The sequence below is a fragment of the Streptomyces sp. NPDC048734 genome (genome assembly GCF_043198675.1).
GTDB lineage: Bacteria > Actinomycetota > Actinomycetes > Streptomycetales > Streptomycetaceae > Streptomyces.
This window is the reverse complement of sequence record NZ_JBICUZ010000008.1, coordinates 276,135-332,172: the sequence shown is the minus strand read 5'-3', so window position 1 is coordinate 332,172 and position 56,038 is coordinate 276,135. Positions and strand designations below refer to the sequence as shown.

The window sequence follows — 56,038 nt, the reverse complement described above, 5'->3', positions numbered from 1 at the left end:
GGAAGTCGCTGAAGCGGGAGGCGCGGGCCCGGGTCTCCTCGGCCGTGGGGGCGGGGCGCGGCGTCGCGGCACGGCTGCCGGACCGGGCGCGCTCGGCCTCGGCGAGGGTGCGGCCGCGCCGGCGGCGGGGCAGTCCGAGCGCCGCCGCGTCCGGGGTGCGGCTGCCGTCCCGGTCCGCGGACTCGTGCCGGGGCAGCGGTTCGGGGTCCGGGGATCCGGCGGCGGCCAGTGCGGCGGCGTAGTCGGCCGGGGGGACGGGCTGCGCGGCGTCCGTCGCGGCGGCAGGTGCCGCGGCCGGGCGGGCGCCGCCGCGCCGGGGAAGCCGGTCGGAGGCGTCGGGGGCGGACCTGGGGGCCGGGACGGGGCCGGTGGGCGGTGCGGGGGCCGGGGCGGGCCGGGCCGGGGCGGCCGGAGTGACCGACGGGGCGGCCACGGCGGGCGTGGCGGGCACGGCGGGGGTGCTGGGCGTGCCGTCCTGGGACACGAGGATGTCCTGCGGGATGAGCATCAGCACGCCCGTGCCGCCGCGCGCCGAGGGGCGGTAGGAGACCTTCATGCCGTACCGCCGTGCCAGCCGGCCCACGACGGCGAGGCCGAGGCGGGTGCCGGTGAGGCCGCCGATGCCGGCCGTCTCGCCCGAGACCGCGGCCTCGGCGCGCCGGAGCTGGGCCTCGCTCATGACGAGGCCGCTGTCCTCGACGGACACGATGACCCCGGCCGGCACCTCCTCCACGTACACGTGGACCTCGGCGGTCGGCGGCGAGAAGTTGGCCGCGTTGTCGAGGAGTTCGGCGAGCGCGTGCATGACGCCCTCGGCGGCGTGCCCGGCGACGGCGGTGTCGCTGGCGGAGTGGACGCGCACGCGCTGGTAGCCGCCGATCCGGCCCATGGCACCGCGCAGGATCGACTCCATGGCGATGGGCCGGGCCCAGCGGCGGCCGGACCGGGCGCCGGTCAGGACGGCGACCGAGTCGGCGAGCCGGCCGGCCTGGGCGGTGCGGTGGTCGAGGTGGAGGAGGTCGGCGAGGACCTCCTCGTCGGCGTGCTTCTCCTCCATCGCGCGCAGGTCGGCGAGCATGCTGGTGGCCAGGGCCTGCATGCGTCCCGCGGCGTTGGCGGTGGCGGAGAGGGCGGCGGCCCGCGCGCTGGTGGCCTCGCGCAGCCGGGCGGCGAGCCGCGCGTTGCCGTCGGTGAGCCGGTCCCGCTCCTCGCCGAGGCGGGCCACCTGCGCGCTGTGCTCGGCGGTGAGCCGGGCCCGCTCGGCGGCGTGCTCCTCGGTGAGCCTGGCCAGTTCCGCCGCGTGCTCCTCGGCGAACCGGGTCAGTTCGGCCGTGTGCTCGGCGGTGCGGCGGTCGTGCTCGGCGGCGAGGGCCTCGGCGTGCAGGGCGCGTTCCCGCTCCAGTTCGGCCGCCAGCCGGGCCTGCTCCCGGGCCAGGTCCCCGGCCAGCCGTTCGTGCTGACGGCGGGAGTCCTCACCCAGCCGGGCACGTTCCTGGAACAGCCTGCTGAGGTCCTGGTTGGCGGACGCCAGCCGGGCGCGGGCCGTACGCGCCGTCTGCCTGCCGTGCGCGGCCGCGGTGACGGCCGCGCAGAGCAGCAGGCCGGCCACCGTTCCGGACAGTGCCAGCGGCCCGCGCGCGGAAGCCGGCGCGAGGACGACGGCGACGGCGACCGCGGCCGCGGCGAGGGCGGCGGTGAACAGGAAGACGGGCAGCAGGTTGCGCATGGTGGGGCGGTCACCGGGGAGAGCGGGGGCGGTCATCAGTCGAGTCCTCGTTCGGGTCCTCGGGCGGCCACCGGAAAATTCGGGCAAACCCTCGGGCGGTTCCATGAGGTAAACCGGCATCTGCTGGAGAGAGCCGTCACCTGCTCGCAACTGGCGGTCACTATATGCAAGTTAGTGATCAGTTTGGGAAGGGTCCGAACGCTTTCTTGGTAAATGGTGTGCCCAGGAGGTGAAGACCGTGCCCGCAGGCGGGCCGCGTGTGCCCGTGTGCGCGCTCCCACCCGGGGAGGGAACCGGTTTCCGGGGGCATCCTGAGGGGATGACCGAGATCGCGGAACTGCGGGCCGCGCTGCGGGCCGCCGTGCGCGGCGAGGTGGCCTTCGACGTCACCTCCCGGGCACTGGTCACCATGGACGCGTCCAACTACCGGCGCGTCCCCCTGGGCGTGGTCGCGCCCCGCGACGCCGACGACGTGGCGGCGGCACTGGAGGTGTGCCGGGCGCACGGCGTGCCGGTCGTGGCGCGCGGCGGGGGGACGTCCGTCGCCGGGCAGGCGACCGGCACCGGTGTGGTGCTGGACTTCACCCGCCACCTGAACCGGCTCGTCCGCCTGGACGCCGACGCCCGTACGGCCGTCGTCCAGCCCGGTCTGGTGCTGGACCGCCTCCAGGAGGCCGCCGCCCCGCACGGACTGCGCTTCGGACCCGACCCGTCCACGCACAGCCGCTGCACGCTCGGCGGGATGATCGGCAACAACTCCTGCGGCGCCCACTCGGTCGCCTGGGGGACGACCGCGGACAACGTGCGCGAGCTGGACGTCGTCACCGCGCGCGGGCGACGCCTGCGGCTCGGCCCGGGATGGGCCGGCGCGCCGGACGGACTGCGGGCGCTCGCCGAGGACGAGCGGGCGCGGCTGCGCACCGGATTCCCCGAACTGCCCCGCCGTATCTCCGGATACGCGCTGGACGCCCTGCTGCCGGAGCGGGGCGCCGACGTCGCCCGGTCCTTCTGCGGCTCCGAGGGCACCCTGGCCGTGCTCACGGAGGCGGTGGTCGATCTCGTCGAGGCGCCCCGCGCGCACGCGCTCGCGGTGCTCGGCTACGCCGACGAGGGCGCCGCCGCCGAGGCCGCGGCCGCTCTGGTGGCACGCTCGTCCCCCCGCTCGGGCGCGGCCGGGAGCGGGGGGCGGCCGCTGACGGTCGAGGGCATGGCCGCCGACCTGGTGCCGTCGGCGGCGGGACTGCCGCGCGGCGGGGCGTGGCTGTTCGTGGAGACGGGCGGCGGGTCGCCCGGCGAGGCACGCGCGCGTGCCGAGGCGGTCGCGCGGGCGGCCGACGCCGTGGACACGCTCGTGGTGACGGACGCCGCCGGGCAGCGCGCCCTGTGGCGGATCCGGGAGGACGCCAGCGGTACGGCCACCCGGATGCCTGGGGGCACCTCCCAGCCCCCTGGGGCTGGGAGAGGGACGGAGGCCTGGCCCGGCTGGGAGGACTGCGCGGTGCCGCCGGCCCGGCTCGGCGCGTACCTGCGGGACTTCCGCGCCCTGCTGACCGCGCACGGCCTGCGCGGCGCGCCGTACGGGCACTTCGGGGACGGCTGCATCCACGTCCGCATCGACTTCGACCTGCTCACCGCGGCGGGCGTCGGCCGGTTCCGCCGTTTCTCGGAGGAACTGGCCGACCTGGTCGTGGCGCACGGCGGCTCGCTGTCCGGGGAGCACGGCGACGGGCAGGCGCGCGCCGAGCTGCTGCCGCGGATGTACGGCGGGGAGATGGTCGCCCTCTTCGAGCGGGCGAAGGCCGTCTGGGACCCCGACGACCTCCTCAACCCCGGGATGCTGGTCCGCCCCGCCCCGCTCGACTCCCACCTGCGCTTCGCCGTGCTGCCCCGCGAGCCCGTCGACGTGGCCTTCGGCTACCCCGGCGACGGCGGCGACTTCACCGCCGCGGTCCGCCGCTGCGTGGGCGTCGCCAAATGCCGTACGGCGACGGCGTCCGGGCCCGCCGTGATGTGCCCCTCCTACCGGGCCACCGGAGAGGAACGGCACTCCACGCGCGGGCGGGCCCGGCTGCTGCACGAGATGCTCGCCGGCGAGGTGGTCACCGACGGCTGGCGGTCGGAGGAGGTGCGCGAGGCGCTCGACCTCTGCCTCTCCTGCAAGGGCTGCCGCTCGGACTGCCCGGTCGAGGTCGACATGGCCACGTACAAGGCGGAGTTCCTCCACCACCACTACGCCGGCCGCCGCCGCCCGGCCGCCCACTACCTCATGGGGCGCCTGCCCCTCTGGCTGCGCTGGGTGAGCCGTACGCGCACGGCGTCGCTCGTCGGCGCGCTGACGGCGGTGGGGCCGTTGGCGCGGGTCGCGAAACGGATCGGGGGGATCGCCGCGGAGCGGGACCTCCCGCGGCCGGCCCGCGAGACGTTCAGCCGGTGGTGGCGGGGGAGGGCGCCCGCGGGCGGCTCCGGTCCCCTCGGTGCTTCCGGTCCCCTCGTGGTCCTGTGGCCCGACACCTTCACCGAGCACTTCTCGCCCTCGGTCGGGCGGGCGGCCGTCAGGGTGCTGGAGGCGGCCGGGCTGCGGGTGGAGCTGCCGCCGACCCTGCGGATGCGGGGACGGCCGGTGGGCGACGGGCGGTCCAGGAGCGCGGCGGCCCTGCTGACGGCCCGCCGCGCGCGGGTCTGCTGCGGACTGACGTACGTCTCCACCGGGCAGCTCGACCACGCGCGCGTGGTGCTGCGGCGCACCCTCGACCTGATGGAGCCGGTGCTGGCGGCGGACGTGCCGGTCGTCGTGCTGGAGCCGAGCTGCGCCGCGGCCCTGCGCAGCGACCTGCCCGAGCTGCTGCACGACGACCCGCGCGCGGCCCGCCTCGCCGCCCACGTCCTCACCTTCGCCGAGGTCCTGGAACGGCACGCCCCCCACTGGCGGCCGCCCCGTCTCGACCGTCCCGTCGTCGGCCAGACCCACTGCCACCAGCACGCTGTCCTGGGTGACACGGCCGACCGGCGGCTGCGCGAGGCCGCCGGGCTCGGCGGCGAGCTGAGCGGCGGCTGCTGCGGACTCGCCGGCGACTTCGGCTTCGAGAAGGGCCACTTCGAGGTGTCACGGGCCTGCGCGGAGGAGACGCTGCTGCCGTCCGTGCGGGACGCCGGCCAGGACGCGGTCGTCCTCACGGACGGCTTCTCCTGCCGCACCCAGCTCGAACAACTGGCGGGCGTGCGGGGGCGCCACCTCGCGGAGGTCCTGGCGGAGGGACTGGAGGAACGGCCGGGGGAGCCGGGAGAGCCGCCGACGGGGTCGGAGGACCGGCCCGGGAAGCCGGGGGAGGACCGCTGAAGGGGCGGAGGCGACGCCCGTCGCCGCCCGACCCGGGCCGCGGTGCCGCCGTCACGCTGAAGGCGCCGTCGCGGTGGTGCCGCCTTCACGACGGTGTTCCGGGGCGGCTCCCGGCGTGGCGACGACGCCGCACGCGCACACGCGCGTGGTCGCACACGCGTGTGGACGGACACCGGCTGCGCGGCACGGACGGGGACTTCGGCTTGTGGTCGCACGCACGCGTGGACGGACACGCTCCCGCCGGGCCCCTCGGTCCCCGGTACGGGCGCGGTCGGCTCCTACGCTGGCCGGACAGCCGTCGAAGGAGCCCGCTCATGAGCCTGCGTGTCCAGTCGATCACCCGCGCCGAGCACCTGGCGTTCGTCGCGGGCCGCCCCTCTGCCAGTCACCTGCAGACCCCCGCGTGGGGGGACGTGAAGCCGGACTGGCGGGCGGAGAGCCTCGGCTGGTTCGACGAGCGCGGGGCGCTGGTGGGGACGGGGCTGGTGCTCCTGCGGCCGCTGCCGAAGCTGAAGAGGTACCTGGCGTACCTGCCCGAGGGACCGGTCGTCGACTGGTTCGCGGCCGACCTCGTCGAGCGCTGGCTGGACCCGATGCTCGCCCACCTGAAGGCGCGGGGCGCGTTCTCCGTGAAGATGGGCCCGCCCGTCGTCGTACGCCGCTGGAGCGCCGACGCCGTGAAGGCCGCCATCGCCGATCCGGACGCCCGGCGGCTGCGGGACGCCGAGCCCACCGTCACCGAGGCCCCCGCCCTCGCCGTCGTCGAACGGCTGCGCGGCGCCGGCTGGCGGCAGACCGAGCCGGGCGGCGAGGACGGCTTCGCGGCCGGACAGCCGCGGTACGTCTTCCAGGTCCCGTACGCCGGCCGGTCGCCGGAGGAGATCCAGGGCGGCTTCAACCAGCAGTGGCGGCGCAACATCAAGAAGGCGGAGAAGGCGGGCGTCAAGGTCGTCCGCGGCGACCTGACGGACCTGACGGTCTTCTACGGCCTGTACCTCGAGACCGCCGAACGGGACCGCTTCGTCCCGCGCCCCCTGCCCTACTTCCAGCGCATGTGGACCGCGCTCAACGCCGAACACCCCGACCGCATGCGTCTCTACCTCGCCCACCACGACGGCGAGGTCCTCGCCGCGGCCACGATGATCACCGTCGGCGAGCACGTCTGGTACTCCTACGGCGCCTCGACCGCCCGCAGACGGGAGGTCCAGCCGAACAACGCCCTGCAGTGGCGCATGATGTGCGACGCCCACGAGCTGGGCGCCGCCGTCTACGACCTGCGCGGCATCACCGACACCCTGGAGGACGCGAACCACCTCCTCGGCCTCCTCCGCTTCAAGGTGGGCACGGGCGGCGAGGCGGTGGAGTACCTCGGCGAATGGGACTTCCCGCTGAACCGGGTGCTCCACCGGGCGCTGCAGCTGTACATGGCGCGCCGCTGAGGCCGGCGGGACGGGCAGACCTGGTAGCGGTACCGGGCGATCAGTTCAGGCGGCGGCCGGATGCCCAACGCCACTGGCAGGCTGCCGTCCACGCCGCGCACCAGGCCGGGGACCGCGATCTCGCCGCGGTCGCACTGTCCGACCTCGGATACCAGGCAACCTGGTTGTCCAGGCCCGCCGACGCGATCAGAGTGCTGGAACACGCCCGCTCCCGGACCCGTGCGCCGGCCGCCCGCTCCCTGCTCGACGTACGCCGCGCACGGGCTTGCGCCGTGCTCCAGGATCACACGGGAACCGGGCGTGCCCTGGCGTCCGCCGAGGCCGAGCTGGACCGGATTCGCCCGCAGGACACACCTCCCGTGGTGTCCTGGATGTCGATGGCGGACGCCGACGCCGACGCCGGGCGCTGCTGGCTCGACCTCGGTGACCCCGGTCGCGCAGGCAGGGCGATCGACTCCGGACTGGGCGAGCTCGATCCATGCCGGTCCCGCACCAGAGCGGTGTTCCTGACCTACCGGGCCGAAGGCTCGCTTCATGACCGCGACGCCTCCGCTGCCGCGGCCGATGCCCGCGCCGCTCTCGATTGCGCCCTCGACTCCGGGGCCACTCGCTGCATCGACCTCGCTTCCGCACTCATCCGCCGCCTGGACGACCGGACCGAGCAACCGATGATCGAGCTGCGCGAGTACGCCCGGGAACGACTCGCGGGGTGATCCGACAGCGGCCGGGGGCCGGCCTTGAGCGTCGGCAAACGACGGCACCCCGTCCTGCGGGGAGTCCGGCGCCCGGGCCGCACCTCTCGCGATCCCGTGCTCCCGCGGTGGGTCCGGCGCCCCGGCCGTGCCTCCCGCGGCCCCCGTGGACAGCGGCAAATCCCCTTCACACCCCTGACGTGGTCCATTACCCTGGACTGCGCAGTGCATCGTGATGGACGCCCGTCCTGGCGCAGAGCCCACCGAACCCTTGGACCGCCCGTGAGCACCCCCGACACCACCGCGCCGAACCGGCAGCCCGTCACCCCGGCCGGCGCGGCCGCCCCGGCGAACCGGACCGGCCCGGACGGCCCGGCTCCGGCGCCCGGCCGGTGGGCCGCCCTCGGCCCCGTCGGGCTGGTGCTCGCCGGAGGGGTGTCCGTCCAGTTCGGCGGCGCGCTCGCGGTGACCCTGATGCCGCGGGCGGGCGCGCTCGGCGTCGTCGCGCTGCGGCTGCTGGTCGCCGCCGTCGTCCTGCTCGCGGTCTGCAGGCCCCGGCTGCGCGGGTACTCGCGCGCCGACTGGGGCACGGTCGTCGTCTTCGGCGTGACCATGTCCGCGATGAACGGCCTCTTCTACCAGTCCGTCGACCGCATCCCCCTCGGTACCGCGGTCACCCTGGAGGTCCTCGGCCCGCTGGCCCTCTCCGTCCTGGTCTCGCGACGCGCCATGAACCTCGTGTGGGCCGGGCTCGCGCTCGCCGGGGTCTTCCTGCTCGGCGGCGGGGTCCGCGACCTCGACCCGCTGGGTGCCGCGTTCGCGCTGGCGGCGGGCGCGATGTGGGCGGCGTACATCGTCTTCAGCGGCCGTACCGGCCGCCGCTTCCCGCAGGCGGACGGGCTCGCGCTGGCGATGGCGGTGGGCGCGCTGCTGTTCCTGCCCCTGGGCGTCGCCGAATCGGGCGCGAAGCTCCTCGACCCGGTGACGCTGGGCCTCGGCGCGGGGGTGGCGGTCCTGTCCTCCGTGCTGCCCTACACCCTGGAACTCCTCGCCCTGCGGCGCATGCCCGCCTCCACCTTCGCGATCATGATGAGCCTGGAGCCGGCCCTCGCGGCGACCGCCGGCTTCCTCATCCTCGACCAGGCCCTGTCCGCCGTCGAGGCGGCCGCGATCGCCCTGGTCATCGCCGCGAGCATGGGCGCGGTGCGGACCCAGACGGGGCGGGTGAAGGCGGCGGTCCCGGAAGCCTGAGGGGCCCGCCCGGCAGGCAGGCCCCACGAGAGGCCCTTCCGGGGCCCTTCCGAGGTCCTGCGAGAGGCCCCCGGAAAGCCCCGCAATAAATCATGCAAGCATGCTTGATTGTTTCTGGGGCCGCTGCCATGCTCCTCCCCATGGCCGACCCGACGCCCGTGCTCGACGACCTCCGTGCCGAAAGCGACGCACTCGACCGGCTGGTGGCCGAGTCCGCCCCGGACCGCTGGGCCCTCCCGACGCCCGCCCCCGGCTGGACCGTCGCCCACCAGATCGCCCACCTCGCCTGGACCGACCACTCGGCCCTCCTCGCCGTCACCGACGAGGACGGGTTCCGGGCCCTGGTCGAACAGGCGCTCGCCGCCCCCGACTCCTTCGTCGACCAGGGCGCCGAGGAAGCCGCGGTACTCCCGCCCGCCGAACTGCTCTCCCGCTGGCGGGCCGGCCGCACCGCCCTCGACGAGGCGCTGCGCAAGGCCCCGCCGGGCGCCCGTTTCCCCTGGTACGGCCCCCCGATGGCGGCCGCCTCCCTCGCCACCGCCCGTCTCATGGAGACCTGGGCCCACGGCCTGGACGTGGCCGACGCCCTCGGCGTCACCCGCGCCCCCACCGACCGCATCCGGCACATCGCCCGGCTGGGCGTGCGCACCCGCGACTTCGCCTTCGCCGTGCACGGGCTGCCCGCCCCCGCCGACCCCGTCCGGGTGGAACTCCTCGGCCCCTCCGGCGAGTCGTGGACCTACGGCCCCGAGGAGGCCGCGCAGCGCGTCACCGGCCCCGCGCTCGACTTCTGCCTGCTGGTCACCCAGCGCGCCCACCGCACCGACCTCGCCCTGCGCGCCGAGGGCCGGGACGCCGACCGCTGGCTGGACATCGCGCAGGCCTTCGCCGGACCGCCCGGCCCCGGCCGCCCGCCGAAGGAAGCCGTCCGGTGACCGCCCCGCCCCTGCGCGTCGGCAACGCCTCCGGGTTCTACGGCGACCGCTTCGACGCGATGCGCGAGATGCTGACCGGCGGCGAACTGGACGTCCTGACCGGCGACTACCTCGCCGAGCTGACCATGCTGATACTCGGCCGGGACCGCCTGAAGGACCCCGGCGCCGGGTACGCCCGCACCTTCCTGCGCCAGCTGGAGGAGTCCCTCGGCCTCGCCCGCGAACGCGGGGTCGCGATCGTCACCAACGCCGGCGGCCTGAACCCGGCCGGACTCGCCGACGCCGTACGCGCCCTCGCGGAGCGGCTCGGCATCCCCGTACGGGTCGCGCACGTCGAGGGGGACGACCTCGGGCCCCGGTATCCCGGCAGCCTCACCGCGCACGCCTACCTCGGCGGCTTCGGCATCGCGGCCTGTCTGCGCGAGGGCGCGGACGTCGTGGTGACCGGGCGGGTGACGGACGCGGCCCTGGTCACCGGGCCCGCCGCCGCCCACTTCGGCTGGGGGCCGACCGAGTACGACCGGCTCGCCGGGGCCGTCGTCGCCGGGCACGTCCTGGAGTGCGGGACGCAGGCCACCGGCGGCAACTACGCCTTCTTCGGCGAGGGCGGCCGCGACGTCCGCAGGCCCGGCTTCCCGCTCGCCGAGCTGCACGCCGACGGCAGCAGCGTGATCACCAAGCATCCGGGCACGGGCGGCTTCGTCGACGTCGGGACGGTCACCGCCCAGCTGCTCTACGAGACGGGCGGCGCCCGCTACGCCGGACCGGACGTCACCGCCCGGCTGGACACCGTACGGCTCACGCAGGACGGCCCCGACCGCGTCCGGATCGACGGCGTGCGCGGCGAGGCGCCGCCCCCGGACCTCAAGGTGGGCCGCACGCGGCTCGGCGGGTTCCGCAACGAGGTCGTCTTCGTGCTGACCGGCCTCGACATCGAGGCCAAGGCGGCGCTGGTGCGTGAGCAGATGGCGGAGGCGTTCGCCAAGTCGGCGCCGGACGAGGTCCGCTGGGACCTGGTCCGCACCGACCGCGCCGACGCGGGCACCGAGGAGACGGCGAGCGCGCTGCTGCGGCTCGTCGTGCGCGACCCGGACCAGGCCGCCGTCGGGCGGGCGCTGAGCGGTGCGGCCGTCGAACTGGCGCTGGCCAGCTATCCGGGCTTCCACGTCCTCGCCCCGCCCGGCAGGGGAGCCCCCTACGGGGTGTTCGAGGCCGCGTACGTCCCGCAGGGCGAGGTGGACCACACCGCCGTCCTCGCCGACGGGCGCCGCGTCCCCGTGCCGGCGCCGGCCGGCACCCTGGCCCCGGCCGACGTACCGCAGCCGGCGCCGCCCGGACCGCCGCCCGGCGGACCCGTGCGCCGGGCGCCCCTCGGGCGCGTCGCCGGAGCCCGCAGCGGCGACAAGGGCGGGGACGCCAACGTGGGCGTGTGGGTGCGGTCGGACGCGGCCTGGCGGTGGCTCGCCCACACGCTGACCGTCGACCGGTTCCGTGAACTGATCCCAGAGAGCGCCGGGTTGCGCGTGACCCGGCACGTCCTGCCGCGTCTGCGCGCCCTCAACTTCGTCGTCGAGGGCCTCCTCGGCGCCGGGGTCGCCTCCCAGCACCGCTTCGACCCGCAGGCCAAGGCGCTCGGCGAATGGCTGCGCTCCCGCCACCTGGACATACCGGAGGACCTGCTGTGACCGTCCTGCCGTCGACGCTGGACCCCCACGGGCCCGACCACCGCGCCCGCCGCGACAGCATGCTCGCCAAGCTCGCCGCCCTCGACGAGGAGCACGCGAAGGCACTGGCGGGCGGCGGCGAGAAGTACGTCACCCGGCACCGCGGCCGCGGCAAGCTCCTGGCCCGCGAGCGGATCGAGCTGCTCCTCGACCCCGACACCCCGTTCCTGGAGCTGTCGCCGCTGGCGGCCTGGGGCAGCGAATACACCGTCGGCGCCTCCCTCGTCACCGGCATCGGCGTCGTCGAGGGCGTGGAGTGCCTGATCACCGCCAACGACCCGACCGTGCGCGGCGGCGCCAGCAACCCGTGGTCGCTGAAGAAGGCCCTGCGCGCCAACGACATCGCGCTCGCCAACCGGCTGCCCGTGATCAGCCTGGTGGAGTCCGGCGGGGCCGACCTGCCCTCGCAGAAGGAGATCTTCATCCCCGGCGGCGCGATCTTCCGGGACCTGACCCGGCTGTCCGCGGCCGGCATCCCGACCGTCGCCGTCGTCTTCGGCAACTCCACGGCCGGGGGCGCGTACGTCCCCGGCATGTCCGACCACGTCGTCATGGTCAAGGAGCGGGCGAAGGTGTTCCTCGGCGGGCCGCCGCTGGTCAAGATGGCGACCGGCGAGGAGAGCGACGACGAGTCGCTCGGCGGCGCGGAGATGCACGCGCGCGTGTCCGGCCTCGCCGACCACTTCGCCGTCGACGAACCCGACGCCCTGCGCCAGGCCCGCCGGATCGTCGCCCGCCTCAACCACCGCAAGGCGTACCCGGACCCGGGGCCGGCCGCACCGCCGAAGTACGACCCGGAGGAACTCCTCGGCATCGTCCCCGGCGACCTCAAGGTGCCCTTCGACCCGCGCGAGGTGATCGCCCGGATCGTCGACGCCTCCGACTTCGACGAGTTCAAGCCGCTGTACGGGACGAGCCTGGTCACCGGCTGGGCGAGCCTGCACGGCTACCCGGTCGGCATCCTCGCCAACGCCCAGGGCGTGCTGTTCAGCGCCGAGTCCCAGAAGGCCGCCCAGTTCATCCAGCTCGCCGACCAGCGCGACATCCCGCTGGTCTTCCTGCACAACACCACCGGCTACATGGTCGGCAGGGAGTACGAGCAGGGCGGCATCATCAAACACGGCTCGATGATGATCAACGCGGTGTCCAACTCGCGGGTCCCGCACCTGTCCGTCCTCATGGGCGCCTCCTACGGCGCCGGCCACTACGGCATGTGCGGGCGCGCCTACGACCCCCGCTTCCTGTTCGCCTGGCCCAGCGCCAAGTCGGCCGTCATGGGCCCGCAGCAGCTCGCCGGGGTGCTCTCCATCGTCGCCCGCCAGTCGGCCGCCGCGAAGGGCCTGCCCTACGACGAGGACGGCGACGCCGCCCTGCGCGCGATGGTCGAGCAGCAGATCGAGTCCGAGTCGCTGCCCATGTTCCTGTCCGGGCGGCTGTACGACGACGGCGTCATCGACCCGCGCGACACCCGCACCGTCCTCGGCCTGTGCCTGTCGGCCGTCCACACCGCCCCCTTCGAGGGCGCGCGGGGCGGCTTCGGCGTCTTCCGGATGTGAGGGACCTTCCAGTGATCACTTCTGTGCTCGTCGCCAACCGCGGCGAGATCGCCTGCCGCATCTTCCGCACCTGCCGCGCGTCGGGGATCCGGACGGTCGCCGTGCACTCGGACGCCGACGAGCGGGCCCTGCACGCGCGCGTGGCCGACACCGCCGTACGGCTGCCCGGCGACACGCCCGCGGAGACGTACCTGCGGGCCGACCTGATCGTGAAGGCGGCCGTCGCCGCGGGCGCGGACGCCGTGCACCCCGGCTACGGCTTCCTCTCCGAGAACGCCGGCTTCGCGCGCGCCGTCCAGGACGCGGGCCTGACCTGGATCGGGCCGCCGCCCGAGGCGATCGAGGCGATGGCGTCCAAGACCCGGGCGAAGGCCCTCATGGGGCTCGCCCCGCTGGACGCCGGCGAGGTGACCGAGTCCGACCTGCCGGTCCTGGTGAAGGCCGCCGCGGGCGGCGGCGGGCGCGGCATGCGCGTCGTACGCCGCCTGACGGAGCTGACGCCCGCGCTGGAGGGCGCGCGCGCCGAGGCCGCGAGCGCCTTCGGCGACGGCGAGGTCTTCGTCGAGCCCTACGTGGAGAACGGCCGCCACGTCGAGGTGCAGATCCTCGCCGACACGCACGGCACGGTCTGGGCGCTCGGCACCCGCGACTGCTCCCTGCAGCGCCGCCACCAGAAGGTCGTCGAGGAGGCCCCGGCACCCGGCCTCCCCGCGGACCTGGTGGACGAGCTGCACACGCTGGCCGTGCGGGCCGCGCGCGCCGTGGACTACACCGGCGCCGGGACCGTCGAGTTCCTCGTCGCCGACGGCCGCGCCCACTTCCTGGAGATGAACACCCGCCTCCAGGTCGAACACCCCGTCACCGAGGCCGTCTTCGGCCTCGACCTGGTGGCCGAGCAGATCCGCGTCGCGGAGGGCCACGCCCTGCCCGCCGAGCCGCCGCCCGCGCGCGGCCACGCCGTCGAGGCCCGCCTCTACGCCGAGGACCCGGCGGCCGGCTGGACCCCGCAGACCGGCACCCTGCACCGCCTCGCCGTCCCCGAAGGCGTCCGGCTCGACACCGGCTTCGGCGACGGCGACACCATCGGCGTCCACTACGACCCCATGATCGCCAAGGTCGTCGCCCACGCCCCCACGCGCGCGGAGGCCGTGCGCACCCTCGCGGGCGCCCTGGAACAGGCCGCCGTCCACGGCCCGGTCACCAACCGCGACCTCCTCGTCGCCTCCCTGCGCCACGAGGAGTTCACCTCCGGCCGCATGGACACCGGCTTCTACGACCGCCACCTCACGGCCCTCACCGCACCGGCCCCCGACCCCTGCGCCCCGCTGGCGGCGGCCCTCGCCGAGGCGCACGGCCGCTCCCGCTTCGGCGGCTGGCGCAACCTGCCCTCCCGGCCGCAGACCCGGCGCTACCGCATGGCGGACGAGGAGCACGAGGTCCGCTACCACCACACCCGCACCGGCCTCACGGCGGACGGCGTGCACGGTGTCCGCGTCGTACACGCCGACGCGTCCCTCGTCGTGCTGGAGGTGAACGGCGTGCGGCGCAGGTTCCAGGTGGCCCGGTACGGCGACCGCGTCCACGTGAACGCCACCGCCCTCACCGCCCTGCCCCGCTTCCCCGAGCCCGAGGACCAGCGCGCCCCCGGCTCCCTGCTGGCCCCGATGCCCGGCACGGTCGTCAAGATCGCGGACGGTCTCGTCACCGGATCGGGTGTCGGGGCGGGCGAACCGATCGTGTGGCTCGAAGCGATGAAGATGCAACACGTCATCTCGGCGCCGGCGGCGGGGACGCTGACGGAGCTGCCGGTGACGACGGGACAGCAGGTGCAGGTCGGCACCCTGCTGGCGGTGGTGCAGACGACCTAGGCAGGCGGGGCCGTACCGGCACGCGGTTCCGCCGCGTGAGCGCCCCGTCCCCCACGACCCGCACGCGAAGGAGCCACGATGACCACCCTGATCGAGTCCGACGAGCACAAGGCGCTGCGGGCCGCGGTGTCCGACTTCGCCCGGCACCGGCAGGCCTCCGACAACGGCACCCTGTGGCGGGAGGCCGCCAAGCTCGGCTACATCGGCGTCAACCTCCCCGAGGAGTACGGCGGCGGGGGCGGCGGCATCACCGAACTCTCCCTCGTCTCGGAGGAACTCGGCGCGGCGGGCTCCCCCCTGCTGATGATGATCGTCAGCCCCGCCATCTGCGGCACCGTGATCTCCCGCTTCGGCACGGACGCCCAGAAGCGGGAGTGGCTGCCCGCCCTCGCCGACGGCTCCCGCCTCATGGCCTTCGGCATCACCGAGCCCGACGCCGGCTCCAACAGCCACCGCATCACCACCACCGCCCGCCGCGACGAGGCGGGCGGCGACTGGCTGCTGACCGGCCGCAAGGTCTTCGTCTCCGGCGTGGACATCGCCGACGCCACCCTGATCGTCGGCAGGACGACGGACTCCCGAACGGGCCGCCTCAAGCCCTGCCTGTTCATCGTCCCGCGCGACGCCCCCGGCTTCACCCGGCGGCCCATCGACATGGAACTGAACTCCGTGGAGAAGCAGTTCGAGCTGGTCCTCGACGACGTACGGCTGCCCGCCGGGGCGCTCGTCGGTGGGGGCCCCTCCCACGCTTTCGGCAGTGGGGGAGAGGACGCGGGGCTGCTCCAGCTGTTCGCCGGCCTCAACCCGGAGCGCATCATGACGGCCGCCTTCGCGATCGGCATGGGCCGCCACGCCCTCGCCAAGGCGATCGCCTACGCCCGCGAGCGCACCGTCTGGAAGACCCCCATCGGCGCCCACCAGGCCATCGCGCACCCCCTCGCCCAGGCCCACATCGACCTGGAACTGGCCCGCCTGATGATGCAGAAGGCGGCCCACCTGTACGACGCCGGGGACGACGTCGGCGCGGGCGAGGCCGCCAACATGGCGAAGTACGCCGCCGGGGAGGCCTGCGTACGGGCCGTCGACCAGGCGGTGCACACCCTCGGCGGCAACGGGCTCACCCGCGAGTTCGGCCTCGCCTCGCTGATAACGGCCTCGCGCGTGGCCCGTATCGCCCCCGTGAGCCGGGAGATGATCCTCAACTACGTCTCCCACCAGACCCTGGGCCTGCCCAAGTCGTACTGACCGCGCGGACACCCGCCGGTCAGCGAGGAGGAACCATGTTCCGCAGCGCGTACGCAGACGTCCCGCCCGTAGAACTGCCCATCCACGACGCCGTGCTGGGCCGTGCCGCCGAATTCGGCGACCTGCCGGCCCTCGTCGACGGCACCGACGGCACCACCCTCACCTACGAGCAGGTGGACCGGTTCCACCGGCGGATCGCCGCCGCCCTCGCCGAGGACGGCGTCCGCAAGGGCGACGTGCTCGCCCTGCACAGCCCCAACACGATCGCCTTCCCCGCCGCGTTCTACGCCGCCACGCGCGCGGGGGCCACCGTCACCACCGTGCATCCGCTCGCCACCGCCGAGGAGTTCGCCAAGCAGCTCGGCGACGCGGCGGCCCGCTGGATCGTCACCGTCTCCCCGCTGCTGGAGACGGCCCGCCGGGCGGCCGAACTGGCGGGCGGAGTCCGGGAGATCTTCGTCTGCGACAGCGCCCCGGGCCACCGCTCGCTCCTCGACATGCTCGCCTCCACCGCCCCCGAGCCGCAGGTCGCCATCGACCCCGCCCGGGACGTCGCGGCCCTGCCCTACTCCTCGGGCACCACGGGCGTCCCCAAGGGCGTGATGCTCACCCACCGGCAGATCGCCACCAACCTCGCCCAGCTCGAACCGGCGATCACGGCGGGCCCCGGCGACCGCATCCTGGCGGTGCTCCCCTTCTTCCACATCTACGGCCTCACCGCTCTCATGAACGCGCCGCTGCGCAAGGGCGCCACCGTCGTCGTCCTGCCCCGCTTCGACCTGGAGACGTTCCTCGCGGCCATCCAGAACCACCGCATCACCGGCCTGTACGTGGCCCCGCCGATCGTCCTCGCCCTCGCCAAACACCCGGCGGTCGCCCAGTACGACCTGTCGTCCCTGCGGTACGTCATCAGCGCCGCCGCCCCCCTGGACGCCGGTCTCGCCGCCGCCTGCGCCGCCCGCCTGAACCTGCCGTCCGTCGGTCAGGCCTACGGCATGACGGAACTGTCGCCCGGCACCCACGTCGTCCCCCTGGACGCCATGCACGAGGCCCCCGCCGGCACCGTCGGCAGGCTCATCGCCGGCACCGAGATGCGCATCGTCTCCCTCGACGACCCCGGCAGGGACCTCGGCGTCGGCGAAGCCGGCGAGATCCTCATCCGCGGCCCCCAGGTCATGAAGGGCTACCTGGGCCGCCCCGACGCCACCGCCGCCATGATCGACGCCGACGGATGGCTGCACACCGGCGACATCGGCCGCGTCGACGGTGAGGGAGGCTGGCTGTTCGTCGTCGACCGGGTCAAGGAACTCATCAAGTACAAGGGCTTCCAGGTGGCCCCCGCAGAACTGGAGGCCCTGCTCCTGACCCACCCCGGCATCGCCGACGCCGCCGTCGTCGGCGAGTACGACGACGACGGCAACGAGGTGCCGCACGCGTACGTGGTCCGCCGGCCGGCCGCCCCCGGCCTCTCCGAGGGCGAGGTCGCGATGTACGTCGCCGAACGTGTCGCCCCGTACAAACGGGTCCGCCGCGTCACCTTCGTCGACGCCGTCCCCCGGGCCGCCTCGGGGAAGATCCTGCGCCGCGAACTGAGGAAGCGCCCATGACGCCACCGGAGGAAGCACCCGTGACCACCCCGCGCGAAGCGCCCGTGACCGCGCCGATCGGCCGCGCCCGCGACCGCGGCGTCCAGACACTCAGCCTCGACGCCGCAGGCACCCGCAACGCCCTCTCCGCCGCCCTCGTCGCGGAACTCGCCGACGCGCTCGCCGACTGCGCCGCGGACCCCGGGGTCCGCGCGGTCGTCCTCACCCACACCGGGGGGACCTTCTGCGCCGGCGCCGACCTGCGCGACCCGCCCGACCCGGACGCCTTCGTCGCCCTGCTGCGGCAGCTCGTCGAGCTGCCCAAGCCGGTCGTCGCGCGCGTCACCGGACACGTCCGCGCCGGCGGCCTCGGCCTCCTCGCCGCCTGCGACGTCACCACCGCCTCCACCGCGTCGACGTTCGCCTTCACCGAGGTGCGCATCGGGGTGGCCCCGGCCGTCATCTCCCTGCCGCTCCTCCCGCGCACCGACCCGCGGGCCCTTTCCCGCTACTACCTCACCGGCGAACGCTTCGACGCCCGCGAGGCGGCCCGCATCGGCCTGCTCACCGCGGCCGCCGACGACGTCGACGCCGTGCTCGCCCCCGTCCTCGACGGCCTGCGCAAGGCCGCACCCCAGGGCCTGGCCGAGACGAAACGGCTGCTCACGGTTAGGGTGCTGGAGGCGTTCGAGCGGGACGCGGCCGCACTCACCGCGCTCTCCGCCCGCCTGTTCGCCTCCCCGCAGGCCCGCGAGGGAATGACGGCCTTTCTCGAACGACGGGAACCCGCATGGGTGTTGTGAGCCCGGTCGACCGCGACCGCGCCCCCAAGCAGGACCGCAGCCGGGCCACCCGGCAGCGGCTCCTGGAAGCCGCCGTGGCCTGCCTCGCCGAACACGGCTGGGCGGGCTCCACGGTCTCCGTCGTCGCGGAACGGGCGGGCGTCTCCCGCGGCGCCGCCCAGCACCACTTCCCCACCCGCGAGGACCTCTTCACCGCCGCCGTCGAGTACGTCGCCGAGGAACGCTCCCTCGCCCTGCGCGCCCTGTTCCCACAGGGCGCGGCGGGCGACCGGCGCGCCGTCGTGTCCGCCCTCGTCGACCTCTACACCGGCCCCCTCTTCCGGGCCGCCCTGCACCTGTGGGTCGCCGCCTCCAACGAGGAACAGCTCCGCCCGCGCGTCACGGAACTCGAGGCCCGCGTCGGCCGCGAGACCCACCGCATAGCCGTCGACCTGCTCGGCGCCGACGAGTCCGGGCCCGGAGTCCGCGAAACCGTCCAGGGCCTGCTCGACATGGCCCGCGGCCTCGGCCTCGCGAACCTCCTCACCGACGACGGACCCCGCCGGGACCGGGTCGTCGCCCAGTGGGCGGCCCTGCTGGAACAGAACCTCGGCCGGTGAACGCCGCCCCGCGCGCGATCGCGCGGACGGATCCCCGCTCTCCCCCGGCTCCGACGGCCCCGCGCCGCCCCGCGCGCGATCGCGCGGACGAGGCGGCCCGCCCTCAGGGGCTGAGCCGCTCCACCCGCCAGCCGCCGTCCGTCTCCGCCACGTACCGCAGGCGGTCGTGCAGCCGGTTCTCCCGGCCCTGCCAGAACTCCACCGACTCCGGCACCACCCGGAAACCGCCCCAGTGCGGCGGCACCGGCACCTGCTCGCCCTCCGGGTAGCGGGCCGCCAGCTCGGCGTAGGAGGCGTCGAGATCGTCGCGCCCCGTGACCACCGCGGACTGCACGCTCGCCCACGCGCCGAGCTGGGAGCCGTGCGGCCGGGTCCGGAAGTACGCCGCCGTCTCGTCCCGCCCGGTGCGCCGGGCCACTCCCCGCACGATGACCTGCCGGGCCACCGGATGCCACGGGAACAGCAGGCTGACGTGCGGGTTCTCCGCGAGGTCACGGCCCTTGCGGGAGTCGTAGTTCGTGTAGAAGACGAAGCCGTGCGCGTCGAAGTGCTTCAGCAGCACCGTGCGGGAGGAGGGCCGCCCCTCGGCGTCCGCCGTGGAGACGACCATGGCGTTGGGCTCGAACAGGTGCGCCTCGGCCGCGGCCTGCCTGAACCAGCGCGCGAACTGCTCCACGGGAGTGGCGGCCAGATCGGCCTCGTCGAGGCCCTCCGCCCGGTACTGCTTGCGCATGGAGGCGGGATCGGGAGAAACGGTTTCTGCGTGGTCCACGCCGTCATCTTGCCGCACCGGAGCCGCCGGCAGCAGTGTCTCCCACCCACCCGAAGGTGGCACTGAGTGCCGCGACATCTCCCCAAAGGTGGCACTCGGGGATATGGTGCTTGTGCCATCCCGGTTGCGTGACCGCCGAGTGCGCGGGGCATCACCGGAGTGACCGCCCAGGACCGCGAGTCCCCGCACGGACCGTGGATCCACCGGCGCCACCTGTCGCACACATCACGAGGAGCCGCCTGATGTCCGACTTCGTACCCGGACTCGAAGGAGTCGTCGCGTTCGAGACGGAGATCGCCGAACCGGACAAGGAGGGCGGCGCACTCCGGTACCGGGGCGTCGACATCGAGGACCTCGTCGGCCACGTCTCCTTCGGCAACGTGTGGGGCCTGCTCGTCGACGGCGCCTTCAACCCCGGACTGCCGCCCGCCGAGCCGTTCCCCATCCCTGTCCACTCCGGTGACATCCGCGTCGACGTCCAGTCCGCGCTCGCCATGCTCGCCCCCGTCTGGGGCCTCAAACCGCTCCTCGACATCGACGCCGAGCAGGCCCGCGAGGACCTCGCCCGCGCCGCGGTCATGGCGCTGTCCTACGTCGCCCAGTCCGCCCGCGGACAGGGCCGCCCCATGGTCCCGCAGAGCGAGATCGACAAGGCCCGGTCCGTCGTCGAGCGGTTCATGATCCGCTGGCGCGGCGAGCCCGACCCCAAGCACGTCGCCGCGGTCGACGCCTACTGGACCTCCGCCGCCGAGCACGGCATGAACGCGTCCACCTTCACCGCCCGCGTCATCGCCTCCACCGGCGCGGACGTCGCCGCCGCCCTCTCCGGCGCGGTCGGGGCCATGTCCGGCCCGCTGCACGGCGGCGCCCCCTCGCGCGTCCTCGGCATGATCGAGGAGATCGAGCGCACCGGCGACGCCGAGGCCTACGTCAAGCAGGCCCTCGACAAGGGCGAACGCCTCATGGGCTTCGGCCACCGCGTCTACCGCGCCGAGGACCCCCGCGCCCGCGTGCTGCGCCGTACCGCCCGCGAGCTGGGCGCACCGCGCTTCGAGATCGCCGAGGCCCTGGAGAAGGCCGCCCTCGCCGAACTCCACGCCCGTCGCCCGGACCGGGTCCTGGCGACCAACGTGGAGTTCTGGGCGGCCATCGTCCTCGACTTCGCCGAGGTCCCCGCCCACATGTTCACGTCGATGTTCACGTGCGCCCGCACCGCCGGCTGGTCGGCGCACATCCTGGAGCAGAAGCGCACCGGCCGCCTCGTGCGCCCCTCCGCCCGCTACACCGGCCCCGGCTCCCGGGGCCCCCGGGAGATCGAGGGATACACCGACATTACTGACATCGCCGACGTCGGCCGCTGACCCGACCGGGCGGCCGTCACGCGGGGCTGAGCAGCTCCGCGTGATGCCGCTCGGCCACCAGCGGGTGGGCCCGCAGCTTGCCCTTCAGCTCGTTGAAGCCGTACTCGGCGAACAGCGGGTTGGCCGGATCGTCGGTCACACCGGGCGCGGCGGAGGCGTACGGGAAGGGCAGCGGCTCCACCCGCGCGTCGAGGCGCGGGTTGTAGAAGAACGGCACGGAGAACCGCTCGACCGCGCTCGGCGGCGACACCACCCGGTGGTTGGTGGCCACCAGGTACCCGTTCGTCGCCACCTCCAGCAGCTCGCCGAGGTTGACGACGAACGCCCCGGGCAGCGGCGGGACGTCGTGGAACAGCCCGTCCTCCCGCTGCACCTGGAGCCCGCCCACCCGGTCCTGGAGCAGCAGCGTCAGGAAGCCGTAGTCCTTGTGGGCGCCCACCCCCTGACCGGTGCCGTCGCCCGCGCTCCCCGGATAGCGCACCAGCTTCAGGTGCGGATGCGCCCGCTCCCCGAACACCGGGTCGTAGAAGTCCGCGGGCGCCCCGATCGAGGCGAGCAGTTCGTGCAGCAGCCGCTGGGCGACGCCGCTGAGGCGCTCGATCCACCGCAGCGCGGCCACCCGCAGCTCGGGCAGCCCGGCGGGCCACTGGTTGGGTCCCTCCAGCCACCAGTACGCCGGCTCCCCGGGCCCCGGCACCCGCGCCGGCCGCTCCGCCCCGATGTCCAGCTGGTCCCGCCAGTCCCGCCGGCCCCCGGTCCGCTCGTCCCCGGTGCGCGTGTAGCCCCGGAAGTGCGGCGAGTTCACGTTGTCGATCGCGAGCCGCTCGGCCTCGGGCAGCGCGAAGAACCGACGCATCGCGGAGAGCAGCGCCGCCGTCTCCGCCTCGCTCACCCCGTGCCCCACGAGTTGGAAGAACCCCACGTCGTGCGCGGCGCCGTGCAGCCGCGCGCGCAACCGCTCCCGGGCCTCGGGCCCCCGGTCGACGGCGGAGAGATCGATGATCGGCAGTTGCTGGTACGACGGGTTCGTCGACACGTTCGTCATGGTGCGTCCGCGGGGGTGTACGGGTCCCGCGCGAGAGCCGCGGGTGGGCGGGCGCACGGGTGCCAGGTGGGCAGAGAAGGGGAAACACGGGCGGTTGCCGAACCGCGAAGGGGCCGGACGGCTCAGAGGGAGCGTCGACAGCCCATGCTCGTGACGCGGACGTAGTCCACGTGGCGGCGCCGAACGAGCGAAAGCATGCGGTCAGGGTACTCCCCGCCCGCACATTCGTGCGTGGTGTGCGTCACATGCCGGAGAATCCACGGCCGACCCGCTCGGACGGCGGAATCCCTGAGGGAGCCCGGGAACGCAGGCGACCCGCGAGTCTGGTCCTCCGGGGGAGGGCCGGCCGGACGTACCGGCGACTCGCGGGTCGGGTGACTGCTGGGATTGGGCCGGCTGCACGCCTCTTTCACGTGCGGGTCCGGCACCGCACTCGGTGTGGTGACGGGCCGCTAGCCCGCAGCCACCTCACGCGTCCGGTTCTCGTACATTCGCCGAACCACCTCCCTTCTCGTGTGCTCGCCACCTTAGGAAGCGTCCCGCCGTCCGTTCAACCCCTTTTTCCGGGGCCCTTCCCGGAGACCGGTGGACGCGCGTGCGCCGCTCACCTGGCGTTCCCGCATGACCTCACCCCCCCCACGGCCGGGCGGCGCGCCATCCTCAGCGGCTCCCCCCTCGAGGAGCAGATCGGGTACGCGCGGGCCGTCGTCGACGGCGACCGGGGGCACGTGTCGGGGACGACCGGCTACGACCACGCGACGATGACCATCTCGGACGACGTGGTCGAGCAGGCCGAGCAGTGCCTGCGCAACATCGGGGCCGCGCCGGCGGAGGCCGGGTGCGCTTTCGCGGACGTCGTGCGGGTGCGCTGCCTGCTGCCCGACCGGGCCGACTTCGAGCCCTGCCGACCGGTGCTGCGCGGCCGCTTCGGCGAGGTGCGGCCGGCGGCCACGATGATGGTGTGCGGGCTGGCCGACCCGCGGATGAGGATCGAGATCGAGGTGGACGCCCGCCGCCCCGCGCGGCAGGAGCCGGGGCCGGACCCGCAACCGCGTCGACGCCCGCCCCACCGCGCGGTTGCCCGATGCCGTGACCGATCTTCGTCTTCGCATCGCATCGCGCCGGTCGCCGGTGCGGCCATGCTCGAGCAGGGGCGGCACGTCCACGACACGATCGCGACCCCGGCCGCCCTGTCCCCCGCCGGGGCACGCGCGCGAGCCGACCGCCACCGCCTGGAGAACGCCCACCTCGGTGACGTCCTCGTCGGCTGCTCGACGCTGCGGCCCCGGCGGGCGAGGACGCGGTGGCCACCGTCACCGCGCGCGTGCTGCCGCCGTACCGCCGCCGCGGACACGGCACCGCGCTGTACGAGAACGGTCTCGCCCACGCGCGTGTGCTGGGCGCCCGGGCGGTGGAGACGTGCGTCCTGGCCGTCGACGAGGACGGCCTGCGGTTCGCCGCGGCGCGCGGGTTCGTCGAGACGGAGCGGCACGCGCTGGACGGCGAGGGCGACGTCTGGGTCGACCTGCGGCCGGCCGCGCTCTGACGGACCCGGGCGTACCGGGCGGGACCGGCGTACGACGATTCCCCGGCAATCTTGCGGGAACCATATGTGGGCTGCGTCACGTTCAAGTTGAATGAGGGCACGTGAGCGAAGCTGAGGGGGTCCAGGTGAGTGCTTCCCGCCGTAGTGGGACCACCGACGAACTGGGACCGGACGAGCCCGAGCGGCCCGGCCCGGAGGGTCCGGACGGCTCGGATCTGCTCGCCGCGCTGCTCGACGGGATGGACGCGGCCCTGTGCGCCTTCGACGCCGAGGGCGTCGTCACCCACTGGAACCGCGAGGCCGAGCGCATCCTCGGTTGGACCGCCGCGGAGGCGGTCGGCCGGCACGGCTTCACCGGCTGGGCGGTGCGCGAGGCGGACGCCGAGGAGATCGAGGGCCGGCTGATGGCCGCGATGCGGGCGCCCGGCCGGCAGGTGCACGAGTTCGCGCTGCTCACCAAGGACGGCGGCCGGGTCCTGGTGCGCACCCAGTCCGCAGCCGTCCCCGGCCCCGACGGCAAGCCCGCCGGGCTGTACTGCGCGTTCAGCGAGGTGCACACCCAGATCGACCTGGAGCGCTCCATCGCGCTGAGCGAGGCCCTCTTCGCGGACGCCTCCTGGGGCGTGGTCCTCGTCGACGCCGACCTGCGCCCCGCCGTCGTCAACGCGCACGCCGCCCGCGCGCTCGGCACGGGCCGTACGGCGGTCCTGGGCCGTCCGCTGGGCGACCTGCTCACCCGGGGCGTCGAGGAGCTGGAGAACGCGCTCACGCACGTCCTCGCCGAGGGTGCCCCGCCCGCGCCCGCCGAGCTGTGGGTGGGGGTGCGGACCCCGGACGGCGAGAAGCGGCGCTGCTGGCGCAGCGGTTTCGTGCGGCTCGCCTCCCCGCTCGCCGAGGAGCCGGTGCCGCTCGGCGTCGGCTGGCTGTTCCAGGACGTCACCGAGGCCAAGCAGGTCGAGCAGGAGGCGGCCCTGCTGCGGTTCCGGACGAACCAGCTGCACCGGGCGTCGCGGGCGGCCGCCGAGTGCGAGGACCCGGCGGAGGCGGCGACCGTCCATCTCGACTTCGCCCTCGCCGGCTTCGCCGACCACGCCGTGATCGACCGGGTCGCCGGTGAGCCGAGGGCGGACGGGGAGCCGAGGGCGGACGGGGAGCCGAGGGCGGACGGGGAGCCGGACGTCCCGCCGCGTCTGGTGCGGGTGGCGGACACCCCCTCGGGCGGACCGGGCCCCAGCGTCCTCACCGGTCACGCCGGGCTGCCCGTGGGGTACGCGGAGAGCCACCCGGCGCTCCAGTGCGTGGCCCGCGCCGGCTCGGTGCGCGCCTCCGTGGGCAAGGTGGCGCCGGACCGGGCCCGCGAGTGGGCACGGGCGCGCCGGTGGCCCGAGGACACCGTGCACGCGCTCTGCGCGGTCCTGCGCAGCCGCGGCCGCACCCTGGGCGTCGTGACGTTCCTGCGCGCGGCGGGCCGTGCGGCCTTCGAGCGCTCCGACGCGACCTACGCCGAGGACGTCGCCGTCCGGATGGCGGCCGCCCTCGACCTCGCCGGTCTCGTCGGTCCCGCCGGGAGCGGCGACGAGGTCTGACGCGCGCGGGAGCCCACCTCCGCGGGCGCGGCTCCTCAGTGCCGGTAGAAGATCCGGTCCCGGTACTCGTCCATGATCCGGCCGTTCCAGTCGTGGCCGCCGTCGACGTTGCCGGAGCGCAGCAGCGGGGGCTCGATGCCGCGTTCCGCGAGGGAGGCGGCCGCGGTGGCCACGACCGCCTGGAGCAGGGCCGTGGTGACGACGGTGGAGGCGGGCGCGAAGGGCGCGGGGACGGTGTCGAGGGTCAACTCGGCGTCCCCGACGGCGATCTTCGAGTCCAGGACGAGGTCGCAGTGATCCTTGAGGAACGTCCCCGACCGGTGCCGGGACGTCGTCTCGGTGGCGTACGCCACCGAGGTCACGCCGATGACCTTCACGCCCAGGGCGCGCGCGCCGAGGGCCATCTCCACCGGGAGGGCGTTGCGGCCCGACAGCGAGACGATCACCAGGGCGTCGCCCGCGCGCACCGGCGAGGTGTCCAGCACCGCGCCCGCCAGGCCGTCGACGCGCTCCAGGGCGGAGCCGAGGGTGGCGGGCGTGACGTCGACGCCCACGACGCCCGGCACCGCGAGCAGGTTCATCAGGGCCAGGCCGCCCGCGCGGTAGACGACGTCCTGCGCGGCGAGGGAGGAATGGCCGGCGCCGAAGGCGAACAGGCGTCCACCGCGGGCCACGGTGTCGGCGAGGAGGACACCGGCGGCCTCCACGGCCTCCGCCTCCTCGTCGCGAACCCGCTGCAACAGGCCGATCGCGGCGTCGAAGAACTGCGCGGCGGGCGTGCGGTCACTCATCCGAGGGGCCCCTTTGCCGAATCCGGTGTCCGTGTCCGTGTCGCGGATCACCGTGCGGTCCGGACCATCGCCCTGTCAACACGGCCGGGCCGGTGGCGGCCCCGGCGCCACCCCCTCGTTCCGGCGGCGCGGCACGCTTGTCAGTGGTATCCGGCAGAATTGAGGCCAGGGCCAGCGCACGAGCCGGAGAGCCGTCCAGCCTCCGGCAATCTCATCGAGGGGCACGTATGTCCGGACTGATCGACACCACGGAGATGTATCTCCGCACCATCCTCGAGCTGGAGGAGGAAGGTGTGGTCCCCATGCGCGCCCGGATCGCCGAGCGGCTCGACCAGAGCGGGCCGACGGTCAGCCAGACGGTGGCCCGTATGGAGCGGGACGGCCTGGTCTCCGTGGCCAGTGACCGGCACCTGGAGCTGACGGACGAGGGCCGCCGCCTCGCCACGCGCGTGATGCGCAAGCACCGCCTGGCCGAGTGTCTCCTCGTCGACGTGATCGGCCTGGAGTGGGAGCAGGTCCACGCGGAGGCGTGCCGCTGGGAGCACGTGATGAGCGAGGCCGTCGAGCGCCGGGTCCTCGAGCTGCTGCGCCACCCCACCGAGTCGCCGTACGGCAACCCCATCCCGGGACTGGAGGAGTTGGGGGAGAAGGACATCGCCGATCCCTTCCTGGACGAGGGCATGGTGTCGCTGGCCGACCTCGACCCGGGCCTGGAGGGCAAGACGGTCGTCGTACGCCGCATCGGCGAGCCGATCCAGACGGACGCGCAGCTGATGTACACGCTGCGGCGGGCCGGTGTGCAGCCGGGCTCGGTGGTGAGCGTGACGGAGTCGGCCGGCGGCGTCCTGGTCGGCAGCGGCGGCGAGGCGGCCGAGCTGGAGGCGGACATCGCCTCCCACGTGTTCGTCGCCAAGCGTTGACGCCGGCGTCGGTGCACTAGCTGAGTGTTGTTCAACTCCTGGGGCTGCCGGGGTGGTTGAGGCGTCCTGTCGATCTCGTCAAATCGGTGATTCCCTGTGTCGAACCGCAGCGCTCCGGCGCCGCGCGTGCCAGGCTGTCGCGTGAGGCATATGACCTGAGGGGGCGGGATGATGTGCCGCGGATCATGGGAGGGCCCCGGCGCCCTGCGGCGCCGGGGCCTGTCCTCCCCTGTTCTGACCTGGAGCCCCGAGCTCTCAAGGTCATTCCCTTCGGACCGGTTTCCCCGAGCGGTCCGCCCCTCGCTGAAGATCTCCCCCCGGTGGCGGCGATCATTCCTTGAGGGGGGTCACTCGAACGAGGGTTGTTGCTCGCGGAAGCAGATGTCTTCGAATGGACATTCGATAGCGTGCGGGTGAGGGGCCCGTGCGTGAAGCGGTGCGCGGGCAGTGAGGCAGTGAGCAGCACAGCGGTACGACGGCAGACACGACGCGTGACCGGACCGGCCGGCTCGAGCGGGAGCGGGGGTCCGAGCGGGAACGAGGGGGTGCCAGGGGCTATGGCGCGACGCATCGACGTGACCGGGGCGGGCGGTGTACGCCTGGCGGCCTGGGAGTTCGGCGACCCGCCCAAGAACGGCCCGGCGGAGAACGGGCCGGAAGCCATGATTCCGTCCCAGTCGGCCGGGACGCCCACCGCGGAACCGGCCGAGGCGGGTGGGGGATGGTCCGGACCGGCGGCCTCCGAGCGCACCACCGGTGTGCTGTTACTGCACGGTCTGATGGGCCGGGCCTCGCACTGGGCGTCCACCGCCCGCTGGCTCTCCGAGCGGCACCGCGCCGTCGCCCTCGACCAGCGGGGCCACGGCAGGAGCGACAAGCCGCCGCGGGCCGCCTTCACGCGCGAGGCGTACGTCGATGACGCCGAGGCCGCCCTCGAACAGCTCGGCCTCGCCCCCGCCGTCCTCGTCGGCCACGCCATGGGCGCCCTGACCGCCTGGCAGCTCGCCGCCAAGCGCCCCGACCTGATCTCCGGCGTGGTCATCTGCGACATGCGCGCCTCCGCGCTCGGCGCGGCCTCGCAGCGCGAGTGGGCCGACTGGTTCACGTCCTGGCCCCTTCCCTTCGCCACCCTCGCCGACGTCCGCAAGTGGTTCGGCGAGGACGACCCCCGGGTGGAGCGGCCCAACCCGGCGCGCGGCGAGTTCTACGCCGAGGTGATGCAGGAGTCCGCCGACGGCTGGCGCCCCGTCTTCGAACCCGAGCAGATGCTGAAGTCCCGGGAGACCTGGGTCTACGACGCCCACTGGGAGGAACTCGCCCAGGTCCGCTGCCCCACCCTGGTCGTCCGCGGCCTGAACGGCGAACTGGGGCGCGCGGAGGCGCAGGAGATGGTGCGGGTGCTGCCGCGCGGGGAGTACGCGGAGGTGGCCGACGCCGGTCACCTCGTGCACTACGACCAGCCGGAGGGCTGGCGGACGGCCATCGAGCCGTTCCTGGACGGGGTGCTGGCGCGCTGAGCGGGCCGACGGCAGAGCCGGGCGCCTCTGCACGAGGCGCCCCCTCGGAAGGCGCCACCAGGGTTTGGGCTCTTTCGTTCGGATCATGCCGGGCTCGCGGGGGTCTGGTGCCGCTCCTCGCCGCGTTGTCGTCGGCCGCCAGGGCTCCGCCCCGGCTCCCTCCTCCGCCTCGCGAGGCTCCCCCACTGCCCGAAAGGCGTGGGAGGTGCCCCCGGCACCGGACCGCGCTCCCTGATCCGGCCCGATCCAGACGAAATACCCTAGCGGTCCCTGCCGCACGCGTAGGCCAGTGGCGGGATCAACTCCTCCGCGTCCGGCAGCCACCGGTTGGCGGGTGTGGGCCGGCAGGCCCACTGCACGGCCCCCCGCGACCCGAACCGCGTGGGCGGCGCCGCCACGTACGCCCCCTCGCCCAGCACGACGAGGTCGAGGGAGGACGGCGTCCACCCCAGCGTGCGGACGAGGTCCGGCACCTTGGCCGCGGCCCCGGGAAGGACGAGGAAGTGCATCCGCCGGTCCGGCGCCGACGTGACCGGGCCCAGCGCCGACTGCATGCGCTCCATCCGTGCCAGCGCCAGGAACCCGGCCGTCTCCGGCACGGAGATCGCGTCGAAGGTCCGCCCGGTCGGCAGCAGGATCGACGCGTCGGGCTGCTTCTGCCACATGCGCCGCGCGACGGTCGCGCTGCCCGTCGCCTGCGTCGCCCAGTCGGGCCGGGCCGGGTGCGCCCCGGGCGCCGGACACGCCGCGTCGTCGCAGGAGCAGCGCTGCGTCCCGTCGACGGCTTCCAACCAGGTGCCGGGGACGACGTCCCAGTGACGTTCCCCGATGTAGCGAACTGCGGTCTCCAGCAGCGATTCCCCGCGCTGCTTCGGGATCTGGATGGCCTCGGCGCCCGCGATGGTCTCTTCCACGATGAACACAACTCTGGGCGTCACCGCGGGTTACGGCCCGCCCACGTGCGCGGGGGAGGAGCATCGATTCCCCGTCCGGGGCGCACGGGTGCATGACCGGGGGCGCGCGGGAGGAACGAGCGCGTGAGCGGGTAGTGACGCTTGGGGGAAGCTTCCGTCTTTACCCAGGCAATCCTCGCATGCCTCGCATTCTCGTCCTGTCCGCGGGGCATTGATCTTCACGGCCGGAACTTTTCGGTGGAAGACACATCAACTCGGTGCGCGGGAAAGGCACCGCAGCCACAGGGGGTAGTGCCAATGGCCGCAAGGCCTCTCGTCGCGCGGCAGCCGAACGAACGGCTGCAGGCGCTCATCCAGGAAGCGGGATGTTCGAACGCCGGGCTCGCCCGCCGCGTGAACATGTGCGGCGCCGAGCACGGTCTCGACCTGCGCTACGACAAGACGTCCGTGGCCCGTTGGCTGCGCGGACAGCAGCCCCGGGGACGCGCCCCGGCGGTCATCGCCGAGGCCCTGGGCCGCAAACTCGGCCGCACGGTCACGATCGACGAGATCGGCATGGCCAACGGCAAGAACCTCGCGTCGGGCGTCGGTCTCCAGTTCTCGCCGACGGTACTGGGGGCGATCGAGCAGGTCTGTGAGCTGTGGCGCAGCGACGTGGGCCGGCGGGACTTCCTCTCGGGGGCGTCCGTGGCCGCCTCCGCGCTGGTCGAACCGAGCCGTGACTGGCTGATCTCCTCGCCCGACGCGCAGGTGGCGCGCTCGGCCGGCCCTCGGGTGGGCCTGTCCGACGTGACGGCCGTGAAGGCGATGACCCAGGCGCTGGTCGAACTGGACCACCAGTACGGCAGCGGGCACGTGCGCCCGGTCGTCGTGCACTACCTCAACAGCGTCGTCTCCGGCCTGCTCGCCGGCTCCTACCGGGAGGCGGTGGGGCGCGAACTCTTCGCGTCCGTGGCCCGGCTGACCGAACTGGCGGGCTACATGGCCGTCGACACCGGGCAGCCCGGCCTCGCCCAGCGCTACTACATCCAGGCCCTGCGCCTCGCCCAGGCGGCGGGCGACCGCGGCTACGGCGGCTATGTGCTCGCCGCCTCCATGAGCCACCTCGCCGCCCAGCTCGGGAACCCGCGCGAGATCGCCCAGTTGGCGCGCGCGGCGCAGGAAGGGGCGCGGGGGCGGGTGACGCCGCGCGCGGAGGCCATGTTCCACGCCGCCGAGGCCCGCGGGCACGCCCTGCTGGGTGACGTCCGGGCGGCGCACGCGGCGTCCGGGCGGGCCGTGTCGGCGCTGGAGTCGGCCGATCCGGCGGCCGGGGACGACCCGGCGTGGATCGCGCACTTCGACGAGGCCTATCTGGCAGACGAGTTGGCGCACTGTCACCGTGACCTCGGTCAGGCCGAGGCGGCGGCGCGCTGCGCGGAGCAGTCGCTGGCGGGGCACCCGGAGAGCCGGGCCCGCCGACGGGCCATCGGGTATGTGCTGTTGGCCACGGCGCAGGTGCAGCAGCGAGAGGTCGAGCAGGCCTGCAACACCGGTACGAAAGCGGTGGAGTTGCTGGAGACGCTCCGCTCCGACCGCGGTGCCGAGTACCTGGAGGACCTCCAGCAGCGGCTGGAACCGTTCCGGGAGGAGGCCGTGGTCAGGGAGTTCGGGGCGCGACTGGAACTCCAGGCCGCCGCGTGAACATCCGGGGCGCCGTGGCGTGAACGGCCGGGGAACGGCCCGCCGTCGCGGGGGCGGCGGCGGGTGCGGCGCACGGCGCTTCGGTCCTTCACCCGCCGTACGGGAGGGAGATCATGACCTGAGCTGCGTGGCACGGGGTTCCGGGGACCCGGTAGCGTGAGCCGACGATTCCGAAGGTCCCCCATCAGTAGGAGTCCCGGTGACGCAGAGTGGACAGGGCGAGGAGCCCTCGGCGCGGCCCGCGCGCGAAGGCATCGTGCTGCCCTCCGACGGCGGGGAACCCCTGCTGCCGGGCACGGCGAGCGGCCCGCGGCGAGATCCCCACGCCGGGCAGCAGCAGTACGGCCGGCAGCCGTCGCCCCCGCCGTCGGCGGGACCGCCGGCCGGCGGGCAGACCTGGGACCGGTCCTGGGGACCGGAACAGCAGTCGGAGTACCAGCCGGGGCAGCAGCCCGGGCACGGGACCGGGCAGCAGCCGGGGCAGGCCTGGCCGCCCCCGGCGGACCAGCAGCAGTGGGGCGGGGACCGGCAGTGGGACACCCCGCAGCCGACCGGCCCCGACGCGTGGCGGGCCGCACCGCAGCCCGGCCCCGGTCAGGGCGCCGGCCCGCTGCCGCCCGAGGGCGCCCCCGCGCCGTCGTACGGCCACGGCGTGCCGGCCGCGCCGCTGCCTCCCACGGCCGACGGCGCCACCCAGTACATACCGCCGGTCTCCGCGTCCGTGCCGCTGGACGAGGGGGCCACCCAGTACATACCGCCGGTCTCCGCGTCCGTGCCGCTGGACGAGGGGGCCACCCAGTACATACCGCCCGTCCCCGCACCGGGGCCGGGGTCGGGGAACGAGGGCGCGACGCAGTACCTCCCGCCGGTCACGCCGGGCGCCCTGCCGCCCGAGTCCCCCTCGGAGTCCACCCACGTCCTCGGCCGCGCCCAGCGGCACGGTCCGGGGCTGCGGGCCGCCCACGGCGGGCAGCACGGCTCCCACGCCGACGCCGAGGCCACCCAGTACATCCCGCCGGTGACCGGCCAGGGCCCGTACGGCGCCGGCGAGAAGCAGCCGCCCGCCGAGTTCGACAACCTCTTCCGCAGCGGCCCCGCCGACGACGGCCCGGCCGGGTCCACGCAGCAGATGCCGCGCTTCTCGGAGCCGGAGCCACCCGGCTACGGCGCCCGCCCCGCCGCCCACGCCCAGCCCTCGTACACGCCGCCCGGCGGCGGCTCCGGCGGCCGGCGCGCGATGCGCGACGACGACCACCGGGGCGACGACCACCGGGGCGGCGGCCGCAGCGGCTCGAGGGTGCCGCTGTTCGCGGCGGTCGGCGTGGCCCTCGTCGTCGTCGGGGTCGGCGCGGGCGCCCTGCTCTCCGGCGGGGGCGGTGACGAGCAGGGTGACGACAACAAGACCGTCGCCGCGTCGCAGCCCGCCGCCGAGGGCTCCGCCTCGGCGTCCGCCGACGCGGCCGAGCAGCAGGCGATCGCCCTGGACAAGCTGCTCGCGGACAGCGGCAGCAGCCGGGCGACCGTGATCAGCGCGGTCGCCGACGTGAAGAGGTGCGACAACCTCGCCAAGGCCGCCGCCGACCTGCGGGAGGCGGCGAAGCAGCGCACCGGGCTGGTGACTTCGTTGTCCGGCCTGGCCGTCGACCAACTGCCGGACCACGCCGCGCTGACCGCCGCGCTCACCAAGGCGTGGCAGGCCTCGGCCTCCGCCGACGACCACTACGCGGCCTGGGCCGACCAGGTGGCCGCCGACAAGGGCAAGCTCTGCAAGAAGGGCCAGGCCCGCGGCACGGGCCGGACGCAGGAGGCCAACCGCGCGAGCGGCACGGCCAGCGCCCAGAAGACGCAGGCCGCGAAACTGTGGAACGCGATCGCGAAGACGTACGGACTGACGGAGCGGCAGCCGACACAGCTGTGACCCGGGGAGGGGACCGGCCGGCGTCGCCTCAGTCGACGTCGGCGTTCTCCAGCGTCCTCGTGACGTCGACGAAGCCCTTCTTGGCCGCCGCCAGCCGGCCCTGCTTCACGGTCTGCAGGGTCACGTGGGCATTGACCAGGCGCGGGAAGCCGATCGAGGCGAGCTGGTCGGTGAACCCCCAGCGCAGGGTGGGCGTGAGCCCGCCCGTGTCGATCCGCAGGCCGTCGTCGAGGGCGCTGGTGACGGTGTCGGCGGTCACCGCGCCGCCGCCCAGCGACTCCACGGCCTTCTTGAACACGGTGTAGGCGATCCAGGTGGTCTGCACGCCCGTGTCCGCGGGATCGATCCGGGTGTCGGAGAAGGCGCTCTCGCTGATCACCTTCTTCATCGAGTCCCAGCGCGGGTCGCTCGCCACCGGGTACCAACCGGTGACGTACGCCCCCTCGAAGGCGCTGGACGCGCCGCCGGTGGAGTTGATGACCGTCTGGTCGACGCTGCCGAGGACGGTGGCGGTGCTCACGTCGGGGTGGTCCTCGCGGGCGCGCCGGAAGGAGTCCATGAAGGTGCCGGTGCGGTCGCCGAGGGCGGGGACCACGCACCCGCCGTCGCCCTTGCCGGCCTGTCCGGTCCCGCTCGTCGCGGTCACCTCCTCCAGGGCGGCGTCGGCCTGGGCCGAGTACTCGGTGGCGTCCTCCGCGGCCAGCTGGTCCACGGCCTTGTCGTGGCCGCCCGCCGTGAGGCCGGCGTCGAGCATGGCGGGCAGGGTGTCGCCCGCGATGGTGTCGGGGCGCACGAGGGCGACGCGGCCGCAGTCCGCGGCGAGTTCCTTGCCGAGGCCGGCCAGCAGGGCCGGCTGGCCGCCGTTCACGGGGTAGGAGAGCGGGCTGGTGAACTCGGCGTCGGTGACGCCGTAGCCGCCGATGTAGGGGATGCCGGCGCCCTCCAGGTGCGGGAGGAAGGAGTCGGAGCGCTGGCTGTAGGAGCCGATGACGGCGACCGCCCCCGCCTTCACGGCCTGCCGGGCGCACTTCGCGGCGTCCACGCCGTTGTTGTGGTCGTTGCAGGTGAGGACCTCGAGCTTGCGGCCGTTCAGCCCGCCGTTGGCGTTGACCCACCGCGCGTAGGCGCGGGCGAAGGCGGGCATGCCGGGCTTGTTGGTGGCCGCGGTGCCCTCGGGCGCCCAGGTCATGACGACGATCGAGCCGTCCTCGGAGCCCCCCGTGGCACCGGGGACGAGCCCGCAGCCGGCGGCGAGCGACGCACACGCCACGAGGGCGCCCGCCGACCGGACGGTGGTGGTGAAAGACCTGGTGGGGCGGAGGAACCTGAGGAGGAAGGTGCTTCGCGTGCGTTGCCTGCCGGTCATGTTTCCGCACGATTCCGCCACACGGCCAACCTCGGAGTGACCCACGGTCAACGGGGAGTGACGGGGAGGTGAATTGCGGGGGCCGACGCCGCCCGCGGGGCGGGGAAACGTACGATCGATGACCGTGCAAGGTTCGGAGAACTCTTCCCGTCGCGGCCGTCGCTCCTCCACCATGGGCGGCATGCCACTCAACGACATGCCGTGGTGGCGCTGGCGCAGCAATGTGCGCTCCGCGCTGCACATGCTCTCCGACCCGGTGTTCCAGCGGGACGTCTGGCTGGCCGGCGTGGACGGGTACGGTGACGTCACCGACGCCGTGTACCGCCTGGTCGAGGACACCTGGCTCGACAACTGGTCCGCCGAGAAGTACGTCGGCACGATCTTCCGCGACTCGCAGGAGGCGGCGCTCGTCGACACCGCCGTACTGCGCGTCCTGCGGATCATGCACCAGGTCGGGCCGGACGCCCCGGTCTCCGCCTACGTCGAGCACGAGGGCTGGCCGGACGCGGTCCGGGCGGCGCGCGACGCCCACGTGCGCATGGCGGTGGCCGACGGCGAGGAGCCGGACGCCCCGCCGCGCACGCTCGAGGTGCTGCGGATCATGACGCGGACGGCGTGACGGACGGGATTCCGCCCTGCGGACGGATTTCCTGCGGGTGCGACCTGTCATGAGACCCTGTGCTGCATGAGTGAGCAGTCCACCCGCGCCACGGCGAGCCTCGCCGACCAGTACGTCCTCACGCTGTCCTGCCCCGACAAGCAGGGCATCGTGCACGCCGTGTCCAGCTACCTGTTCATGACCGGCTGCAACATCGAGGACAGTCAGCAGTTCGGCGACCACGACACGGGACTGTTCTTCATGCGCGTCCACTTCTCGGCGGAGTCGCCGGTGACCGTGGACAAGCTGCGGGCGAGCTTCGCGGCGATCGGCGACGCCTTCCACATGGACTGGCAGATCAACCGGGCCGACGAGAAGATGCGCATCGTCCTGATGGTCAGCAGGTTCGGCCACTGCCTGAACGACCTGCTGTTCCGCGCCCGGACCGGCGCGCTGCCGGTGGAGATCGCGGCCGTGGTGTCCAACCACACCGACTTCGCCGAGCTGGTGGGTTCGTACGGCATCCCCTTCCACCACATCGCGGTGACGAAGGAGAACAAGGCCGAGGCGGAGGCGCGGCTGCTGGAGATCGTCCGTGCGGAGGGCGTCGAGCTGGTCGTGCTGGCCCGCTACATGCAGGTCCTCTCGGACGACCTGTGCAAGCAGCTCAGCGGGAGGATCATCAACATCCACCACTCGTTCCTGCCGAGCTTCAAGGGCGCGAAGCCGTACCACCAGGCGCACACGCGGGGCGTGAAGCTGATCGGCGCGACGGCCCACTACGTGACGGCCGACCTCGACGAGGGACCGATCATCGAGCAGGAGGTCGAGCGGGTCGGGCACGACGTCACGCCGGACCAGCTCGTGGCCGTCGGGCGGGACGTGGAGTGCCAGGCGCTGGCACGGGCCGTGAAGTGGCACGCGGAGCGCCGGATCCTGCTGAACGGGCGGCGGACGGTCGTCTTCGCGTAGGTCGCTGTGCCGCCGCTGCGCTGAGCTGTGCCGCCGCCGGGCTCCGCTTCCGCCCCGGGTGGGCTCCCGGCTCCTACATCCGGCTCAGGGACGCCGCCGCGGACAGGACGTCGCGGATGGCCGCCCGGTCGCCCAGCTGGCCGGCCGCCGCCTCCTCCGGGGAGACGTGGCCCGCCGCGAGCCGGCAGAACTCCACGTCGTCCAGGGCGACATGGGCCACCTCGTGGTCGGCGGAGCCCACCGCGGCCGGGGAGTCGAGCGGGATGAACCACTCGCCGCCGCCCCGTCCCTCGATCTCCAGCCGCAGGCTGCGGCCCGGACGGCCGGCGGTCACCAGGTGCCTGTGGTCGCCCGGTCCGGCCAGTCCCGCGCGGCGGCGTTCGGCGAGGACGGTCGGCAGCATCCGGGCGGCGAGGTCGACCATGCCGCGCAGGTGGCGCGGCGCGGGCGGGTCGTAGGGGTAGTCGACGGCCTCGGCGATGTCCACGGCGTGCACCCAGCATTCGAAGGCCCGGTCCACCAGCGCGTCCCGCAGAGGCAGTTCGAAGTCGCCGTACGACACCGCGACGGTGCCGGGGTCCTCGCCGCGTTCGGCTTCGCCGGTGCGGGAGGTGCCCCCGTCGCCGAAGGACACCGTGCGGACGACGGCGTGGGCCTGTTCCCGCCAGGGGCCGCGCACGGACCGGGTCGGCGGGAGGCGCGAGGCTTCCCAGAACGCCTCCGTCCGCTCCGCGGGCGTGCCGGCCGGCTTGACCGCGGAGCCGCCCGTGGCCGGGCCCAGCGGATCGTCGAGTCCCAGGGCGACGGCGACCAGCCCGTCCACCGCGAGCAGGTGGGCGATGACCCCGGCGACGGTCGTGCGGCGGCTGGTGGCGTCCTGGCCGCGGAACCAGCGCAGCCGCACGGGTGCGTGCCATTCCGCGTCCCCGAAGTCCTGGAGCAGCGCGTCCAGCCGGGCGGTCTCCGCGTCGTACGCCGTCGCCCAGTCGGGCACCGGGACGCGCGGCGGACGCCGGTCCAGGCAGCTCTCCAGGACGCGGGTGCGCAGGCCCGGATCCAGGTCGAGGCTGTCGGGGCGCTGGAGCAGGCCGACCGCCTCGCGCAGCCGTCGTGCCTCGTCGGCGCAGGCCCCGCAGTCGCCGAGGTGGTCCTCGACGGCGGCGGTCTCCTCGGCCGAGCAGGCGGCCAGCGCCCAGGCTCCCAACAGCGCCTTCAGCACCGGGTGTTCCAGGCGCGGCGGTGCCGGAGCGGCGGGTGCCGGAGCGGGCCGCGGGAGGCCGCCGTCCGCCACGGAGGCCCGCGGGAGCGGGAGGCGGCTGGCTCCGGTGTGCTCGGGGAGCCGGTCCTCGGTCATGCCGCACCCCCGTAGCGTCCGGGCGGGGCGCCGGGGGCGGCGGCGTCGTGGGCCGTGGAGAGCAGTTGCAGGCCGAGGCGGAGGCGCCGACGCGCCTCGTCCTCGGTGACGCCGAGGTCGGCGGCGGTCTGGCGGTAGTCGCGGCGCTGGAAGTACGCCAGCTCCAGGGCGGCGCGCAGCGGGGCCGGCATCGACTGGACGATGTAGTCGGCGCGGGCGGCGACCGAAGCGTGACGCACCTTGTGCTCCAGCTCCTCGGTGCTGCCGGAGCCGTCCGGCGCGAGCGCCGCGGTCTCCGTGGCGCGCAGCCGCTGCACCGCCAGGTGGTGGGTCAGGTCGGCGACCCAGGTGCGCAGGGGGCCCTGCCGGGGGTCGTAGGAGTCCGGGTGCTCCCACACGTGCGCGAAGACCTCGTGGGTGACGCCGTCGGCGGCCCGCTCGTCCTCCAGCACGCGGTGGGCCAGGCCGTGCACGAGCGAAGCGAACCGGTCGTACAGCTCACCGAGGGCGGCGGCCTCCCCGCGCGCGAGACGCTGCTGCATCCTGCGGTCCCAGCGGGGCGGTGCGTCCTTCTTCGCCATGCGGCCCCCTCGGTCCTGCCCGTGCCCGGCGCCCCCGCCGGGACCTGTCCCTGTCCAGCCTGAGTGCATCGTCTCCTCGAATGTAGTCGGCACGTCCGGCGACGCACGCCCCTTTGGCGCAATGTGCGCCCCCTGCGCTTCGGAGGGTGGTAAAGGCATGCTCCGGGCGCGCCTACCCGACTTGCCGGTGATCAGGCTGGATCGGTGTTGATTGAGTCTTGTTCTTATGAGATCGAACAGGACTGATAGCGATCGGAACAAGCCGCTTTCTCGAATTGGTTGTTTTTTGCTCGCAGTTTCGGGGAACGGCCGCTGGGCAGCCGCGCTGCGAGGGAGCGAAGGGACGGCTTCCGTTCGGGCGGACGAAGGGCGTGTGGGTGGCTTTCAAAGTGACCGTCGGCGAACGGAGCGGATGGGCCGTGCTCCGGGTGTCGGGCGAACTGGACCTGGTGACGTCCCCGTTGCTGCGTCAACGGGTGCACGACGAAGTGGCCGAGGGCCACCACAGCCTCGTCCTGGACCTCTCCGAGGTGCATTTCTGCGACTCCAGCGGAGTCGGCGTCCTCATCGCCTCCCGGCGGCTGATCCGCTCCTGCCGGGGCCGCCTGCGGCTGATCCTGCCGGCGCGCGGCGCGGTCGAGGACTCCCACGTCAACCGGGTCCTCGGCGCGCTGGGGGTGCGCCGGCTGTTCGACGTGTACGGCGATGTCGCCGAGGCCGTGGACGGCACCGAGCCACTGTCCGCCTGAGGTCCGGCCCAGGGTCCGGCCGGCTCCGCCCCGGGGCCGTCGGCGTCGTACGCTCCCCTGCGGAGAGTTCACCCACACCCGACGCGATGACGTGAGGCGGCCCACAGACATGGTGAGCAGCGAGTACGAACGCAGGATCGCCGACCGGTTCGCCACCTTCGACCAGGACGGCAACGGCTACATCGACCGCGAGGACTTCGCCTCCGCCGCGAAGGCCGTACTCGCCGAGTTCGGAGTGCCGGCCCGGTCCGACCGGGGGCAGGCGCTGTACGCCGGTGCCGAGGCGTTCTGGCAGGGCATGGCCGGGATGGCCGACCGCGACGGGGATCAGCGCATCACCCGCCACGAGTTCGTGGGCGGGGCGGTCAAACGGCTCCGTGACAATCCCGAGCGGTTCGCCGAGATCGCCCGGCCGTTCCTGCACGCGGCGCTCGCCGTCGCGGACGGGGACGGGGACGGGCGGACCACGGTCGACGACACGGTGCGGGTGCTGAGGGCGCTCGGTGCCGGTGAGGAGGCGGCCCGGGGGGCCGCGGGTGTGCTGGACGCCGACGCGGACGGGAAGGTGGGAGAGGCGGAGGTCGTACCGGCGTTCGCCCGCTACTTCACCGTGCCGGAGTAGGCGGCCGCGGCGGTGCCGCGCCCCGGACCCCGTCCTTTCCCGCGCACCCGCCCGCCTGCCCGGCTCGGCGAGTTGAGAGGTCCCGTCGCGGGGCTGCCCCCGCACCCCTCTCCAGGCCTGTCGCCGCCCCCCTCGCCGCGGCCGGGCGGCTCGGTGGCGCCACGCGCGCGCGTGCGGGCCGGCCCTGCATCACGCGCGCGTGCGGCCCGGCCGTGCAACACGCCCGGGCGCGGGAGCAGTTCGGACAGTCGATCGGGGCCTTCCGGGCCGTCGGACAGCTGTGCGCGGATCCGCCGGTGCGGGTGGGGGCGGCGCGGGCTGCCGTCCACACAGCCGTCCGCACCGTCGGCCCCGCCGGCATCGCGACGGCCCGGCTCCGCGCCGACGAGGCCGCCGTGCGTGGCGTGCGCGACCGTCTCCAGGTGTGCGGCGGGACGGGATTCACCTGCTGCTGAGGCGGAACCGGGTGTGTGCGTGACGTGTGGGATGCGGTACGCAGAGTGAGGGATTGCCGGTGTGCGGCCTGCCGTCCGGGACGGCTCGTGAAGGCGTCGGCCTGCGGTGACGGGCGTCGGCCGGGATTCGTGTCGCTGATCGTGGCACGGAGTGTTCACGGAGCGTGAGTTGTGGTTGTGGCCGAGGCGTGACCCGTCACGGGCTGGAGTCGGGGGGTCGCTCCGGTACCTTCTGTGTGATGCGAGTGGCTACGAGCGTGAGCCGTGCCGGTGGTGCCCCCCGGGCAGTGCCGGATCCGACGGTGCGCGTGCCTGCTCGCAGGCCGGACGGGCGCGGGATCGCGGCCTGTTCGACTCTCCGCGACAAGCGTCGCACAGTATGCCGCACGCGTACTCCTTCGCGCTGGAATATGCCCGAAGCGCTTGTTGAGGTGACTGTATGTCAACCAAGCTGTCTCGTAAGGGAATCACGTTCCGTCACTCCGCCTCTGGCTGTTGTTCTGGCCATGCGGAAAATGGCTACGATCGTGGCCCTCGTCGTCATGGTGCTCGCGTGGCTTGCGTGGCTCACGTGGCGCGCGGCCATGTGTCCGCCGGTTCGGATGGTGTGAGCGGTGCAGGTGCTTCAAGTGCAGCTGGAGATCCGGCCCGACCCCGCTGAAGTGGGTCGCGCCAGGCGATGGGCCCGTTCGCGCCTCGCCGGGTCCGGGATAGGGGCCGACGAGCCGCTCGCCGAGACGCTGATCCTGCTCGTCTCCGAGCTGGTCACCAACGCCGTGGTGCACACCGGCTGTCCGGCCGTGCTGCGGCTCTCGCTGCCGGACGTCGAGGCGGGGCGGGCCACCGTCCGGCTGGAGGTGGTCGACGGCAGCAGCCGGGCGCCCGTGCCCCGCTGTGTGGGTGACGGGGCGACGGGCGGCCGTGGACTGGCCCTCGTGGACGGCCTCGCGGACCGCTGGGGCTGGAGCGTCGAGGGTCCCGGCAAGCGCGTCTGGTGCGAACTCGACCGCTGCGCGCTGCCGCTGGAGGACACCGACCGCGGAAGCGCGGCGAACCGCGGCGGAGTGGTGGACCGCGGCGGAATGGCCGAGGGCGGGACCGGCGCCTTCCGTGCGCCGGCCTACGGCGGGTTCGCGTACGAAGCCGTGTGACGCGGCCGTGTCCGGGGGCCGATGCGGACTTGCGTAGACCTGCGGGCGGGACGTGACCCGGCGCGACCGGGTGCGCCCTGGCGGCGCGTCAGAGCGGGGCGGGCGGACGCGTCCCGGCGTACGGCGACGGCGCGGGCGTGGACGGAGCCGAACGGTGCGCGGGATGCGGTGCACGGGTGCAGAAAGCGCTGTCGGTCCGGCCGGGGAGGGCGGCGGTGCGCCCGGACGTGCTTCCGTGCGCGCCCAGTTCAAATCGGACGTAAGTCACAAATTGCCGATCGGGTGTTGACGTCGGGTGTCCGTTTGATCACGCTTGTGGGCAGCGATTCGCCGCGAGGGGACGACGAGGGTTCCGGTGACGGGAGCCCTCGCCGAGTGTGGGTCGTGATTCGGCGTCGGGTCGCTCAGGGCCGGGGAGACCGGGGCGGGTACGCCGAGTCGGATGGTGGTGCGCGGTGCCGTGCTCGGGGCGGCACGGGGGTACCTCCCGCTCGAGCGCGGTCGAGAGCGGGGGCGGCGCGCCGCCATCCGGCGTGCACTCGGGGGCGGTTGACCGCCGGGTGTCCCGGGTGTCCGTCAGGGACCGCCTCCGGCGTCACCGGAACGCCGGGGCGCCGGGGATGCCGGAGGCGACTCGGGCCTCGCGGGGAGCGGGGAGGTGCATCGCCCTTCTTGTCCACAACCTGTGGACAACTGTTCGGGATTTCGGTTCCGGCCCTGCGCGGTGCCCGTCTCCACCGGATCCCGGGCTGCCGCCACGGGGCGTCCTCACGTTCTGACGGCGCCGCTCTCCGTCCGGAAGGTCCGCCGGTACGCCGTCGGTGTCACCCCGAGCGCCGCCTGCAGGTGCTGGCGCATCGACTGGGCGGTGCCGAAGCCGGCGTCCCGGGCGACCTGGTCGACGGAGAGGCCGGTGGACTCCAGCAGGTGCCGGGCGCGTTCGACGCGCTGCCGGGTGAGCCACTGGCCGGGACTGACCCCGACCTCCTCGCGGAAGCGGCGGGTGAACGTCCGTACCGACATGGCCTCCCGGGCGGCCATGTCCCGCAGCTGGATGGGCTCGTGGAGGCGGCCGAGCGCCCACGCGCGCGCCGCGGTCGTCCCGGACAGCTGCGGATCGGGCACCGGCCGCTCGATGTACTGCGCCTGCCCGCCGTCGCGGTGCGGCGGTACGACCGTACGGCGGGCGACCTCGTTGGCGACGGCCGTGCCGTGGTCGCGGCGCACCATGTGCAGGCACAGGTCGATGCCGGCGGCGACGCCCGCCGAGGTCAGGACGTCGCCGTCGTCGATGAAGAGGACGTCGGGGTCGACCCTGACGTCGGGGAACAGGCGCTGGAACCGGGCGGCGTCGGCCCAGTGCGTGGTCGCGGGGCGGCCGTCGAGGACGCCGGCGGCGGCCAGGACGTACACGCCGGTGCAGATGGAGGCGAGGCGGGTGCCGGGGCGGATGCGGGCGAGCGCGGTGGCGAGGTCGTCGGTCAGGACGCCCTCCTCGAAGACCGGGCCGAGTTCGTACGACGCCGGGACGATCACGGTGTCGGCGGTGGCCAGCGCCTCCGGTCCGTGCGCGACCTGGACGGCGAAGTCGGCGTCCGTCTCGACCGGCCCCGGCGGCCGGACCGAGCAGGTGACGACCTCGTACAGGTGTCGTCCCCCGGGGTCCTTGGGGCGGCCGAAGATGCGGTGCGGGATGCCCAGTTCGAAGGGGAGCAGGCCGTCGAGGGCGAGGACGACGACGCGGTGCGGGCGGAAGCCCGAGGAGGGGCTCATGGCCCGATCCTAGCGAACATCGGCCTTCGGGCCACTCGCTCCGGGTGGTCGCGGACCCGAAGCTCTATGACGTGACTCAGACAGACATGACCGGGACCGGGGCGACCGGGGCCGGGTCGACCGGGGCCGAGGTGAACAGGGTCGGGGTGAACAAGGTCGAGATGGCCGGGGCGACCGGGGCCGAGGCGACCAGGGCCGGGGCGACCAGGGCCGGGGCGACCGGGGCCGAGGTGAACAAGGTCGAGATGGCCGGGGGGACCGGTGCCGAGGCGGACGGGGTGCCGGACGCGGGCGTCCCCCAGGCGGTGGGGGCGGCCCCCGGCGGGGCTCCTCGTGCCGGGAGGCAGCGGCCGCGCGTCCACCGGGCGTGGTTCGTCGCCGCCGTCACCTTCGTCACGATCATCGGCGCGGCGGCCTTCCGCTCGCTGCCCGGCCTGCTCATCGATCCGCTGAACGAGGACTTCGGCTGGTCGCGCGGCACGATCGGCGCGGCCGTGTCGGTCAACCTCGCCCTCTACGGGCTCACCGCGCCCTTCGCCGCGGCACTGATGGATCGTTTCGGCATCCGCCGGGTGGTGGCCGTCGCGCTGACCGTGATCGCGCTCGGCTCCGGCCTGACGGTGTGGATGACGGCGGCCTGGCAACTGCTGCTGTGCTGGGGCCTGCTCGTGGGCCTCGGTTCGGGTTCGATGGCCCTCGCCTTCGCCGCGACGGTCACCGACCGCTGGTTCACCGAGCGCCGGGGCCTGGTCAGCGGCATCCTCACCGCGGCCTCCGCCTCCGGCCAGCTGATCTTCCTGCCGCTGCTGTCCTGGATGATCACCCGCCACGACTGGCGCCCGGCGGCGGTGACGGTCGCCCTCGCCGCCCTCGCGGTCGTCCCCTTCGTCTGGCTGCTGCTGCGCGACCATCCGGCGGACGTGGGCCAGAAGCCGTACGGGGCGACGGAGTTCGTCCCCAAGCCGGCCCCGGTGCCGGGCGCGGCGAGGCGCGCGGTCACCGTCCTGTTCTCGGCGCTGCGCACCGGCCCGTTCTGGCTGCTGGCCGGGACCTTCGCGATCTGCGGCGCCTCCACGAACGGCCTGGTCCAGACCCACTTCGTGCCGGCCGCCCACGACCACCACATGCCCGTCACGGCGGCGGCCTCCCTGCTGGCGGTGATCGGTGTGTTCGACGTGGTCGGCACGATCGCCTCCGGCTGGTTCACGGACCGCTTCGAACCGCGCCGGCTGCTGGCGGTGTACTACGCGCTCCGCGGCGTCTCGCTCCTCTTCCTGCCGATCCTGCTGGCCCCGACGGTCCACCCGCCGATGATCTTCTTCATCGTCTTCTACGGCCTCGACTGGGTCGCCACCGTCCCGCCCACCCTGGCCCTGTGCCGCGAGCACTACGGCGAGGACAGCGCCATCGTCTTCGGCTGGGTCCTGGCCTCCCACCAGATCGGTGCGGCCCTGGTCGCCTTCCTCGGCGGCGTGGCCCGCGACGCCTTCGGCTCGTACGACGTGGTCTGGTACGCCTCGGGAGCACTGTGCGCGGCGGCGGCGCTGATGGCGCTGGTGATCAGGCGCAGGCCCACGGGACCCCTCGCGCCCGCCGCGCCCGCGGTGGCCTGACGGCAGGGGGGACGGCAGGGGGGGAGGGGGGGGACGGCAGGGGGGACGGCGGGGAGCCGGCCCGCCCCCGCCCCGTCCCCTCAGCCCCGCCCCAGCCGGCGGCGCACCGCCTTCGCTATGCGTTCCGCGTCGAGGGACAGTTCGCGCAGGGTGCCGCTGATGGGGGTGGTGAAGCCGGTGAAGTAGAGGCCGGGGGCGGTGGCCGGCGTGCGGGGGCCGTGGGCGGTCGGTCTGCCCCGGGGGTCGAGGACGTCGAGGTGGCCGACCAGGTCCTCCAGGGCGCGGGCGTAGCCGGTCGCGGCGATCACGGCGTCCGGCCGGACGCGGGTGCCGTCGGCGAGGACGACCTCGCCGTCCTCGAAGCCGTCCACCGCGGCCACGACCTCGACCTTCCCCGTGCGCACCGCGTCGATCAGGCCGACGTCCTGCACCGGGATCGCCCCTTCGCGGACGCGGGTGTAGAGCCCGGTGTCCGGCCGCGGCAGCCCCTGCGCCGACAGGTCCGGCACACTGACCCCGGCCAGCAACCGGGCGACGCGGTCGACGAGCCGGACGGGCAGCCGCCGTACGAGGATGGCGCTGTACTGGGCCGGCCAGCCGGCGGTGGAGCGGCGCACGATGTGCGGGACCGTGCGCACGGCCAGCCGCACCCGCCCGGCGCCGCTCTCCACCAGGTCGACGGCGATCTCGGCACCGGTGTTGCCGGCACCGACGACGAGGACGTCCCGGCCCGCGTACGGGGCTCCGTTGCGGTAGGCGCAGGCGTGGGTCAGCTCGCCGGTGAAGGTGTCGCGGCCGGGCCAGTCGGGCAGCGCGGGGGTGTGGTTGTGACCGGTGGCGACGACGACCGCCGCGCCGGTCAGCTCGCGCCCCCCGGAGGCGTGCAGCAGCCAGCCCGTGCCGTCGGGGGTCCGCTCGACGCGGGACACCTCGACGCCGGTGACGATCTCCAGCTCGTGGTGTTCGGCGTACTTCTCCAGGTACCGCACCATGTCGTCGCGGGCGACCCACCGTCCGAAGCGGCGGGGCATCGGCAGGCCGGGCAGGGCCGAGCGGCGCCGGGTGGTGTGCAGGTGCAGCCGGTCGTAGTGCCGCCGCCAGGACGCGCCGACCCGGTCGGACTTCTCCACCACGACGGCGCGTATCCCCCGGGCGCGGAGCGCGTACGCGGTGGCGAGGCCGCCGGGGCCGCCGCCGATGACGTAGACCGGGCGGTCGGCCGTGTGCGTGGCGCCGGTCGCGGAGGGGTGCGGCTGCGGTGCGGAGTCTTCCATGAGCGCGAGCGTAATCACGCACAGCATTGATGGGTCTCGGTCAAGACCGGAATTGGTTGCGGATCGATCACGCCTGTGCGAATGGCGTGTGCGGATGGTGACGCCGGTCACCTGACGGCGGACGTGCCGCGACGCCGGGCCCGGGTGCGCGGGGGTCCGGCGTCGCGGAGGACGGCGTCGATTCTTGTGACGGGAAACGGACGCCGTCGTTCAGGGGCGGCTCGTCGGAGGCCGCAGGGGCTCGTCGGGGGCTGCCGGGAAGGGAACTACTTCCGCTTGGCCTTGCGCCCCGTCACCTTGGCGATCCACTGGATGAAGTCGCCCGGGTCGGTGTTGGCGCCGTGGCCCCGGTCCCAGTAGTAGAGGTGGTTCACGTCGTCGCCGAGGCCGTGCGCGGCGGCGGCGATGTTCGCGGAGACCGTCAGCGACGTGTCGGAGTCCTTGGTGCCCAGCCGGATCCACCAGTGCCTGCTGCGGCCGGCGTTGGGCTTGTCGACCAGGTGGTACATCGGGTTCATCAGCCGCAGCAGCTCGGGGATGTCGCCGTCGACCCGCTTGGCGGTGAGGCCGGTCGTGTCGTTCTCCTGGCCGTACGCCGTGAAGTGCCGGGCGAGCGTGGTGCCCTTGCCGAACTCGTTGTTCTCCCCGGAGGAGAGGTCGAAGGCGTCGAACGCCGGGACGTTCTTCTTGCGGGCGCCGACGTGGGTGAGGAAGTCGTCCCAGGAGAAGGAGGCCCGGCCGTTCTTCCAGGTGATGAAGGTGTTGGCGGCGAGGTAGGTCGCCCGCGCCGAGTCCGACAGGGCGGCGAGGTGGGTGGTGGCCGACGGCTCCAGGTACTGCTCGACCAGGTACTCGTCGTAGTTGCGGGCGGTGAGCGTGCCGAAGCCCCCGAGTCCCTTGAGCCTGAGGGCGGCCTGGTACTCCGCGAACCGGGCCCGCAACTCCTTCGACACCGACTGGTCGACGACCGCGCCGGCGGAGGTGGCGTTGGCGCCCCAGTTCCACTCGTAGGCGCCGTCGGCGTGCTCCAGGTCGGTGATCGGGCACCAGGCGCCGGTCGCGAAGATCGCGTCGGAGGCGTCGGCCGCGCCGATCTCCTCCAGGTAGGGCGCGTAGAGCGGGCTGTCGCCGGACGCGCCGAGCAGCGCGGACAGGGCGCCGCCCGCGCTGGTGCCGGCGGAGACGATCCGGTCGGTGTCGCCGGGGATGCGGCCCTTGTTGGCGCGGACGTACCGCACGGCGGCCTTGAGGTCGACGATCGCGGCGGGGGCGACGCCGTAGTACTCGCCAGCGGAGTTCTTGAGGGTACGGCCGCGGGCGCCGGGCTCGACGACGACGTAACCGGCGGCGAGGGCGAGCAGCTGGTTGGTGTTCAGGGCGCCGCCGGTGGCGTTGGTGTCGCCCGTCGCGTTGGAGGCGGAGGGGCTGGGCGAGGCGGTGGGGGCGGCCGAACCGCCGGGGGCGCCGCCTCCCATGGGTCCGCCGGCGGGGCCGCCGACGCCGGTGGCGTCCGCGACGGAGGACGGCATGTACCCCCCGACGGAGTTCGCGAACAGGATCGGCGCGTTGGAGGCGTCCACCGCGGTGCCGTCGATCTTCACCGGGACGCTGACGTTGAGGCTCTGGTACTTCTCGTCCACCGGCCGGGCGACGTAGGTGATCGCCTTCCAGAAGTGGTAGGTCACGGAGTGCTCGGTGCCCCCGGTGTCCGTGACGGTGGTCGTCAGCTCGGTGTAGGCGTCCGGGTCGAAGGCCAGGGAGCCCAGGGAGCCCAGGGAGCCCGAGCCGGACGAGGACGAGGTCCCGCCGGCCGACGCCTGGGCGCTGAGGGCGAGACCGCCCACCGCCGCGGCGCCGGCGGTGGCTCCGATCCCCATGACGACCGACCTGCGCTTGACTGCCCTGTGCTTCACGGTTCGACTCCCTCGCTGCGGGTGCTGGCGTGAGTGAACGTAGCCGGATCGCAGACAAAATTGCCAACAATTCGGCGCGTTTCACGGAGGATGCACAGCTTCACGGCCGGGGCACAGCTGTCTCTCATCGGACGGTCGTCGAGGGACCGGCCCTCGGGGCGGTCCCCGCCGGGGCGGGCAACGCCGATTGCGACCCCGGCCGCCGTCAGTCCCGGCCGTCAGTCCCAGCCGTCGAGGAGGCCGGCGTTGGCCTGCGCGTGGCAGATGTTGTAACCCCCGGCGGCGTGGGCCTTCTCGGTGTGGCCGTCGACCGTGACGGAGCAGTCGATGTCGCCGGAGCCCTGGAGCTGGGCGGTCACCGTGTAGTACAGCGCGTCGTCGTTCAGGGGCAGCGTCGCCGTGAACCCGCCGTCCTTCCACTTCCCCTGCCGGTTGTCGCTGTCCGAGCCGTAGGTGATGTCCAGGGGGCCCAGCGCGCCGGCGGGGGCGGTGCCCCACACCTTGAAGACGACGACCTTCGCCTTCTTCTCCTCGGCCTCGTCGGTCCTGGCCCCTTTGTCGCTGGGCTTCGCCTCGGTGGCCGGCTGTTCGCCCTTGGCGGTGGAGGCCGCGGGTGCGACGTCCGCGGAACCGCCGGACTCGTCGTCGGCGCCGCCGCTGACGGCCGTGGCGATGATGCCGACCACGGCGAACAGCCCGATGACCCCGAGGCAGCCCAGCCCGATGGCCTTGCCCCTGGACTTCTTGGGCGGCAGCGGCTGGAACGGCTGGCCGTTGTGACCGGGCGGCATCTGGGGGCCGCCCCATCCGGGCTGCCGCGGGTTCGGCTCCTGCGGGTTCGGCTGCGGGTTCTGCTGGTTCACGGGGCTCCCTGAGGCGTCTGTCGCTTGCAGGTGTGTGACCGGTGGGCATGTCGCGCGGTTGCCCCAGGACGGTGGCATTCACCCGATCGCGGTCAATGGCGACAATATGTTCGATGGGCGTCGAAGGAGACGGGCTGCTTCCGGCGTGCGTGCGGAAGCAGCCGGTGTTCAATGGCGGGATGACCGACCCCCGTGAGCGGTACGACGGCCCGCCCGCCCCCGTGCTCGACGGTCACGGCCTCCGTCTGCGGCCCTGGGACCCCGAATCCGCCGCCGACGTCGACGCGTGGCTGCGCGCGCACCTCGACCCCGAGTTCCTGCGCTGGAACACCCCGCTGCGGGCCATCACGGACACCGCCGGCGCGCGGGAGTCGCTGCTGGCGAGGACGGCGGCGGTGGAGGCCGGGACCGCGGCAGTCCTCTGTGTCACGGACGCGGCGGACGGGACGGTCCTCGGGCAGGTCGGCCTCCACGCGATCGACCGCGTCTTCGGCTGCGCCCGCGTCGGCTACTGGGTCCTGCCCGAGGCCCGCGGCCGGCGGGTGGCCACCCGGTCCCTGCGGCTGGCCGCGGACTGGTCCTTCACCCGGCTCGGCCTGCACCGGCTGGAGCTGGGCCACGCCCTCGGCCACGAGGCGTCCTGCCGGATCGCCGAGCGCTGCGGGTTCCGCCACGAGGGCACCCTGCGTGGCGCGATGTGGGAGGCCGGCCGCCGCGACGCCTGGCGGGACGTGCACGGCCACGCCCGCCTTGCGACGGACCCCGACCCCGACCCGGCCGGGCTCGGGTGACCGGACCCGGCCGACGTGGGGCGGCGACGGGGCGGCCCGCATCGCAGGAGACGTCTTCCGCCGGCGGAGCCGCATGGCCGGAGCGTCGGCGTAGTCGGAAAGATAGTTTCTCCAGGGATAGTTTCTCTGGAGAAACTATCCCTGGATGGAGTGTGCGGCATGCGTCGGTTCGTCGGGCGGGAGCGGGAGCTGCGGGTGCTGGACGCGGCGCTCGGGAAGGTCGCCGGGGGAGGCGGTTCCCAGAAGCCCGGAGAGTGCGTCCTGCTGCGCGGACGGCGTCGCGTGGGCAAGTCGAGCCTGGTCGAGGAGTTCCTGAGCCGGGCGGGCGTCCCGTACCTCTTCTTCACCGCGGCAGGGGGACCGGCCGAGGACGAGCTGGCCGAGTTGCTCGATGCGGTCGCTTCCTCCACGCTGCCGGAACGGTCCCTCTTCGCCGAGGAGGTGCCGACGCAATGGAACGCCGCGTTCCGGCTGCTGGCGGAGATCCTGCCCGACGACGGCCCCAGTGTGGTCGTGTTCGACGAGGTCCCCTACCTCATGGAGCGGATCGACGCCTTCGAAGGCATGCTGCAGCGGGCGTGGGACCGGTCGCTCAGCCGCAAGCCGGTGCTCCTGCTGCTGGTCGGCTCCGACCTGTCGATGATGGAGGCGCTCAACAGCTATGACCGGCCCTTCCACCAGCGCGGGCGCGAAATGGTCCTGGGGCCGCTCGATCCCGCCGACATCGGTGACATGCTCGCCCTGGAACCGGCAGCGGCCTTCGACGCGGCGCTGGTCACCGGTGGGCTGCCCCTGATCTGCGCCGAGTGGGCGCAGGGCGCCTCACTGTGGGAATTCCTCCGCACCTCGCTCGACAACCCCATCTCGGCCCTCCTCGTCTCCGCCGAACGCTCGATGGCTGCCGAGTTCCCTCCCCAGACGATGAGCCGGGAAGTGCTGCGTGCGATCGGCAGCGGCGAGCGCACGTTCACCAACATCGCCCGCGCGGCCGGCGGAATCGCCCACACGACCCTCACCCGGGCCACGGACCTCCTGACGGAGAAGCGCGTGGTCGCGGCCGAGCTGCCGGTCTCCCTCAGGCCGTCCAAGGAGCGCCGCTACCGGGTGGCCGATCCGTACCTGCGTTTCTGGCTGACGTTCCTCGGTCCGCACATGGCGGAGATCGAGCGCATGCGCGGCGACCTGACCCTGAGCCGGATCGAAGGGCAGTGGACGAGCTGGCGCGGCCGGGCCGTCGAGCCGCTCGTACGCGAATCGCTCGCCCGCCTGCTCCCTGACGGGGACATCCCGGCCGCCCCGGTCATCGGCGGGTACTGGACCCGCAGCAACGACGTCGAGATCGATCTGGTCGGCGCCGACCGCCGGCCGGTCGCCAAGCAGTTGTTCTTCCTCGGGTCGGTCAAGTGGCTGGAGAACTCGGCCTTCGACGGCCGTGATCTCGCCGCGCTGCACAAGCACCGGGCGGCCGTCACCGAGGAACCCGTGCCGCTGATCGCGGTTTCCCGCAGCGGCGTCGACTGCACCGGTCTCCAGGCGACGTACGGGCCGGAGGAACTGCTGGCCGCGTGGCGCCGGAACTGAGCCGGCGCCTCGTACGTCCCGTGCGAGGGTGCCGACGGTCGGCGCGTGCCCCGCTCACAGCAGGTGGTCGGCCTTCCCTGCCTTGATCCCCAGGATGAGGGCGCGGAGGGCTTCGCGGGTGTCGGTGAGGGGGGTGTCCTCCTGTCCGGCGACGGCGATGTAGGCGTTGCCGGTGGGATCGGTGCCTGTGCGGAAGCAGTTGTTGCCTTCGGCGCAGTAGGGGTCTTCCCAGATGATCTCGGTGCTCATGGTCGTCCCTCAGAGGTCGCGGGCGATGTCGAGGATGAGGTCGCGTGAGGCCGTCGGTGACAGCGCGGCGTCCTCCATCCGGTTCAGGTGCGCACGGTACTTCGTGAGTTGGGCCTCGGAGCCGATGAATTCCGGTCCGTGAGCCGAGTCCAGTTGCACGGTGTCGAGCTGCGGCACGGGGCCGTCCGCGTACAGCAGTGCGTGCCCCGCTCCGGGGAAGCCGCTGACGCTGGTGGGGATCACGCGTACTTCCACGGTGTCCCGCTCGGACTGGTCCGCGAGGTGGTGCAGTTGCGCGAGGGTCACCTCGGTGCCTCCGTAGGGCATGCGCAGCGCGGCCTCGTGGACGTAGGCGATGTAGGGCAGAGGGGTCGGTCGCTCGAAGACCTGTCGGCGAGCCATGCGGTTGGCGACGCGCAGTTCCACTTCGAGCCGGCTCATGACGGGGAGCCCGGCGGAGAAGACGGCGCGGGCGTAGTCCTCGGGCTGACCCGGTCCGCGCTGGGGCTGCGGATCGGGATGTCCGAGGACGAGGTGGAGACCGTGGAACTCGGTGGCCTGCTGCCCCTCACCGCCGATCTGCTGGTCCGGCTGGCGGGAGCGTTGGATGTCACGGTGGACCTGCATGTCGTCTCCGACGGCCACAACACACTGGTATTCGAGGAGCGTGCCGCGTAACCGCGTAACCGCGGAGCCGTCAGCCGCTCACGGCCACCCGGTTCCCACGGCCGGTCCCCGTGCGGCGACCGGTCACTGCCGCCAGTCCCCCCGGGCCCGTCGCCGGTCGTCGCGGATCCGCTCCTGCCGGTCCCGGCGGCGGACGAAGTCGCTCGGTTCGAGATCACCTTCCATGAGCCGCCCGACCAGGAGACCGACGACGCCCAGCCCCAGCACCAGCAGGAAGGTCCAGAAGTTGCCGAAATACGCGGCGAAACCGAGCGCCATTCCGGCCATCAGGCCCACCACGGCCTTGCTCATCACGCGCTCCTTCGCTCAAGGCTCATCACGCGCTCCGTCGCTCGAGCGTGCCGCTCCGCCCGGCTACTGGATCCGTTGCCGCTCCTCGCCCTCGTCCTCCTCGTCGGGCAGCTTCACGTCGCTGACCGTGATGTTGACCTCGACGACTTCCCGGCCCGCCATCCGCTCCACCGCGGAGATCACGTTCTCCCGCACCGCACCGGCCACGTCCGTGATCGAGACGCCGTAGTCGACGACGATCTCCAGATCGATGGCCGCCTGAAGCTCTCCGACCTCGACGCTGACCCCACGCGTGACGGACTTGCCGCTACCGGCGCCGGGCATCCGTTCGCGCACGGATCCCATCGAACGCGCGAATCCGCTGCCAAGGGCGTGGACGCCGAGCACGTCGCGTGCCGCCATTCCGGCGATCTTCTCCACCACCACGTCGGCGATGGACGTCCGGCCGCGAGAAGCGGGCGCCCCACCGTGTCGTACGCCGGTGTTCTCGGTCATGGGGACATTCCTCCCTTGTGAGGCCCGCGCGGCACTCACAAGGGAAATAATAGTCTTTTTGGTGCATTTCGCCGGATTTATGGAGCAGGGAGCGGTTCAGCGGCTCTGGTCGGCGCCCCGCCCCGGGGTGCCCGAAAGCCGTGCCCCGGGCGCTCGGCGATTTTCCCGGCCGTTCGGAGGACGCTGCGCCCGACGCCGGCGCGCTTCCCGCCTCGCGGGGCATCCCTTGACGGGACGAAAGGGAGACATGATGCCGCTCTACCTGTCGAGGTTCAGCTACACGCCGCAGACCTGGGCACGGCTGATCGACCACCCGGAGGACCGGGCACGGGCCGCTCAGTCGTACATCGAGTCCGTCGGCGGGACGCTCCACGGTTTCTGGTACGCCTTCGGCACCCACGACGGCTACAACCTGTGGGAGGCCCCGGACGACGTGTCCATGGCCGCGGTCGCGCTGGCGATCAGCGGGGGCGGTGCGCTCAGCTCGTTCGAGACGACGGTCCTGCTGACCGTCGACGAAACGCTGAAGGCCCTGCGCACGGCTCAGCGCGTCCAGTACCGGGCTCCCGGCGCGTAACGGCCGGCCCGGCTTCCGCGACCCGGTCCGGGCGACAGGGCCCGGACCGGGCAACAGGACCCGCGGCCCGGTTCAGGCGGCAGGAACCCGCGGCCCGCCGCCCCCCTCGCCCGACCCTCACGGCCACAGCAGCCCCCGGGACCAGCCGTCCGCGGCCCGCCGGTAGGCCAGCCGGACGTGCCGGCGCCCCGCGTCGCCCTGGAAGAACTCCACCTCGTCCGGGCGGAGCCGGTACAGGGTCCAGGTGGGCGACTCGGCGGCCGGGTTCGCGCGGGCGACGTCCCAGGCGACGGCCGACGCGGCCGCCAGTTCCTCCAGCGAGGCCAGGCTCTCGCTCTGGCGGCCGGTGAGGGCGGCGGCCAGGGCCCCCGTCGACCGGGCGTGCAGGTCCGCCCGGGCCTCCGCGGCCGGGGCGGCCGTCACCGGGCCGCGCACGCGCACCTCGCGGCCCAGCACGGGCCAGTAGAAGGTGAGGGCCGCGAACGGACGGTCCGTGAGCTGGCCGCCCTTGCGGCTGGTCACGTGCGTGCCGAAGGACCAGCCGTCCTCGTCCGCGCCGTGCAGGATCACGATCCGCGCGTCCGGCAGGCCGTCCCCGTCCGCGGTCGACAGGGTCATGGTGTGCGGCTCCCGCTCGCCCGCCGTGACCGCCTCGGCGAACCAGCCGGTGAACAGCGCCAGCGGCTCGGCGGGGGCCGCCGCCGGGTCGAAGGGCGGCAGCTCGGTCACCTCCGGGTCCCATACCCGCAGCGACCTCAGCAGCTCGTGAAGATCCGTGGCATCCGTTCCCATGGTCCGAGTATCGGTCAGGGCGGACGAGGGGGGCGCGGGAGATCCGCCCGCCCCGGCTCAGCCGCCGATGGCCAGCCGCTGGACCAGGAGGAGCGCCCCGATCCCCGGCATCGCCGCCCCCGACGTCCGGGTGACCGCGCGGGCCGCCGCCGGGCGGGCACCCAGCAGTCTGCGGGCCAGGCCGCCCACCGGCTCGGGCCGCCCACTGGCTCGGGCCGCCCACCGGCTCGGGCTGCCGCCCACCGGCTCGGGCCGGCGCGTGCCGCGGGCGTCCTCGAGTCGGGCCCCCACAACGCGGCAGGCGGCGGTCCGTCCGGATCACCGGACGGACCGCCGCCTGCCAGACAGGACGGGGGACGTGGGAAAAAAGAAGGGTCGCGGCTGCCGCGGGCTACTTCGTCGGCTTCTTGCCCGTCATGCCCAGGTGCACCAACAACGCCACGTTCGGCTTGAGTTCAGCCTGCTTGACGCCCCACGCGGTGAAACCCTTCTGGTGCGAGGCGACCGCCGCGAGCATCGCGACCAGCGAACCGGCGATCGCGGCCGGGTTCACGTCCTTGTCGACCTTGCCCTTGGACTGCAACTCGGCGACGGCGTCCGCGAGGGAGTTGTTCACCGAGTTGAGGATCTTCATGCGGAGCTTGTAGAAGCGCTTGTCGCCCTCGGCCGCGCCGAGGTCGACGACGCGCAGGATCGCGTCATTGCGCTTCCAGAACTCCAGGAACTCGTCGACGAGTTGCTGCGCGGTCTGCCAGCCGGCCTTGCCGACCCAGGACCGCCCCTCCAGTACCTCGGTCAACCCGGCGCTCTCGGCGGCCATTTGCTCCGCGATCTCCAGGACGGCGCCCTCGACGTCCGGGAAGTACTGGTAGAAGGTCGCGGGTGAAGTGCCCGCCTTGCGGGCGACATCGATGACCTTGACGTCCCGGTAGGGAGAGGAGCTGAGCATCTCGCTGAGGCAGTCGAGCAATTTCTGCCGCGTCGCCTGCCCGCGCCGACCGGCCACGCGGCCGTCGACGGTACGCACTTGTCCTGTCATGACGTCAGCTTACCGACGGGTGATCTGAGCGCGATTCGGCCGACTGCAAATGGGGTGCGCGGGGGTCCGGAGGAAGGTGTGCCTGGTCTGCGGCTTGCGTGAAGCGCCGTTAGGTTGGCTGTATGGCCGAAAACAGGGCACCGGTGTACGCGGAGGGCGTCCCCTGCTGGGTGGACGCGCAGCTCCCCGACGTGGACGCGGGCAAGCGGTTCTACGGGGAGCTGTTCGGGTGGGTCTTCGAGGAGGCGTACGGCTCCTCCGTGTGGGCCCGGCTGGACGGTGAGCCGGTCGCCGCGCTCGCCCACAAGACGGACGGCCGGATGCCCACCGTGTGGACGGTGTCCTTCGCGACCCCGGACGCGGAGGCGACCGTGCGCCGCATCCGCACGGCCGGCGGGCAGGTGGTGACCGCGCCGACGCCGGTCGACGGGGCGGGCGTCGCGGCCCTGGCCGCCGACCCCGAGGGCGCGGTCTTCGGCCTGTGGCAGGCGGGCGGCCACCCGGGTTTCGGGGTGCGGCACAGACCCGGCGCGTTCGCCTGGGCGCAGCTGTACGCCCGTGACACCGGGGCCGCCAACACCTTCTACGGCCACCTCTTCCACGAGGCCCTGTTCGGACCGGGCGCCGAGCCCGACTTCGGACGGGCGCCGGTCTCGGACGTCTTCCCCGAGGTCATGCCGCCGCACTTCCTCGTCCACTTCGGCGTCGAGGACTGCGAGGCGGTGCTCGGTACGGTGAGCAGGCTCGGGGGGCGGGTCCAGGCGGGGCCGTTCACCGCCTCGTACGGAACGGTGGCCGTCGTCACCGACAATCAGGGGGCGTCGTTCGCGCTGCTCCAGCGCTGAGCCGTCCCGGGCGTGCGGCCGGGGCCGGTGCGGGAGCGGGTGCGGGGACGTACGTGCGGGCCGGGCACCTGTGCACGCGCCTACTTGCGCGTATATGAAATGAGACACCCCGATTGTCACGGGGTTCGCAACCGGTGGCCCGGCCAGGAAGAATCGGGGTGCGTGCCGCCACGGCGGTGCGGTGGTGAGACGCTGCACGGGGTCGCGTACACATGTGGGTGGCGCGGCCCGTACGGGGAGGTGGCAGGCAAGTGGTGGATCAGCTGACGCAGCACGATCCGCGGCGGATCGGGCCGTTCGAGGTGCTGGGACGGCTGGGGGCCGGCGGCATGGGGCTGGTCTATCTCGCACGTTCGGCCTCGGGCCGGCGGGTGGCGATCAAGACGGTCCGCACGGAACTGGCCGAGGACCAGCTGTTCCGGGTGCGCTTCACCCGCGAGGTGGAGGCGGCGCGGGCGGTCTCCGGCTTCTACACGGCCGCGGTCGTCGACGCCGATCCGCGGGCCGCCGTGCCGTGGCTGGCCACCGCCTACGTGCCCGCGCCCTCCCTCGAGGAGATAGTGAACGACTGCGGGCCGCTCCCGGCCCAGGCG

48 protein-coding genes and 2 pseudogenes (2 of these 50 only partly in view) are annotated in these 56,038 nt (G+C 73.9%); 31 read left to right on the top strand and 19 right to left on the bottom strand.

The window, feature by feature from the left end; all coding sequences use genetic code 11:
* Nucleotides 1-1,762 carry the 5' portion of an ATP-binding protein gene (locus ACGFQC_RS22990; protein WP_363086751.1) on the bottom strand. The gene continues 323 nt to the left of window position 1, outside the view, so only the first 1,762 of its 2,085 coding nucleotides appear in the window; the start codon lies at nucleotides 1,760-1,762; its stop codon lies off the left edge, out of view.
* 283 nt (nucleotides 1,763-2,045) lie between these two features.
* Between ACGFQC_RS22990 and ACGFQC_RS22985 the strand changes: the two genes are divergently transcribed.
* The 12 genes from ACGFQC_RS22985 to ACGFQC_RS22930 all read left to right on the top strand — a co-directional run bounded on the left by ACGFQC_RS22985 (nucleotide 2,046) and on the right by ACGFQC_RS22930 (nucleotide 18,761).
* Nucleotides 2,046-5,063: an FAD-linked oxidase C-terminal domain-containing protein gene (locus ACGFQC_RS22985; protein ID WP_363086750.1), complete on the top strand. Its 3,018-nt coding sequence runs from the start codon at nucleotides 2,046-2,048 to the stop codon at nucleotides 5,061-5,063.
* A 314-nt stretch (nucleotides 5,064-5,377) separates the two neighbouring features.
* Nucleotides 5,378-6,502: a peptidoglycan bridge formation glycyltransferase FemA/FemB family protein gene (locus ACGFQC_RS22980; RefSeq protein WP_363086749.1), complete on the top strand. Its 1,125-nt coding sequence runs from the start codon at nucleotides 5,378-5,380 to the stop codon at nucleotides 6,500-6,502.
* A 164-nt stretch (nucleotides 6,503-6,666) separates the two neighbouring features.
* On the top strand, nucleotides 6,667-7,215 hold the full coding sequence (locus tag ACGFQC_RS22975) for a hypothetical protein (RefSeq protein ID WP_363086748.1): 549 nt from the start codon (nucleotides 6,667-6,669) through the stop codon (nucleotides 7,213-7,215).
* Between the two features lie 261 nt (nucleotides 7,216-7,476).
* Nucleotides 7,477-8,445, top strand: coding sequence for an EamA family transporter (locus ACGFQC_RS22970; RefSeq protein ID WP_363086747.1), 969 nt, complete (start codon nucleotides 7,477-7,479; stop codon nucleotides 8,443-8,445).
* 140 nt (nucleotides 8,446-8,585) lie between these two features.
* Nucleotides 8,586-9,380: a TIGR03084 family metal-binding protein gene (locus tag ACGFQC_RS22965; protein ID WP_363086746.1), complete on the top strand. Its 795-nt coding sequence runs from the start codon at nucleotides 8,586-8,588 to the stop codon at nucleotides 9,378-9,380.
* Nucleotides 9,377-11,065 carry an acyclic terpene utilization AtuA family protein gene (locus ACGFQC_RS22960; protein ID WP_363086745.1) on the top strand — a complete coding sequence of 563 codons (1,689 nt, stop codon included), beginning with the start codon at nucleotides 9,377-9,379 and terminating at the stop codon, nucleotides 11,063-11,065. The genes ACGFQC_RS22965 and ACGFQC_RS22960 overlap by 4 nt, the downstream gene beginning before the upstream one ends.
* Entirely contained in the window at nucleotides 11,062-12,660 is a 1,599-nt protein-coding gene (locus ACGFQC_RS22955) for a carboxyl transferase domain-containing protein (RefSeq protein WP_363086744.1), read from the top strand. Before ACGFQC_RS22960 ends, ACGFQC_RS22955 begins: the two co-directional genes overlap by 4 nt.
* 11 nt (nucleotides 12,661-12,671) lie before the next feature.
* Entirely contained in the window at nucleotides 12,672-14,528 is a 1,857-nt protein-coding gene (locus tag ACGFQC_RS22950; protein WP_363086743.1) for a biotin carboxylase N-terminal domain-containing protein, read from the top strand.
* Between the two features lie 78 nt (nucleotides 14,529-14,606).
* Nucleotides 14,607-15,773, top strand: a complete 1,167-nt coding sequence (locus tag ACGFQC_RS22945) for an acyl-CoA dehydrogenase family protein (RefSeq protein ID WP_363086742.1) — start codon at nucleotides 14,607-14,609, stop codon at nucleotides 15,771-15,773.
* Nucleotides 15,774-15,808: 35 nt separating this feature from the next.
* The gene (locus ACGFQC_RS22940; RefSeq protein ID WP_363086741.1) at nucleotides 15,809-17,380 is read left to right on the top strand and encodes a 4-coumarate--CoA ligase family protein; all 1,572 of its coding nucleotides are present in this window, start codon (nucleotides 15,809-15,811) and stop codon (nucleotides 17,378-17,380) included.
* Nucleotides 17,377-18,162 carry an enoyl-CoA hydratase family protein gene (locus tag ACGFQC_RS22935; RefSeq protein WP_393288568.1) on the top strand — a complete coding sequence of 262 codons (786 nt, stop codon included), beginning with the start codon at nucleotides 17,377-17,379 and terminating at the stop codon, nucleotides 18,160-18,162. Before ACGFQC_RS22940 ends, ACGFQC_RS22935 begins: the two co-directional genes overlap by 4 nt.
* A complete protein-coding gene (locus ACGFQC_RS22930; RefSeq protein ID WP_363086740.1) occupies nucleotides 18,150-18,761 on the top strand; it encodes a TetR/AcrR family transcriptional regulator in 612 nt (203 codons plus the stop codon). Before ACGFQC_RS22935 ends, ACGFQC_RS22930 begins: the two co-directional genes overlap by 13 nt.
* Nucleotides 18,762-18,864: 103 nt before the next feature.
* Here ACGFQC_RS22930 and pdxH read toward each other — a convergent pair whose 3' ends face one another.
* Nucleotides 18,865-19,494 carry a pyridoxamine 5'-phosphate oxidase gene (gene pdxH, locus ACGFQC_RS22925; RefSeq protein WP_363086928.1) on the bottom strand — a complete coding sequence of 210 codons (630 nt, stop codon included), beginning with the start codon at nucleotides 19,492-19,494 and terminating at the stop codon, nucleotides 18,865-18,867.
* A gap of 281 nt (nucleotides 19,495-19,775) precedes the next feature.
* Here pdxH and ACGFQC_RS22920 point away from each other — a divergent pair, with 281 nt between their 5' ends.
* The gene (locus ACGFQC_RS22920) at nucleotides 19,776-20,894 is read left to right on the top strand and encodes a citrate synthase 2 (protein ID WP_363086739.1); all 1,119 of its coding nucleotides are present in this window, start codon (nucleotides 19,776-19,778) and stop codon (nucleotides 20,892-20,894) included.
* 16 nt (nucleotides 20,895-20,910) lie between these two features.
* Here ACGFQC_RS22920 and ACGFQC_RS22915 read toward each other — a convergent pair whose 3' ends face one another.
* Entirely contained in the window at nucleotides 20,911-21,939 is a 1,029-nt protein-coding gene (locus ACGFQC_RS22915; RefSeq protein WP_363086738.1) for a 2-oxoglutarate and iron-dependent oxygenase domain-containing protein, read from the bottom strand.
* A 656-nt stretch (nucleotides 21,940-22,595) separates the two neighbouring features.
* Here ACGFQC_RS22915 and ACGFQC_RS22910 point away from each other — a divergent pair.
* Together ACGFQC_RS22910 and ACGFQC_RS22905 are read left to right on the top strand one after the other, a co-directional pair.
* A pseudogene (locus ACGFQC_RS22910) lies at nucleotides 22,596-23,485 on the top strand (GNAT family N-acetyltransferase).
* Between the two features lie 125 nt (nucleotides 23,486-23,610).
* Nucleotides 23,611-25,071 (top strand): PAS domain-containing protein, encoded by a 1,461-nt coding sequence (locus tag ACGFQC_RS22905; protein ID WP_363086927.1) that lies wholly within the window; start codon nucleotides 23,611-23,613, stop codon nucleotides 25,069-25,071.
* A gap of 35 nt (nucleotides 25,072-25,106) precedes the next feature.
* Here the strand turns inward: ACGFQC_RS22905 and ACGFQC_RS22900 are convergent, their stop codons facing one another.
* On the bottom strand, nucleotides 25,107-25,862 hold the full coding sequence (locus ACGFQC_RS22900) for an SIS domain-containing protein (RefSeq protein WP_363086736.1): 756 nt from the start codon (nucleotides 25,860-25,862) through the stop codon (nucleotides 25,107-25,109).
* A 227-nt stretch (nucleotides 25,863-26,089) separates the two neighbouring features.
* On the opposite strand from ACGFQC_RS22900, the gene ACGFQC_RS22895 reads away from it, so the two are divergent.
* The gene (locus ACGFQC_RS22895; RefSeq protein ID WP_363086735.1) at nucleotides 26,090-26,782 is read left to right on the top strand and encodes a metal-dependent transcriptional regulator; all 693 of its coding nucleotides are present in this window, start codon (nucleotides 26,090-26,092) and stop codon (nucleotides 26,780-26,782) included.
* A gap of 557 nt (nucleotides 26,783-27,339) precedes the next feature.
* A complete protein-coding gene (locus ACGFQC_RS22890) occupies nucleotides 27,340-28,299 on the top strand; it encodes an alpha/beta hydrolase (protein ID WP_363086734.1) in 960 nt (319 codons plus the stop codon).
* 260 nt (nucleotides 28,300-28,559) lie between these two features.
* Here the strand turns inward: ACGFQC_RS22890 and ACGFQC_RS22885 are convergent, their stop codons facing one another.
* On the bottom strand, nucleotides 28,560-29,222 hold the full coding sequence (locus tag ACGFQC_RS22885) for a bifunctional DNA primase/polymerase (protein WP_363086733.1): 663 nt from the start codon (nucleotides 29,220-29,222) through the stop codon (nucleotides 28,560-28,562).
* 288 nt (nucleotides 29,223-29,510) lie between these two features.
* On the opposite strand from ACGFQC_RS22885, the gene ACGFQC_RS22880 reads away from it, so the two are divergent.
* The gene (locus ACGFQC_RS22880; protein WP_363086732.1) at nucleotides 29,511-30,896 is read left to right on the top strand and encodes a transcriptional regulator; all 1,386 of its coding nucleotides are present in this window, start codon (nucleotides 29,511-29,513) and stop codon (nucleotides 30,894-30,896) included.
* Nucleotides 30,897-31,095: 199 nt separating this feature from the next.
* Nucleotides 31,096-32,814, top strand: coding sequence for a hypothetical protein (locus ACGFQC_RS22875; protein ID WP_363086731.1), 1,719 nt, complete (start codon nucleotides 31,096-31,098; stop codon nucleotides 32,812-32,814).
* Between the two features lie 28 nt (nucleotides 32,815-32,842).
* Here ACGFQC_RS22875 and ACGFQC_RS22870 read toward each other — a convergent pair whose 3' ends face one another.
* Nucleotides 32,843-34,180 (bottom strand): ABC transporter substrate-binding protein, encoded by a 1,338-nt coding sequence (locus ACGFQC_RS22870; protein WP_363086730.1) that lies wholly within the window; start codon nucleotides 34,178-34,180, stop codon nucleotides 32,843-32,845.
* Between the two features lie 118 nt (nucleotides 34,181-34,298).
* Between ACGFQC_RS22870 and ACGFQC_RS22865 the strand changes: the two genes are divergently transcribed.
* Together ACGFQC_RS22865 and purU are read left to right on the top strand one after the other, a co-directional pair.
* Nucleotides 34,299-34,799, top strand: a complete 501-nt coding sequence (locus tag ACGFQC_RS22865) for a hypothetical protein (RefSeq protein ID WP_363086729.1) — start codon at nucleotides 34,299-34,301, stop codon at nucleotides 34,797-34,799.
* A gap of 66 nt (nucleotides 34,800-34,865) precedes the next feature.
* Nucleotides 34,866-35,750, top strand: a complete 885-nt coding sequence (purU, locus tag ACGFQC_RS22860; protein ID WP_363086728.1) for a formyltetrahydrofolate deformylase — start codon at nucleotides 34,866-34,868, stop codon at nucleotides 35,748-35,750.
* Between the two features lie 73 nt (nucleotides 35,751-35,823).
* On the opposite strand, the gene ACGFQC_RS22855 is transcribed toward purU, so the two are convergent.
* Nucleotides 35,824-37,104, bottom strand: a complete 1,281-nt coding sequence (locus ACGFQC_RS22855; protein WP_363086727.1) for a zf-HC2 domain-containing protein — start codon at nucleotides 37,102-37,104, stop codon at nucleotides 35,824-35,826.
* Nucleotides 37,101-37,685, bottom strand: a complete 585-nt coding sequence (locus tag ACGFQC_RS22850) for a sigma-70 family RNA polymerase sigma factor (protein WP_363086726.1) — start codon at nucleotides 37,683-37,685, stop codon at nucleotides 37,101-37,103. The genes ACGFQC_RS22855 and ACGFQC_RS22850 overlap by 4 nt, the downstream gene beginning before the upstream one ends.
* A 371-nt stretch (nucleotides 37,686-38,056) precedes the next feature.
* Between ACGFQC_RS22850 and ACGFQC_RS22845 the strand changes: the two genes are divergently transcribed.
* From ACGFQC_RS22845 to ACGFQC_RS22830, 4 genes are all read left to right on the top strand, one after another.
* Nucleotides 38,057-38,434, top strand: a complete 378-nt coding sequence (locus tag ACGFQC_RS22845) for an STAS domain-containing protein (protein WP_363086725.1) — start codon at nucleotides 38,057-38,059, stop codon at nucleotides 38,432-38,434.
* 109 nt (nucleotides 38,435-38,543) lie between these two features.
* Nucleotides 38,544-39,056 carry an EF-hand domain-containing protein gene (locus ACGFQC_RS22840; protein ID WP_363086724.1) on the top strand — a complete coding sequence of 171 codons (513 nt, stop codon included), beginning with the start codon at nucleotides 38,544-38,546 and terminating at the stop codon, nucleotides 39,054-39,056.
* A gap of 188 nt (nucleotides 39,057-39,244) precedes the next feature.
* The gene (locus ACGFQC_RS22835; protein WP_393288583.1) at nucleotides 39,245-39,511 is read left to right on the top strand and encodes an acyl-CoA dehydrogenase family protein; all 267 of its coding nucleotides are present in this window, start codon (nucleotides 39,245-39,247) and stop codon (nucleotides 39,509-39,511) included.
* A gap of 629 nt (nucleotides 39,512-40,140) precedes the next feature.
* Entirely contained in the window at nucleotides 40,141-40,662 is a 522-nt protein-coding gene (locus ACGFQC_RS22830; protein WP_363086926.1) for an ATP-binding protein, read from the top strand.
* Nucleotides 40,663-41,430: 768 nt separating this feature from the next.
* Here ACGFQC_RS22830 and ACGFQC_RS22825 read toward each other — a convergent pair.
* On the bottom strand, nucleotides 41,431-42,435 hold the full coding sequence (locus ACGFQC_RS22825) for a helix-turn-helix domain-containing protein (RefSeq protein WP_363086722.1): 1,005 nt from the start codon (nucleotides 42,433-42,435) through the stop codon (nucleotides 41,431-41,433).
* 245 nt (nucleotides 42,436-42,680) lie between these two features.
* Between ACGFQC_RS22825 and ACGFQC_RS22820 the strand changes: the two genes are divergently transcribed.
* On the top strand, nucleotides 42,681-44,048 hold the full coding sequence (locus tag ACGFQC_RS22820) for an MFS transporter (RefSeq protein WP_393288581.1): 1,368 nt from the start codon (nucleotides 42,681-42,683) through the stop codon (nucleotides 44,046-44,048).
* A gap of 80 nt (nucleotides 44,049-44,128) precedes the next feature.
* On the opposite strand, the gene ACGFQC_RS22815 is transcribed toward ACGFQC_RS22820, so the two are convergent.
* The 3 genes from ACGFQC_RS22815 to ACGFQC_RS22805 form a co-directional block, all read right to left on the bottom strand.
* Entirely contained in the window at nucleotides 44,129-45,322 is a 1,194-nt protein-coding gene (locus ACGFQC_RS22815) for an NAD(P)/FAD-dependent oxidoreductase (RefSeq protein WP_363086720.1), read from the bottom strand.
* 266 nt (nucleotides 45,323-45,588) lie between these two features.
* The gene (locus ACGFQC_RS22810; RefSeq protein ID WP_363086925.1) at nucleotides 45,589-47,199 is read right to left on the bottom strand and encodes a subtype B tannase; all 1,611 of its coding nucleotides are present in this window, start codon (nucleotides 47,197-47,199) and stop codon (nucleotides 45,589-45,591) included.
* Nucleotides 47,200-47,453: 254 nt separating this feature from the next.
* Nucleotides 47,454-48,098 carry a hypothetical protein gene (locus tag ACGFQC_RS22805; RefSeq protein ID WP_363086719.1) on the bottom strand — a complete coding sequence of 215 codons (645 nt, stop codon included), beginning with the start codon at nucleotides 48,096-48,098 and terminating at the stop codon, nucleotides 47,454-47,456.
* 179 nt (nucleotides 48,099-48,277) lie between these two features.
* On the opposite strand from ACGFQC_RS22805, the gene ACGFQC_RS22800 reads away from it, so the two are divergent.
* Together ACGFQC_RS22800 and ACGFQC_RS22795 are read left to right on the top strand one after the other, a co-directional pair.
* Nucleotides 48,278-48,889 (top strand): GNAT family N-acetyltransferase, encoded by a 612-nt coding sequence (locus ACGFQC_RS22800; protein WP_363086718.1) that lies wholly within the window; start codon nucleotides 48,278-48,280, stop codon nucleotides 48,887-48,889.
* 159 nt (nucleotides 48,890-49,048) lie between these two features.
* Nucleotides 49,049-50,470, top strand: a complete 1,422-nt coding sequence (locus ACGFQC_RS22795) for an ATP-binding protein (RefSeq protein WP_363086717.1) — start codon at nucleotides 49,049-49,051, stop codon at nucleotides 50,468-50,470.
* 54 nt (nucleotides 50,471-50,524) lie between these two features.
* Here ACGFQC_RS22795 and ACGFQC_RS22790 read toward each other — a convergent pair whose 3' ends face one another.
* The 4 genes from ACGFQC_RS22790 to ACGFQC_RS22775 form a co-directional block, all read right to left on the bottom strand.
* On the bottom strand, nucleotides 50,525-50,719 hold the full coding sequence (locus ACGFQC_RS22790; RefSeq protein ID WP_363086716.1) for a hypothetical protein: 195 nt from the start codon (nucleotides 50,717-50,719) through the stop codon (nucleotides 50,525-50,527).
* A gap of 9 nt (nucleotides 50,720-50,728) precedes the next feature.
* On the bottom strand, nucleotides 50,729-51,346 hold the full coding sequence (locus tag ACGFQC_RS22785) for a DUF5753 domain-containing protein (RefSeq protein WP_363086715.1): 618 nt from the start codon (nucleotides 51,344-51,346) through the stop codon (nucleotides 50,729-50,731).
* A gap of 123 nt (nucleotides 51,347-51,469) precedes the next feature.
* The gene (locus tag ACGFQC_RS22780) at nucleotides 51,470-51,697 is read right to left on the bottom strand and encodes a hypothetical protein (protein ID WP_363086714.1); all 228 of its coding nucleotides are present in this window, start codon (nucleotides 51,695-51,697) and stop codon (nucleotides 51,470-51,472) included.
* Between the two features lie 63 nt (nucleotides 51,698-51,760).
* Nucleotides 51,761-52,192: an Asp23/Gls24 family envelope stress response protein gene (locus tag ACGFQC_RS22775; protein ID WP_363086713.1), complete on the bottom strand. Its 432-nt coding sequence runs from the start codon at nucleotides 52,190-52,192 to the stop codon at nucleotides 51,761-51,763.
* A gap of 250 nt (nucleotides 52,193-52,442) precedes the next feature.
* On the opposite strand from ACGFQC_RS22775, the gene ACGFQC_RS22770 reads away from it, so the two are divergent.
* Complete coding sequence (locus ACGFQC_RS22770) at nucleotides 52,443-52,769, top strand: GYD domain-containing protein (RefSeq protein WP_363086924.1); 327 nt, start codon at nucleotides 52,443-52,445, stop codon at nucleotides 52,767-52,769.
* 117 nt (nucleotides 52,770-52,886) lie between these two features.
* Here ACGFQC_RS22770 and ACGFQC_RS22765 read toward each other — a convergent pair whose 3' ends face one another.
* The 3 genes and pseudogenes from ACGFQC_RS22765 to ACGFQC_RS22755 all read right to left on the bottom strand — a co-directional run bounded on the left by ACGFQC_RS22765 (nucleotide 52,887) and on the right by ACGFQC_RS22755 (nucleotide 54,588).
* Nucleotides 52,887-53,561 (bottom strand): pyridoxal 5'-phosphate synthase, encoded by a 675-nt coding sequence (locus tag ACGFQC_RS22765; RefSeq protein WP_363086712.1) that lies wholly within the window; start codon nucleotides 53,559-53,561, stop codon nucleotides 52,887-52,889.
* A 57-nt stretch (nucleotides 53,562-53,618) separates the two neighbouring features.
* Nucleotides 53,619-53,750: pseudogene (locus ACGFQC_RS22760) on the bottom strand (LysE family translocator); the annotation flags it as partial.
* A gap of 202 nt (nucleotides 53,751-53,952) precedes the next feature.
* The gene (locus ACGFQC_RS22755) at nucleotides 53,953-54,588 is read right to left on the bottom strand and encodes a TetR family transcriptional regulator (protein ID WP_363086923.1); all 636 of its coding nucleotides are present in this window, start codon (nucleotides 54,586-54,588) and stop codon (nucleotides 53,953-53,955) included.
* A 134-nt stretch (nucleotides 54,589-54,722) separates the two neighbouring features.
* Here ACGFQC_RS22755 and ACGFQC_RS22750 point away from each other — a divergent pair, with 134 nt between their 5' ends.
* Together ACGFQC_RS22750 and ACGFQC_RS22745 are read left to right on the top strand one after the other, a co-directional pair.
* Nucleotides 54,723-55,445 carry a VOC family protein gene (locus ACGFQC_RS22750; RefSeq protein ID WP_363086711.1) on the top strand — a complete coding sequence of 241 codons (723 nt, stop codon included), beginning with the start codon at nucleotides 54,723-54,725 and terminating at the stop codon, nucleotides 55,443-55,445.
* 251 nt (nucleotides 55,446-55,696) lie between these two features.
* Nucleotides 55,697-56,038, top strand: partial view of a serine/threonine-protein kinase gene (locus tag ACGFQC_RS22745; RefSeq protein ID WP_363086710.1) — the 5' portion only. Its footprint extends 2,022 nt past the window's final position; only the first 342 of its 2,364 coding nucleotides appear in the window; its start codon is at nucleotides 55,697-55,699; its stop codon lies beyond the right edge, outside the window.

Bases quoted from the DNA above. Each gene is read 5' to 3' on its own strand.
- ACGFQC_RS22775 (WP_363086713.1), bottom strand. From the start codon at position 52,192: ATGACCGAGAACACCGGCGTACGACACGGTGGGGCGCCCGCTTCTCGC.
- ACGFQC_RS22790 (WP_363086716.1), bottom strand. From the start codon at position 50,719: ATGAGCACCGAGATCATCTGGGAAGACCCCTACTGCGCCGAAGGCAAC.
- ACGFQC_RS22785 (WP_363086715.1), bottom strand. From the start codon at position 51,346: ATGCAGGTCCACCGTGACATCCAACGCTCCCGCCAGCCGGACCAGCAG.
- purU (WP_363086728.1), top strand. From the start codon at position 34,866: ATGAGTGAGCAGTCCACCCGCGCCACGGCGAGCCTCGCCGACCAGTAC.
- ACGFQC_RS22900 (WP_363086736.1), bottom strand. From the start codon at position 25,862: ATGAGTGACCGCACGCCCGCCGCGCAGTTCTTCGACGCCGCGATCGGC.
- ACGFQC_RS22825 (WP_363086722.1), bottom strand. From the start codon at position 42,435: ATGAGCCCCTCCTCGGGCTTCCGCCCGCACCGCGTCGTCGTCCTCGCC.
- pdxH (WP_363086928.1), bottom strand. From the start codon at position 19,494: ATGCGCAAGCAGTACCGGGCGGAGGGCCTCGACGAGGCCGATCTGGCC.
- ACGFQC_RS22770 (WP_363086924.1), top strand. From the start codon at position 52,443: ATGCCGCTCTACCTGTCGAGGTTCAGCTACACGCCGCAGACCTGGGCA.
- ACGFQC_RS22820 (WP_393288581.1), top strand. From the start codon at position 42,681: ATGGCCGGGGGGACCGGTGCCGAGGCGGACGGGGTGCCGGACGCGGGC.
- ACGFQC_RS22870 (WP_363086730.1), bottom strand. From the start codon at position 34,180: ATGACCGGCAGGCAACGCACGCGAAGCACCTTCCTCCTCAGGTTCCTC.
- ACGFQC_RS22780 (WP_363086714.1), bottom strand. From the start codon at position 51,697: ATGAGCAAGGCCGTGGTGGGCCTGATGGCCGGAATGGCGCTCGGTTTC.
- ACGFQC_RS22750 (WP_363086711.1), top strand. From the start codon at position 54,723: ATGGCCGAAAACAGGGCACCGGTGTACGCGGAGGGCGTCCCCTGCTGG.
- ACGFQC_RS22930 (WP_363086740.1), top strand. From the start codon at position 18,150: ATGGGTGTTGTGAGCCCGGTCGACCGCGACCGCGCCCCCAAGCAGGAC.
- ACGFQC_RS22880 (WP_363086732.1), top strand. From the start codon at position 29,511: ATGGCCGCAAGGCCTCTCGTCGCGCGGCAGCCGAACGAACGGCTGCAG.
- ACGFQC_RS22765 (WP_363086712.1), bottom strand. From the start codon at position 53,561: ATGGGAACGGATGCCACGGATCTTCACGAGCTGCTGAGGTCGCTGCGG.
- ACGFQC_RS22850 (WP_363086726.1), bottom strand. From the start codon at position 37,685: ATGGCGAAGAAGGACGCACCGCCCCGCTGGGACCGCAGGATGCAGCAG.
- ACGFQC_RS22915 (WP_363086738.1), bottom strand. From the start codon at position 21,939: ATGACGAACGTGTCGACGAACCCGTCGTACCAGCAACTGCCGATCATC.
- ACGFQC_RS22890 (WP_363086734.1), top strand. From the start codon at position 27,340: ATGGCGCGACGCATCGACGTGACCGGGGCGGGCGGTGTACGCCTGGCG.
- ACGFQC_RS22980 (WP_363086749.1), top strand. From the start codon at position 5,378: ATGAGCCTGCGTGTCCAGTCGATCACCCGCGCCGAGCACCTGGCGTTC.
- ACGFQC_RS22855 (WP_363086727.1), bottom strand. From the start codon at position 37,104: ATGACCGAGGACCGGCTCCCCGAGCACACCGGAGCCAGCCGCCTCCCG.
- ACGFQC_RS22940 (WP_363086741.1), top strand. From the start codon at position 15,809: ATGTTCCGCAGCGCGTACGCAGACGTCCCGCCCGTAGAACTGCCCATC.
- ACGFQC_RS22800 (WP_363086718.1), top strand. From the start codon at position 48,278: ATGACCGACCCCCGTGAGCGGTACGACGGCCCGCCCGCCCCCGTGCTC.
- ACGFQC_RS22935 (WP_393288568.1), top strand. From the start codon at position 17,377: ATGACGCCACCGGAGGAAGCACCCGTGACCACCCCGCGCGAAGCGCCC.
- ACGFQC_RS22815 (WP_363086720.1), bottom strand. From the start codon at position 45,322: ATGGAAGACTCCGCACCGCAGCCGCACCCCTCCGCGACCGGCGCCACG.
- ACGFQC_RS22895 (WP_363086735.1), top strand. From the start codon at position 26,090: ATGTCCGGACTGATCGACACCACGGAGATGTATCTCCGCACCATCCTC.
- ACGFQC_RS22795 (WP_363086717.1), top strand. From the start codon at position 49,049: ATGCGTCGGTTCGTCGGGCGGGAGCGGGAGCTGCGGGTGCTGGACGCG.
- ACGFQC_RS22920 (WP_363086739.1), top strand. From the start codon at position 19,776: ATGTCCGACTTCGTACCCGGACTCGAAGGAGTCGTCGCGTTCGAGACG.
- ACGFQC_RS22985 (WP_363086750.1), top strand. From the start codon at position 2,046: ATGACCGAGATCGCGGAACTGCGGGCCGCGCTGCGGGCCGCCGTGCGC.
- ACGFQC_RS22840 (WP_363086724.1), top strand. From the start codon at position 38,544: ATGGTGAGCAGCGAGTACGAACGCAGGATCGCCGACCGGTTCGCCACC.
- ACGFQC_RS22865 (WP_363086729.1), top strand. From the start codon at position 34,299: ATGACCGTGCAAGGTTCGGAGAACTCTTCCCGTCGCGGCCGTCGCTCC.
- ACGFQC_RS22965 (WP_363086746.1), top strand. From the start codon at position 8,586: ATGGCCGACCCGACGCCCGTGCTCGACGACCTCCGTGCCGAAAGCGAC.
- ACGFQC_RS22810 (WP_363086925.1), bottom strand. From the start codon at position 47,199: ATGGGGATCGGAGCCACCGCCGGCGCCGCGGCGGTGGGCGGTCTCGCC.
- ACGFQC_RS22945 (WP_363086742.1), top strand. From the start codon at position 14,607: ATGACCACCCTGATCGAGTCCGACGAGCACAAGGCGCTGCGGGCCGCG.